The 56,797-nt window shown below is 67.9% G+C and carries 49 protein-coding genes, 1 tRNA gene, 1 pseudogene and 1 riboswitch (1 of these 52 cut by a window edge); of the genes and pseudogenes, 24 read left to right on the forward strand and 27 right to left on the reverse strand.

Annotated elements, in window-relative coordinates; genetic code table 11:
- Positions 1 to 398 precede the first annotated feature (398 nt).
- Genes OKA11_RS16665 through OKA11_RS16675 form a run of 3 tightly spaced genes read right to left on the reverse strand, consistent with a single transcriptional unit; the run spans position 399 to position 7,220 of the window.
- The gene (locus tag OKA11_RS16665) at positions 399 to 1,280 is read right to left on the reverse strand and encodes a transglutaminase family protein (RefSeq protein ID WP_267222487.1); all 882 of its coding nucleotides are present in this window, start codon (positions 1,278 to 1,280) and stop codon (positions 399 to 401) included.
- Positions 1,280 to 3,823, reverse strand: a complete 2,544-nt coding sequence (locus OKA11_RS16670) for a circularly permuted type 2 ATP-grasp protein (RefSeq protein WP_267222342.1) — start codon at positions 3,821 to 3,823, stop codon at positions 1,280 to 1,282. The genes OKA11_RS16665 and OKA11_RS16670 overlap by 1 nt, the downstream gene beginning before the upstream one ends.
- A gap of 7 nt (positions 3,824 to 3,830) precedes the next feature.
- Positions 3,831 to 7,220, reverse strand: a complete 3,390-nt coding sequence (locus OKA11_RS16675) for a transglutaminase family protein (RefSeq protein ID WP_267222344.1) — start codon at positions 7,218 to 7,220, stop codon at positions 3,831 to 3,833.
- A 179-nt stretch (positions 7,221 to 7,399) separates the two neighbouring features.
- Between OKA11_RS16675 and OKA11_RS16680 the strand changes: the two genes are divergently transcribed.
- Together OKA11_RS16680 and OKA11_RS16685 are read left to right on the forward strand one after the other, a co-directional pair.
- The gene (locus tag OKA11_RS16680; RefSeq protein WP_267222346.1) at positions 7,400 to 9,568 is read left to right on the forward strand and encodes an RNA degradosome polyphosphate kinase; all 2,169 of its coding nucleotides are present in this window, start codon (positions 7,400 to 7,402) and stop codon (positions 9,566 to 9,568) included.
- Positions 9,569 to 9,654: 86 nt separating this feature from the next.
- Positions 9,655 to 11,136 carry a Ppx/GppA family phosphatase gene (locus OKA11_RS16685; RefSeq protein ID WP_267222348.1) on the forward strand — a complete coding sequence of 494 codons (1,482 nt, stop codon included), beginning with the start codon at positions 9,655 to 9,657 and terminating at the stop codon, positions 11,134 to 11,136.
- 225 nt (positions 11,137 to 11,361) lie between these two features.
- Here OKA11_RS16685 and virB11 read toward each other — a convergent pair whose 3' ends face one another.
- From virB11 to OKA11_RS16725, 8 genes are all read right to left on the reverse strand, one after another.
- A complete protein-coding gene (gene virB11 / locus OKA11_RS16690; protein WP_379489326.1) occupies positions 11,362 to 12,402 on the reverse strand; it encodes a P-type DNA transfer ATPase VirB11 in 1,041 nt (346 codons plus the stop codon).
- An 18-nt stretch (positions 12,403 to 12,420) separates the two neighbouring features.
- Positions 12,421 to 13,512: a TrbI/VirB10 family protein gene (locus tag OKA11_RS16695; protein ID WP_267222352.1), complete on the reverse strand. Its 1,092-nt coding sequence runs from the start codon at positions 13,510 to 13,512 to the stop codon at positions 12,421 to 12,423.
- Between the two features lie 2 nt (positions 13,513 to 13,514).
- Positions 13,515 to 14,384, reverse strand: coding sequence for a TrbG/VirB9 family P-type conjugative transfer protein (locus OKA11_RS16700; RefSeq protein ID WP_267222353.1), 870 nt, complete (start codon positions 14,382 to 14,384; stop codon positions 13,515 to 13,517).
- Complete coding sequence (locus tag OKA11_RS16705) at positions 14,384 to 15,697, reverse strand: type IV secretion system protein (RefSeq protein ID WP_267222355.1); 1,314 nt, start codon at positions 15,695 to 15,697, stop codon at positions 14,384 to 14,386. The genes OKA11_RS16700 and OKA11_RS16705 overlap by 1 nt, the downstream gene beginning before the upstream one ends.
- Positions 15,698 to 15,702: 5 nt before the next feature.
- The gene (locus OKA11_RS16710) at positions 15,703 to 18,135 is read right to left on the reverse strand and encodes a VirB4 family type IV secretion/conjugal transfer ATPase (RefSeq protein ID WP_267222357.1); all 2,433 of its coding nucleotides are present in this window, start codon (positions 18,133 to 18,135) and stop codon (positions 15,703 to 15,705) included.
- Positions 18,136 to 18,251: 116 nt separating this feature from the next.
- Positions 18,252 to 18,533 (reverse strand): type IV secretion system protein VirB3, encoded by a 282-nt coding sequence (locus tag OKA11_RS16715; protein WP_142632556.1) that lies wholly within the window; start codon positions 18,531 to 18,533, stop codon positions 18,252 to 18,254.
- Positions 18,534 to 18,536: 3 nt separating this feature from the next.
- On the reverse strand, positions 18,537 to 18,878 hold the full coding sequence (locus tag OKA11_RS16720) for a TrbC/VirB2 family protein (protein ID WP_267222360.1): 342 nt from the start codon (positions 18,876 to 18,878) through the stop codon (positions 18,537 to 18,539).
- Between the two features lie 300 nt (positions 18,879 to 19,178).
- Positions 19,179 to 19,553: a tetratricopeptide repeat protein gene (locus OKA11_RS16725; RefSeq protein WP_267222363.1), complete on the reverse strand. Its 375-nt coding sequence runs from the start codon at positions 19,551 to 19,553 to the stop codon at positions 19,179 to 19,181.
- 316 nt (positions 19,554 to 19,869) lie between these two features.
- On the opposite strand from OKA11_RS16725, the gene OKA11_RS16730 reads away from it, so the two are divergent.
- The 6 genes from OKA11_RS16730 to OKA11_RS16755 all read left to right on the forward strand — a co-directional run bounded on the left by OKA11_RS16730 (position 19,870) and on the right by OKA11_RS16755 (position 27,587).
- Positions 19,870 to 21,468 (forward strand): hypothetical protein, encoded by a 1,599-nt coding sequence (locus OKA11_RS16730; RefSeq protein ID WP_267222365.1) that lies wholly within the window; start codon positions 19,870 to 19,872, stop codon positions 21,466 to 21,468.
- 116 nt (positions 21,469 to 21,584) lie between these two features.
- Positions 21,585 to 24,275: a TonB-dependent receptor domain-containing protein gene (locus OKA11_RS16735; RefSeq protein ID WP_267222367.1), complete on the forward strand. Its 2,691-nt coding sequence runs from the start codon at positions 21,585 to 21,587 to the stop codon at positions 24,273 to 24,275.
- A 124-nt stretch (positions 24,276 to 24,399) separates the two neighbouring features.
- Positions 24,400 to 24,531, forward strand: a riboswitch (yybP-ykoY riboswitch).
- Between the two features lie 58 nt (positions 24,532 to 24,589).
- Positions 24,590 to 25,180 (forward strand): TMEM165/GDT1 family protein, encoded by a 591-nt coding sequence (locus OKA11_RS16740; protein ID WP_267222369.1) that lies wholly within the window; start codon positions 24,590 to 24,592, stop codon positions 25,178 to 25,180.
- 113 nt (positions 25,181 to 25,293) lie between these two features.
- A complete protein-coding gene (locus tag OKA11_RS16745) occupies positions 25,294 to 25,701 on the forward strand; it encodes a Rap1a/Tai family immunity protein (RefSeq protein WP_267222371.1) in 408 nt (135 codons plus the stop codon).
- 77 nt (positions 25,702 to 25,778) lie between these two features.
- Entirely contained in the window at positions 25,779 to 26,786 is a 1,008-nt protein-coding gene (locus OKA11_RS16750) for an LLM class flavin-dependent oxidoreductase (protein ID WP_267222373.1), read from the forward strand.
- 18 nt (positions 26,787 to 26,804) lie between these two features.
- On the forward strand, positions 26,805 to 27,587 hold the full coding sequence (locus OKA11_RS16755) for an IclR family transcriptional regulator (protein WP_267222375.1): 783 nt from the start codon (positions 26,805 to 26,807) through the stop codon (positions 27,585 to 27,587).
- A gap of 3 nt (positions 27,588 to 27,590) precedes the next feature.
- On the opposite strand, the gene OKA11_RS16760 is transcribed toward OKA11_RS16755, so the two are convergent.
- Positions 27,591 to 28,658 (reverse strand): glycosyltransferase family 4 protein, encoded by a 1,068-nt coding sequence (locus tag OKA11_RS16760; protein ID WP_267222377.1) that lies wholly within the window; start codon positions 28,656 to 28,658, stop codon positions 27,591 to 27,593.
- A complete protein-coding gene (locus OKA11_RS16765) occupies positions 28,655 to 29,554 on the reverse strand; it encodes a UDP-2,3-diacylglucosamine diphosphatase (RefSeq protein ID WP_267222379.1) in 900 nt (299 codons plus the stop codon). The genes OKA11_RS16760 and OKA11_RS16765 overlap by 4 nt, the downstream gene beginning before the upstream one ends.
- Before the next feature lie 330 nt (positions 29,555 to 29,884).
- Between OKA11_RS16765 and OKA11_RS16770 the strand changes: the two genes are divergently transcribed.
- Positions 29,885 to 30,559, forward strand: coding sequence for a response regulator transcription factor (locus OKA11_RS16770; RefSeq protein WP_267222382.1), 675 nt, complete (start codon positions 29,885 to 29,887; stop codon positions 30,557 to 30,559).
- A 99-nt stretch (positions 30,560 to 30,658) separates the two neighbouring features.
- On the opposite strand, the gene OKA11_RS16775 is transcribed toward OKA11_RS16770, so the two are convergent.
- From OKA11_RS16775 to OKA11_RS16805, 7 genes and pseudogenes are all read right to left on the reverse strand, one after another.
- Complete coding sequence (locus OKA11_RS16775) at positions 30,659 to 31,135, reverse strand: outer membrane beta-barrel protein (RefSeq protein WP_267222384.1); 477 nt, start codon at positions 31,133 to 31,135, stop codon at positions 30,659 to 30,661.
- A gap of 170 nt (positions 31,136 to 31,305) precedes the next feature.
- On the reverse strand, positions 31,306 to 32,739 hold the full coding sequence (locus tag OKA11_RS16780; RefSeq protein ID WP_267222387.1) for a methyl-accepting chemotaxis protein: 1,434 nt from the start codon (positions 32,737 to 32,739) through the stop codon (positions 31,306 to 31,308).
- A gap of 281 nt (positions 32,740 to 33,020) precedes the next feature.
- A complete protein-coding gene (gene ssb / locus OKA11_RS16785; protein ID WP_288805359.1) occupies positions 33,021 to 33,608 on the reverse strand; it encodes a single-stranded DNA-binding protein in 588 nt (195 codons plus the stop codon).
- A gap of 113 nt (positions 33,609 to 33,721) precedes the next feature.
- Positions 33,722 to 35,566, reverse strand: coding sequence for a ferrous iron transporter B (feoB, locus tag OKA11_RS16790; protein ID WP_267222390.1), 1,845 nt, complete (start codon positions 35,564 to 35,566; stop codon positions 33,722 to 33,724).
- A 104-nt stretch (positions 35,567 to 35,670) separates the two neighbouring features.
- A pseudogene (locus OKA11_RS16795) lies at positions 35,671 to 35,898 on the reverse strand (FeoA family protein); the annotation flags it as partial.
- Positions 35,899 to 36,038: 140 nt separating this feature from the next.
- Positions 36,039 to 36,704: a COQ9 family protein gene (locus OKA11_RS16800; protein ID WP_267222395.1), complete on the reverse strand. Its 666-nt coding sequence runs from the start codon at positions 36,702 to 36,704 to the stop codon at positions 36,039 to 36,041.
- A 67-nt stretch (positions 36,705 to 36,771) separates the two neighbouring features.
- A complete protein-coding gene (locus OKA11_RS16805) occupies positions 36,772 to 37,413 on the reverse strand; it encodes an ankyrin repeat domain-containing protein (RefSeq protein ID WP_267222397.1) in 642 nt (213 codons plus the stop codon).
- A 131-nt stretch (positions 37,414 to 37,544) separates the two neighbouring features.
- Between OKA11_RS16805 and OKA11_RS16810 the strand changes: the two genes are divergently transcribed.
- From OKA11_RS16810 to OKA11_RS16835, 6 genes are read left to right on the forward strand one after another with little or no spacing between them, the layout of a single operon-like run.
- On the forward strand, positions 37,545 to 38,177 hold the full coding sequence (locus tag OKA11_RS16810; RefSeq protein ID WP_379489353.1) for an SCO family protein: 633 nt from the start codon (positions 37,545 to 37,547) through the stop codon (positions 38,175 to 38,177).
- Positions 38,178 to 38,196: 19 nt separating this feature from the next.
- Positions 38,197 to 38,712, forward strand: coding sequence for a YcgN family cysteine cluster protein (locus OKA11_RS16815; RefSeq protein WP_267222400.1), 516 nt, complete (start codon positions 38,197 to 38,199; stop codon positions 38,710 to 38,712).
- A 2-nt stretch (positions 38,713 to 38,714) separates the two neighbouring features.
- On the forward strand, positions 38,715 to 39,440 hold the full coding sequence (locus tag OKA11_RS16820) for a M48 family metallopeptidase (RefSeq protein ID WP_267222402.1): 726 nt from the start codon (positions 38,715 to 38,717) through the stop codon (positions 39,438 to 39,440).
- 33 nt (positions 39,441 to 39,473) lie between these two features.
- On the forward strand, positions 39,474 to 40,001 hold the full coding sequence (locus tag OKA11_RS16825) for a hypothetical protein (RefSeq protein ID WP_267222404.1): 528 nt from the start codon (positions 39,474 to 39,476) through the stop codon (positions 39,999 to 40,001).
- On the forward strand, positions 39,998 to 40,969 hold the full coding sequence (ribD, locus tag OKA11_RS16830) for a bifunctional diaminohydroxyphosphoribosylaminopyrimidine deaminase/5-amino-6-(5-phosphoribosylamino)uracil reductase RibD (RefSeq protein WP_267222405.1): 972 nt from the start codon (positions 39,998 to 40,000) through the stop codon (positions 40,967 to 40,969). The genes OKA11_RS16825 and ribD overlap by 4 nt, the downstream gene beginning before the upstream one ends.
- Positions 40,954 to 41,571 carry a riboflavin synthase gene (locus tag OKA11_RS16835; protein WP_267222407.1) on the forward strand — a complete coding sequence of 206 codons (618 nt, stop codon included), beginning with the start codon at positions 40,954 to 40,956 and terminating at the stop codon, positions 41,569 to 41,571. Before ribD ends, OKA11_RS16835 begins: the two co-directional genes overlap by 16 nt.
- Before the next feature lie 192 nt (positions 41,572 to 41,763).
- On the opposite strand, the gene OKA11_RS16840 is transcribed toward OKA11_RS16835, so the two are convergent.
- The 3 genes from OKA11_RS16840 to OKA11_RS16850 form a co-directional block, all read right to left on the reverse strand.
- Positions 41,764 to 42,303, reverse strand: a complete 540-nt coding sequence (locus tag OKA11_RS16840; protein ID WP_267222409.1) for a GNAT family N-acetyltransferase — start codon at positions 42,301 to 42,303, stop codon at positions 41,764 to 41,766.
- Between the two features lies 1 nt (position 42,304).
- The gene (locus tag OKA11_RS16845) at positions 42,305 to 43,483 is read right to left on the reverse strand and encodes an amino acid aminotransferase (protein ID WP_267222411.1); all 1,179 of its coding nucleotides are present in this window, start codon (positions 43,481 to 43,483) and stop codon (positions 42,305 to 42,307) included.
- Positions 43,484 to 43,695: 212 nt separating this feature from the next.
- Positions 43,696 to 44,505 (reverse strand): DUF1134 domain-containing protein, encoded by an 810-nt coding sequence (locus OKA11_RS16850; RefSeq protein WP_379489352.1) that lies wholly within the window; start codon positions 44,503 to 44,505, stop codon positions 43,696 to 43,698.
- A gap of 312 nt (positions 44,506 to 44,817) precedes the next feature.
- Between OKA11_RS16850 and OKA11_RS16855 the strand changes: the two genes are divergently transcribed.
- From OKA11_RS16855 to OKA11_RS16875, 5 genes are all read left to right on the forward strand, one after another.
- Positions 44,818 to 44,909 (forward strand) — tRNA-Ser (locus OKA11_RS16855).
- Positions 44,910 to 45,117: 208 nt separating this feature from the next.
- Entirely contained in the window at positions 45,118 to 45,384 is a 267-nt protein-coding gene (locus OKA11_RS16860) for a hypothetical protein (protein ID WP_267222413.1), read from the forward strand.
- Positions 45,384 to 45,983 (forward strand): hypothetical protein, encoded by a 600-nt coding sequence (locus OKA11_RS16865; RefSeq protein WP_267222416.1) that lies wholly within the window; start codon positions 45,384 to 45,386, stop codon positions 45,981 to 45,983. Before OKA11_RS16860 ends, OKA11_RS16865 begins: the two co-directional genes overlap by 1 nt.
- Before the next feature lie 137 nt (positions 45,984 to 46,120).
- The gene (locus tag OKA11_RS16870; protein WP_267222418.1) at positions 46,121 to 46,858 is read left to right on the forward strand and encodes a response regulator transcription factor; all 738 of its coding nucleotides are present in this window, start codon (positions 46,121 to 46,123) and stop codon (positions 46,856 to 46,858) included.
- Positions 46,858 to 48,183, forward strand: a complete 1,326-nt coding sequence (locus tag OKA11_RS16875) for an ATP-binding protein (RefSeq protein WP_267222420.1) — start codon at positions 46,858 to 46,860, stop codon at positions 48,181 to 48,183. Before OKA11_RS16870 ends, OKA11_RS16875 begins: the two co-directional genes overlap by 1 nt.
- A 31-nt stretch (positions 48,184 to 48,214) precedes the next feature.
- Here OKA11_RS16875 and OKA11_RS16880 read toward each other — a convergent pair whose 3' ends face one another.
- Positions 48,215 to 48,691 carry a nuclear transport factor 2-like protein gene (locus tag OKA11_RS16880; protein ID WP_267222422.1) on the reverse strand — a complete coding sequence of 159 codons (477 nt, stop codon included), beginning with the start codon at positions 48,689 to 48,691 and terminating at the stop codon, positions 48,215 to 48,217.
- 333 nt (positions 48,692 to 49,024) lie between these two features.
- On the opposite strand from OKA11_RS16880, the gene OKA11_RS16885 reads away from it, so the two are divergent.
- The 4 genes from OKA11_RS16885 (at position 49,025) to OKA11_RS16900 (ending at position 53,382) form a co-directional block, all read left to right on the forward strand.
- Positions 49,025 to 49,714 carry a carbonic anhydrase gene (locus OKA11_RS16885; RefSeq protein ID WP_267222425.1) on the forward strand — a complete coding sequence of 230 codons (690 nt, stop codon included), beginning with the start codon at positions 49,025 to 49,027 and terminating at the stop codon, positions 49,712 to 49,714.
- Positions 49,711 to 51,240: a SulP family inorganic anion transporter gene (locus OKA11_RS16890; protein ID WP_267222427.1), complete on the forward strand. Its 1,530-nt coding sequence runs from the start codon at positions 49,711 to 49,713 to the stop codon at positions 51,238 to 51,240. The genes OKA11_RS16885 and OKA11_RS16890 overlap by 4 nt, the downstream gene beginning before the upstream one ends.
- A 296-nt stretch (positions 51,241 to 51,536) precedes the next feature.
- Positions 51,537 to 52,379, forward strand: a complete 843-nt coding sequence (locus OKA11_RS16895) for a TorF family putative porin (protein ID WP_267222429.1) — start codon at positions 51,537 to 51,539, stop codon at positions 52,377 to 52,379.
- 175 nt (positions 52,380 to 52,554) lie between these two features.
- Complete coding sequence (locus tag OKA11_RS16900; RefSeq protein WP_267222431.1) at positions 52,555 to 53,382, forward strand: metallophosphoesterase family protein; 828 nt, start codon at positions 52,555 to 52,557, stop codon at positions 53,380 to 53,382.
- A gap of 3 nt (positions 53,383 to 53,385) precedes the next feature.
- On the opposite strand, the gene OKA11_RS16905 is transcribed toward OKA11_RS16900, so the two are convergent.
- The 3 genes from OKA11_RS16905 to OKA11_RS16915 all read right to left on the reverse strand — a co-directional run.
- Entirely contained in the window at positions 53,386 to 53,697 is a 312-nt protein-coding gene (locus OKA11_RS16905; protein WP_267222434.1) for a hypothetical protein, read from the reverse strand.
- 77 nt (positions 53,698 to 53,774) lie between these two features.
- Entirely contained in the window at positions 53,775 to 55,736 is a 1,962-nt protein-coding gene (locus tag OKA11_RS16910) for a glycosyltransferase (protein WP_267222436.1), read from the reverse strand.
- Positions 55,729 to 56,797, reverse strand: partial view of a glycosyltransferase gene (locus OKA11_RS16915; RefSeq protein ID WP_267222438.1) — the 3' portion only. It continues 185 nt past the right edge of the window; the window shows 1,069 of its 1,254 coding nt (coding positions 186-1,254); its start codon lies off the right edge, out of view; the stop codon is at positions 55,729 to 55,731. Before OKA11_RS16915 ends, OKA11_RS16910 begins: the two co-directional genes overlap by 8 nt.

Consider the following 56,797-nt stretch of genomic DNA (forward strand, 5'->3'; position numbering starts at 1 on the left):
GGCGCATATGAGGCAATTTCAAGCGATGTCGTCCTCTGCTTGAACGCTTCCGAGAAGTGACCGATTTTGGTTGGCGGCCGATGCGATGGGAGGGCCAGCTATCCTTCTAGGGCACTCAGGACCGGACAGTCTAAAATCGGCCCAACTAGGTCATTCTGCCCCCGCCCGTTCAGGCTGAGCCTGTCGAAGCCTCCTAGCCGGAGCGCGAGGCTACCCATCCTTCGACAAGCTCAGGATGAGCGGGGTGGACGGAGCGGTGTCCACTTCCAACCTCTAAATGCGTGCGCAACATTCAGGCGGGGCGCAAGGTGGACATTCCGAGGGACCGGGGGATCTCCTGAGTTTATCGAAGGACCCCGGGAATCTTCCCTTTTTCTTCTGAACCGTTCCGCGCCTGTTCAACCCAGCGGCGCGACGTCTACCGAGAAGAACATCGTCTGCTCCGACGATCCCCGGAAGGTGCCGTCCAGCGGGGCGACGTCCGAATAGTCGCGGCCCATGCCGATGAAGATGTGGTCGGTATCGGCCAGCATGTCGTTGGTGGGATCGAAGCCGATCCAGCCAAGCTCGTCGCCGCACCACAGGTTCACCCAGGCGTGCATGGCGTCGGCGCCGACGAGGCGTTCCTGTCCCGGTGGCGGTAGGGTGCGCAAGTAGCCGCTGACGTAGGCCGCCGGAATGCCGTGGGCGCGGGCGGCGATGATCATGATATGGCTGAAGTCCTGGCAGACGCCGTGGCGCGCGCGGAAGGCTTCGATGGGCGGCGTATCGGCGACGGTGGCGCCGGCCTCGTAGGCGAACTGGTCGTGGATCGCCGCCATCAGCGCCCTCCCCGCCTCCACCACCGGCATCGTTTCGCTGAGGAACGCGCTCGACCACATGGCGATGTCGCGTTCCGGCACGGCGATGGGCGAGGCGAAGCTGTAGGAGGCGGGGCCGAGCGGCGAGAGGTCGGGCTTGAGCATCGCCCGTTCGCGCAAGTCGGCAAGGCCGGGGCCGGTGGCATCGGTGATGCGCGCGGGCAGCGGCTCCTTCTCCACCGTGAAGCGGCTCTCGATCTGGAGCTGCGAGATCGGCTCGCGCAGGGAGAAGCGCGCCTCGTTGACGTAGTAGCCGCCCTCGCGTTCGGCCACCGTGGCGGGCTGGGGATCGACGCTCAGCGCGTAGTCGCTCAGCCGCTGTCCCCGCCATGGGCTGGGCCGCAGGCGCGCGTTGAACTGGGCGAGGCGCACGGGCGCGGCATATTCCAGCGTGGTGATATGGCTGACCGAATAGCGCATCACAGCAAGGCGGTCCGGCGCTCGGCCTGTTCGGGGTCGAACTGGAGGAAGTAGCGCGCCGAAATCGCGTCGGACAGGCCGTAGAGTTCCTGTTCGATCTCGGCGAGGGCAAGGCTGCTCATGTCCTGCGCGGCGGCGGCCTGGAGGCGGCCGAGCAGCGCGCGGGCGGCGCGCATCGGCGCTTCGGGCAGGTTGTCGTCGCGCACGCTCGGCAGGGCGGCGAGATGCTCGACCACACCGGCGATCTGGAACACCAGCGCGCGCGGGTTGTCGGGATCGAGCAGCAGCAGATCGCGCACCGGTCCGGCCATCGGCCCGGTGAGGTAGCGCGTGCGGTAGATGATCTGGCTGTCGCACACGTCCAGCAGCACGCCCAGCGCGCCGGTGCCGTCGGGGCCGTCCGGCCCGGCGGGCGAGGCGGCATCGCCGAGGCGGCGCACCATCCGGCAGATGCCCTGCGCACGCTCGATCCGCTGGCCGATCTCGAGGAAGCGCCATGCCGCGGAGCGCACCATGTTCTCGGACACGAGGCCTGCCAGCGCGCTGAAATGCTCGGTCAGCGACCGCACCGCGCCCAGCAAGGTGGCGGGGCGATGGAGGTCCACTTGCGGCACGGCCTGGCTGACCAGCCGCCAGAAGTCGCGCGCGAAGCGTTCGCGCAGGGCCAGCCCCACCGCCTGGCGCCGCCGCAGCAGCGCGGTGACGCCGCCGGGCAGGCTTGCCTCGGCCAGCACCGCGGCGCAGATCGCCTGCACGTCCGCCGCCGCGCCGGGGGTCTCGTCCGGCGAAGCGATGCTGCCGGTTTCGCCCAGCAGGCCGACCAGCGCGCCGACCACGCCGCCCTGCTCCGCCGGGCCGCCGTCGACCTCCACCGAGCCGTCGAGCAAGGCCCGCAGCACGCGGGTGACCAGCTGCGCGCGTTCGTTGTAGCGGCCGAACCAGTAGAGATTGTCCGCCGCCTGGCTGGCGAGGATGCCGCCCCCACGCGAGATCGGCGGCTCGGTCAGCGTGCGCAGGGTGAACTGCGCGGGGCTCGGCGCCTCGTCGACCACCCAGACGTCGGCGGAAATCTCGCCCTCGCCCATCAGCGAGGTCGGCAGCGCCTGACTGGCGGCGAGGCGGGCGAAGCCGCCGGGCATGACGGTCCAGTTGCCGTCGGCATCGCGGGCCACGAAGGCGCGCACGGTGAAGGGACGCGGCACCACCTCGCCGCCGACGATGGCGGGCGCGGTGGAGAGGTGGACGATCTCCTGCCCGCAATAGTCCATCGGGCGGCGAGCCAGCGCCTCGAGCAGCGCGCCGCGCTGCGCACTGTCGAGATCGGCACCGGCCACCGGCTCGCGCCGCTCCAGCGCCTCGACCGGCTGGCCGAAGGCGGGCAGCACGGCCAATTCGGCAAGCCGCCCGGCAACGGTCGCGCTTTCGGCAGCCTGCCCGCACCACCAGGTGGCGATGTTCGGCAGGATCGGTTCCTCCCCCAGCAGAACCTTGCAGAGACGCGGCATGAAGGCGGCAAAGGCGGGGCTTTCCAGCACTTCGGTGCCCGGCCAGTTGATCATGCCGACACCGCCGCGCGCCCAGGCCTCGAACAGGTTGGCGACGCCGAGCTGCGAGCGGGCATCGAAGGCGAGCGGGTCCAGCGAGGTCGTGTTGATCCAGCGCCAGATCGAATCGACGCGCTTGGGGCCCGCGATCGTGCCCACCCAGAGCCGGTCCTCCACCACCGAAAGGTCGCGCCCTTCCACCAGGGGGAAGCCGAGATAGCGCGCGAGATGCGCCTGTTCGGCATAAGTCTGGTTGAAGCGCCCCGGCGTCAGCAGGGCGATGCGCGGCGCCTCGCGCCCGCAGGCGGCGATCATGCCTTCGCGCATGACCGCGAAAAAATCGACGATGCGGCGCACTTGCTGGTCGGCCAGCAGGTGTCCGGCGAGCCGGGTCATCGCCAGCCGGTTTTCCAGCGCGTAACCGATGCCCGAGGCGATCCGCACACGGTCCTGCAGCACCCGCCACTGGCCGCGCGGGCCGCGCGCGAGGTCGGCCGAATAGACCTGGATGAAATGGGGATGCGCCTGCTCCGCCCCCAGCCGCCGGGCCGGGTCGAGCATCTTGCGCGCGAAGAACGGGCTTCCGGCGATGGCGGCCGCCGGCAGATGGCCTTCGCGCACCATGCGCTGGTCGCTGTAGATGTCGGCGGCCAGGTGCTCGAACAGTTCGGCGCGCTGGATCAGCCCCCGCTCGATCACCTCCCACTCGCCCGCGCCGATCACCACCGGCATGGCGTTGAGCGGCCAGGCGCGTTCCTCTTCCTCGCCAGTGACCCGGAAGGTCAGGCCAAGGTCCGCGGCATTGCGCGTGGCGGTTTCCTGCAAGGCGGCGGGATCGCCCTCGGACAGCGCGGCAAGCCCGCAGGCGACCGCCCGCCAGCGCGCGGCGACCGGATCGGCGGCATCGCCGAACAGGTCACCGCCCGAGACCGGCACCGGGTAGGCATCGAGCCAGCCGGGCGGGCTATCGGTCAGTCCGGGTGGCGGTGCGGCGGCCATGGGGTCATCATGCCCCGAGCGGGCGGCGCAAGTCGAGCGAATAGGGGAACTCGCCCGGCACTTCCTCGGGCGGGGCCGGCATCGGGCCGGGCGAATGGCCGTGCGGCTGGAACCGCGCCTTGCGCCGCGCCTCGGCCTCATAGCCGTTGATCGGCACGTCGTCGTAATGGCGGCCACCCGGATGGGCGACATGGTAGACGCAGCCGCCCAGCGAGCGCCCGTTCCACAAGTCCATGATGTCGAACGTCAGCGGCGCATGGGCCGCCAGCATCGGATGAAGACACTCGGCCGGCGCCCAGGCCTTGTAGCGCACACCGCCGACGCCTTCGGAAGGGCCCGTCATCGTCAGCGGCACGCGCCGTCCATTGCACGAGATGACATGGCGCCCGGCGACCAGTCCGCTCGCCCTCACCTGCAGGCGCTCGGTCGAACTGTCGACATAGCGCACGGTGCCGCCGATCGCCCCGGTTTCGCCCAGCACGTTCCACGGCTCCAGCGCATGGCTGATTTCCAGCGTCACGCCGCCGCCCTCGACCTCGCCGTGGACCGGGAAGCGGAACATGCGCTGCGCCTCGAACCATGCCGGGTCGAAGCGGTATCCGGCGCGGGCGAGATCGCCCAGCACGTCCATGAAGTCCGCCCAGACGAAATGACCGAGCATGAACCTGTCATGCAATTGCGTGCCCCAGCGCACCAGCGCCCCGGACTGCGGCTCCTTCCAGAACCACGCCGTGAGCGCGCGCAGCAGCAATTGCTGGGCAAGGCTCATCCTGGCATCCGGCGGCATCTCGAAGCCGCGGAACTCGACCAGGCCGAGGCGGCCGGTCGGCCCATCGGGGCTGAACAGCTTGTCGATGCAGATTTCGGTGCGGTGGGTATTGCCGGTGACGTCGACCAGCAGGTTGCGGAACAGGCGGTCCACCACCCACGGCGCCGGTTGCGAATGCCCGGGGCCTTCTGAAAACGGATTGGGCACTTGCGACAGCGCGATTTCCAGCTCGTAGAGCGCATCGTGCCGCGCCTCGTCGATGCGCGGGGCCTGGCTGGTCGGGCCGATGAACAGGCCGGAAAACAGGTAGCTGAGCGAGGGATGGCGCTGCCAGTAGGTGACGAAGCTCTTGAGCAGGTCCGGGCGGCGAATGAACGGACTGTCGAGCAGGCTGGGCCCGCCCAGCACGATATGATTGCCCCCGCCGGTGCCGATCGAGCGGCCGTCGACCATGAATTTGTCCGCCGTCAGCCCCACTTCGCGCGCGGCGTCGTACAGCGTCTCGGTGATCTCCACCGTCTCGCGCCACGAGGCGGAAGGGTGGATGTTGACTTCGATCACGCCGGGATCGGGCGTGACTTTCAGCACCTGCAGGCGCGGATCGGGCGGCGGCGGATAGCCCTCGATCCGCACCGGAATGCGCTGCCCGGCGGCGACTGCCTCGACGGCGGCGACCAGTTCGAGATAGTCCTCCAGCCGCTCGGTCGGCGGGATGAACACGGCGAGGTAATCGCCGCGAGGCTCCACCGTCAGCGCGGTGCGCACCGCGCCTTCGATCAGCTGCTGCTCCACGCGCTCCCCCGCCGCGCCGCTGCCCGCCGCGCGGACATGTTCGGTCCGCTGCGCCTCGACGCTGCCCGAAAGCCGGGTCTCGGACCCGCGCGCGGTCACCTGCTCGCGGTAATCGGCGAGCGGCTCGCGCGGCTCGGCGGTGTCGCGCGGGTGGATATAGGGATAGGCCGAAGGCGGCACATAAGGCAGCGCGCCCAGCGGCAGGCGGTAACCGAGCGCGGAATCGCCCGAAACCGCCGTCAGCACCCCGCGCCGCACCCGCCAGACCTCGCTCTTCCAGCGCGGCGCCTGGCGCACCGAGGCGTTCCAGCGCTGCACCGGCAGGACGAAGCCGGTCGGCTTTTCCAGGCCGCGCCGGTAGACGCGGCGGAAGCGGCGGGCCAGTTCCTCGTCGTCGATATGCGAGTCTTCGGGCACGGTGTTGACCGGCAGCTGCTCCTCGCGGAACTTCCACCAGTCGGCATCCTCGAACACCGGCTGCACGAATTCCTCTGCCAGCCCGAGATTGAGCGCGGCGCCCTTGAGCAGCGCATCGGCGGCGCCGGCATCGATCGAAGGCACCGGATCGGGATCGCCGCCCTTTTCCAGCGGCTTCTCGCTGGCGATCAGGCTCTCGTCGCGCCAGATCGGCACGCCGTCCCTGCGCCAGTAGATCGAATAGCCCCAGCGCGGCAGCGTCTCGCCCGGATACCACTTGCCCTGCCCGTGGTGGAGCAGCGATCCCGGCGCGAATTTCGCGCGCAGCAGGCGGATCAGCTTGTCGGCATAAGCCGCCTTGGTTGGGCCGACCGCCGCGCCGTTCCACTCGGGCGCCTCGAAATCGCCATCGGCAATGAAGGTCGGCTCGCCGCCCATCGTGAGGTTGGCGCCCGCCGCCACAAGATCGGCGTCCACCGCATCGCCAAGGTCCAGCAGAGCCTGCCAGCGTTCCTCGGTGAAAGGCTTGGTGATCCGCACCGCCTCGGCAATGCGCGAGACGTTCATCTCGAAATGGAAATCGACTTCGGCAGGCTCGGCCATGCCCTCGATCGGGGTGGCGGAGCGATAGTGCGGCGCAGCGCAAAGCGGAATGTGCCCCTCGCCCGCGAACATGCCCGAAGTGGCGTCGAGCGCGATCCAGCCCGCGCCGGGCACATAGGCCTCGGCCCAGGCGTGGAGGTCGGTCACGTCCTGAAGCACGCCCTTGGGGCCGTCCTTGGGGATCACGTCGGCGACCAGCTGGATCGAATAGCCCGAGACGAACCGCGCCGCGAAGCCGAGCCGGCGCAGCAGCTGCACCAGGAGCCAGGCCGAATCGCGGCACGACCCGGTGCCCACCGCCAGCGTCTCTTCCGGGGTCATCACCCCGGTCTCCATGCGGATCACATAGCCGATGCGCTGTTGCAGGCGGCTGTTGATGTCGACCAGGAAATCGACCGTGCGGCCTTCGTATCCGGCGTGTTCATCCACCAGTCCCTCGAACAGCGGGCCCTGCTCTTCCAGTTCGAAATAGGCGGCAAGGTCCGCCTTCATGCTGTCCGAATAGGCGAAGGGATACGTCTCCGCCTCGGGCTCGACGAAGAAGTCGAAGGGGTTGATGACCGCGAGTTCGGCCAGGAGGTCCACCTCGATCGAGAAGTGGTCGATCGGGTCGGGAAACACCACCCGCGCCTGCCAGTTGCCGTGCGGATCCTGCTGCCAGTTGAGGAAATGCTCGGGCGGGCTGATCTTCAGCGAATAGTTGGGGACCGCCGTGCGGCTATGCGGCGCGGGGCGCAGCCGTATGACCTGGGGACCGAGGCGCACCCGCCGGGAGTAACGGTAGCGCGTGAGATGGTGGAGAGCCGCCTTGATCATCGGCAGTGACTGTGCGCCAATCTATGCTGCACTGCAATGATCTTCCATTGGTCTTACAGCAGGAACTTGTTAGATTGCGCAAGAACCCCTCCCGATTGCAGCAAAAGTGTCATCGTGGCATGCAAGGGGGTCCAACGGGTGCGCGGCGCCCATCTCTCGCTCGAACGAAGACGTAGGACATGCTGGACATTCACGAAGACGCAGCCATCGGTGAAAGCAATCCGGTGACCGACGTCGCCACCCTGCCCAATCGCTACTTCAACCGCGAACAGAGCTGGCTGGCCTTCAACGAACGCGTCCTCGCCGAGGCGAGCAATCCCCATTACCCGCTTCTGGAGCGGCTGCGCTTCCTCTCGATCTCGGGCAGCAACATCGACGAATTCCTGATGGTGCGCGTCGCCGGCATCGCCGGGCAGGTGCGCCGCCAGATCGAGGAAATCTCGATGGACGGCCTCACCCCTTCGCAGGCGATCGCCATCACCCATGAAAAGGTGCTGGAACTCGAGGCGATCCAGCAGGACACCTGGGCCAACCTCAAGGTCCAGCTGGCCGGCGAAGGCATTCGCGTGATCGGCGAGGAACCGCTCGACGCCGAGCAGCAGGCCTGGCTGCGCAACTACTTCCTCGAACACGTCATGGCAGTGATCACCCCGCAGGCGATCGACCCGGCGCACCCCTTCCCCTTCGTCGCCAACCAGGGCATCGGCATCCTGTTCTCGCTGACCCGCGTGGCGGATGACGCCCCGGTCATGGAAATGGTGCTGATCCCCGCCCCGCTGCCGCGCTTCGTGCGCATTCCCGGCGAGGAGGCGGCGTGGATCTCGATCGAGGACGTGATCTGCCGCAATGCCGACGAGCTGTTCCCCGGCTTCACGCTGCACGGCCACGGCGTGTTCCGCATCCTGCGCGACAGCGACATCGAGATCGAGGAAGATGCCGAGGATCTGGTGCGCTACTACCGCACCGCAATCCAGCGCCGCCGCCGCGGCCTCGTCATCGTGCTCCAGCTGCAGGGCAAGTTCGATCCCGCTGCGGAAGAACTGCTGCGCAACCAGCTCGGCCTCGACAAGTCGCTGATCATGAAGACCGAGGGGCTGATCGGCTTCTCCGGCCTGTCGACGATCTGCGACGAGGATCGGCCGGAACTGAAGTTCGAACCCTATACCCCCCGCTATCCCGAACGCATCCTCGAGCATGACGGCGACATCTTCGCCGCCATCCGCGAGAAGGACATCGTCGTCCAGCACCCCTACGAGAGCTTCGAGGTGGTGATCGACTTCCTGCGTCAGGCCGCGCGCGACCCCGACGTGATCGCGATCAAGCAGACGCTCTACCGCGCCGGCAAGCAGTCGGCGATCATCTCCGCGCTCATCGGCGCGGCCGAACAGGGCAAGTCGGTGACCGCGGTGGTCGAACTGAAAGCCCGCTTCGACGAGGAGCAGAACCTGCTCTGGGCCAGCCAGCTGGAACGCGCGGGCGTTCAGGTGATCTACGGTTTCGTGGACTGGAAGACCCACGCCAAGACCTCGATGGTGGTACGGCGCGAGGGCGACGGCTACCGCACCTACTGCCACTTCGGCACCGGCAACTACCACCCGATCACCGCGCGCGTGTATACCGACCTCTCCTACTTCACCGCCGATCCGGCGATGGGGCGCGATGTCGGCCGCCTGTTCAACTTCATCACCGGCTATGTCGAGCCCAAGGGCACCGAGTGCCTGTCGATCTCGCCGATCTCGCTGCGCTCCACGCTCTACAGCAACATCGACGGCGAGATCGCCAATGCCCGCGAGGGCAAGCCCGCGCAGATCTGGGCCAAGATGAACTCGCTCACCGACCCCGGCCTCATCGACAAGCTCTATGCCGCGAGCGAAGCGGGCGTCGACATCGAGCTCGTCGTGCGCGGCATCTGCTGCCTGCGCCCCGGCATCACCGGATTGTCGGAAAACATCACCGTGAAATCGGTGATCGGCCGCTTCCTCGAGCATTGCCGCATCTGGGCCTTCGCCAACGGCTCCGAGCTGCCCAACCGCAAGGCCAGGGTCTACATCACCTCGGCCGACGCGATGAGCCGCAATCTCGACCGCCGGGTCGAGGTCATGGTGCCGATCACCAACAAGACCGTGCACGACCAGGTGCTCGACCAGGTCATGCTGGCCAATCTGCTCGACACCGAACAGTCCTGGGTGCTCCACCCCGATGGCCGCTACGACCGGGTGGGAGAAGTGGACAACCCCTTCAATCTCCACCGCTATTTCATGACCAACCCGTCGCTTTCAGGGCGCGGTGCATCGCTTGCCAGTGGACGAAAGGTGCCAAAGCTCTCGCTAAGACGAGGCAACATCTGACATAAGGGGGTCTTGAGGCCCGAGTCCCGGGCCGAGAGGCAATCGACCAAAGACCCCCCTATGATCGGCATCAGCCTGGTTTTCTTATGATCGGCATCAGCCTCAAGAGCGAAAAGCGCGCGATCATCGACATCGGTTCGAACACCGTGCGTCTGGTGATCTACAACGGGCCGCCCCGCGCGCCCGTCGTCATCCTCAACGAAAAGGTCAGCGCCCGCCTCGGCCGCGACCTCGGCAAGACCGGCGCGATCGCCGAAAAGGGCATGCGCAGTGCGCTCATCGCGCTCGGCCGCTTCGCCGGCCTGCTGCGCCTGTTCGAGGTGAAGAACGTCGAATGCGTGGCGACGGCCGCCGCGCGCGATGCCTCCAACGGTCCCGAGTTTCTCGACGCGGTCCGCGCGCTCGGCCTCCAGCCGCGCCTGCTCACCGGCGAGGAAGAAGCCCGCGCCAGCGCCACCGGCGTGATCGCCGCCTTCCCCGGCGCGCGCGGCGTGGCCGCCGACCTCGGCGGCGGCAGCCTCGAACTCGTCGAGATCGCCGATGGCGAAAGCTGGCACGGGGTCACCTTGCCGCTCGGCACCCTGCGCCTGCCGGACCTGCGCGCCAAGGGCCCGGCCGCCTTCGCCGACACCGTGCGCGACGGCCTCAAGCGGGCCGGATGGGAACAGGGCAAGGGCCTGCCGCTCTACATCGTCGGCGGCTCCTGGCGCGCCCTCGCGCTCCAGGCCATGCGCGTGCTCGACTGGCCGGTGGACGACCCTCACGGCTTCGAACTGCCCGCCTCCGAGGCGCTCGAACTCGCCCGCGAGTTCGCCAAGGGCAAGCTCGGCGACATCGATTCGCGCACGTCCGCCTCGCGCCTTGCCTCGCTGCCGGATGCCGCCGCGCTGATGGCCGAAGTCATCACCCGCCTCAAACCGTCCAAGCTGGTGTTCTCCTCCTGGGGCCTGCGCGAAGGCCTGCTCCACGCCCAGCTCGATGCCGCAGTGCAGGCCGAAGACCCGATGCTCGCCAGCGTCGCCGCCTTCTCGGCCAGCGCCCGGGTGACGGCGGACGATGCCGTCGCCGTCGCCAGGTGGACCGCTGCGGTCTGCCGCGAGGAACCGCAGGACCGCCAGCTGCGCCAGGCCTCCGGCCTGCTTGCGCTGGCCGCCATGCGCACCGAACCGAACCTGCGCACCGAAGAGGCAATGACCTGGGCCCTGCGCAAGCGCTGGATCGGCCTCGACATGCACGGCCGCGCGATGATGGCGATGACCGTCTTCGCCAACTCCGGCCAGACCGCCGTGCCGGACGCCTTCGCCCGCCTCGCCTCGAAGGAAGACCTCGACCGCGCGATCGGCTGGGGCCTCGCGGTGCGCCTCTGCCGCCGCCTGACCGGCTGCTCGCCGTCCGGCCTGTCGCAGACCTCGCTGCGGATCGAGGACGGCGCGCTGGTGCTCAGGCTGTCGGAAACCATGCGCCCGCTCTACAGTCCCGGCGTCGCCAAGGATCACAAGACCCTGGCGGACTGGCTGGGACTGGAGTGCGAAGTGCGCGATGCGACCGGGCTGGCGATCGCCGACTGAGGGGAAGATTGAAGCAGGGGGTCAACACCCCCTGCCCCCCAATAGCGTCTTCGTGGTGCCCCGCGCCATCGGTTGCGCCCCCATGGCTGCGCCGGAAGGCGCGCGCTAGAGCAGTTTCCGATCCGATTGCGTCGGGCCAACTGCTCTAAGACTTTGGTTTTACGCGTTTTCAGAGTCATAAGGTGATTCCACCTGATTCGAAAACGCTCTGGAACTTCCTCTGTTCTAGCCAACCAAAGTCGCACTCTCGGCGATCTGGCTGATCCCGCGCTTGCCGTCCCGGCGGTCGAGCTGCACGACGATGTCGATCACCGAGGCCGCATATTCCAGCGTCTCCGCGCGCGTCAGCCCCAATCCCGTCTGCATCGACATCAGCGCGATCTGCTCCAGTGCACCGCGCGGGGTATTCGCGTGGACGGTCGAGAACGAGCCCGGATGGCCGGTGTTGATCGCGCGCAGGAACGAAACCGTCTCGCCGCCGCGCAGTTCGCCCAGCACGATGCGGTCGGGCCGCAGGCGCAGCGCCGCTTGCAGCAGGTCGTTGGCCGAGACTTTGGCCTCGCCCAGTTCGCCTTTCACCGCGATCAGGCCCACGCCGTTGGCGCCCGGCAGGTGCAGTTCGGCGGTATCCTCCACCAGCACGACACGCTCGTGCCCGGGGATTTCGCCGAGCATGGCGTTGAGGAACGTGGTCTTGCCGGTCGAGGTGCCCCCCGAGATCAGGATCGTGCGGCGGCGGCGGATGGCATCGCGCAGGAAGGCGATGGGCTCGGCCATCGGATCGGGCGCGGGCTGTTCGACCGGAGGCGTGATCGGCCCCCGGTCATAGGCGTCGAGCGGCAGTTCGAGCAGGCGGTGGCGGCGGATCGCCATGGCCCAGTCGGAGCGCGTCGCCGGCGGGCCGACCAGCTGGATACGCGCGCCGCTCCCCTGCCCGCCGCCGTAGCCGGACAGCGTGGCGGAAAGCAGCGGATGCTCGCGGTTGATGCCCTGGTGGCTGATCCGCGCGACCTGTTCGGCAAGGCGCTGGAGCAGGCGGTTGTCGAGCGCGGGCAAGGCCACGCGCTGCATGCCGGAGAGCGCCGCATCCTCGATCCACACCTCGCCCGGCCGGTTGACGAGGATCTCGGTCACCGTCTCCTTGTCGAGCCAAGGCCGCAGCGGCGCGAGGTAGGCGTCGAGATAGACGCTGCGCTGGGCGCCCTGCGCCTCACCTTCAGACATGGGTGCGCCAGGCAGGGCCTGCAGAGAAAGAACGTCCGCCATCGATCCAACCTTCACCGATCATTGCGCCTGGCTGAAATCGAGGTCCTTGGCGGTGAACACGCGGATCGGCTCGCCCTGGCGCACGCGGATGGTCGGGCCGACGCTGCCGTTCTGCTGGATCGCCGCCGCCGCCGCCGACTGGCCGCCGCCGACCACCACGCTCGACCCGCTCGACACGATGGTCGAGAGGCCGCCGACGACGGAAAGCAGCATGGCCGAGCCGAAACGCTCGAAGAAGTGGCTGTTGACCTTGCCCGCAAGGCCGGTCTCGCCGCCGAAGGCGACAGCCGGCGAGCCGAGGTTCACCGAGACGCCGTCCGGGCGGATCAACCGGCTCCAGATCACGTAGGCGCGCTTCTGCCCGGCGGTCAGGCCGCTCTTGTACTGGCCGATCAGGCGCGAGGAGCGCGGGATCAGCACGCGCTTGCCGTCGAAGCTGCGCACGTCGGTGGAGACGATGGCGCGCACGTAGCCGGGCACGTCGGTATCGATGGCGGTTTCCAGTACCGCCGGGATCAGCGTGCCCTGCGTGACCGTGGTGGCCGGATCGAAGTTGCGGGTCGCCGAGGCGGTGGAGCCGGTGCCGCCCACGCGGGCGGCGAAATCGTCGTTGGCGTTGCCGCCGCCCTTGGCCTCACCGGCAGGTCCGGCAAGCCCGGCCGGCGCCGGTCCGGCGCCGACGTCGAAAACCACGGTCGGGCTGGCGTAAGGATTGGCGGCAGGCGCCGCGCCCGGCGCGGCGGCCAGCACCGGCGCGGGCGCCGGGGCGGGCAGCGGGGCGGCGGCGGGCGCGGCGACCGGCGCGGGCGCTGGCACGGCAGGAGCGGGCGCGATGGCGGCGGCCTGCGGAGCCGCGGCGGGCGGCGTGGGTTCAACCCCTGCAACCGGCGACTTGCGCACCGAATCCATCGACCACAGCGTCAGCCCGCCCAGTGCCATCACGAAGACGATCCCGGCGGCAAGCCCCAGCCCGTCGGCCTTCTTGCGCTGGGTGACGCGCGGCAGGACGTTGCGGGTGGTGAGATCGATGACCTCGGCGCCCTGCCCGTCACGCGGGTCGGTGGCGGCATCGGCAGCGATCTTTTCGCGCATCGTGGAATTGGGCGCCATGGTCAGTTCCCCTTGGCCGGAGCAGGCGTGGCAGTGGCAGTGGTATTGGCAGCGACCGCTGCGGCAGGAACAGCCGGTGCGGCGGGAGCGGCAGCAGCGGCAGGCGCCGCATCGCTGCGGTTGTTCTCCAGCGTGGCGCTGGCCTTGCCCGAGCGCAGGATGATCAGCCGGGGCACTTCGGCCACCACGATCGTCTGGCCGCGCACGGCGTAGTTCACCGGGCCTTCCTCACCCTTCTCGTTCTGCACGAGAATGGCGGGCACGGCGGTGTTTTCCGGCCAGAGCAGATACGTGGAAAGCCCGTCGTCATAGACGCGCGCGGGCAGCAGCCGGGGCGCGCCGGTGCGTTTCCACGCGAAGTTGAGCGCTGCCGGATCGGCGGGCATCGCCATCGCATCCCCCTCGGCGATCGCGCGCTCGGACGGTTCGAGCCCCGCCAGCGCCGCCCCCGCAATGGCGGGCGCGGTCTCTGCCGGTTCGTCCTTGTAGGTGAAGCGCAGCATGTAGAGCGGCCGCGCCTTGGCCGAGGCGACGAGGTCGAAGAAATAGGTGTGCCGGTTGGTCACCACCGTCATGTTGGTGCGCGCGCTGGCTTCCAGCGGCTTCACGAACAGCAGGTCGGCGCGCTTGTTGGGGGTGATCTGCCAGGTCTGCGAATCGCCCACCGCCACGTTCTCGATCGATTCGCCCTTGCCGAAGGCGATCGTCGCCTGAACGCCGGCCTTGCCGTCGATCCGCACGACCTGGTTGTCGGCGAAGGGACGCTCGACCAGGCGCTCGTCCGCCCTTGCGGGCGCGGCAAGCATCAGCAGCGCGGGAATGGCGGTCACAGCGAGGGAGACACCACGCATTTGGGCCTTGCTGCGGAACATCACGAATTCTCCTTCACCGGCTTCGATGCGGTGTTCTGGGTCGCGGTAGGGTGGGACGCCGGGCGCCCGCTGTCGTTCGATGCACTGCGGAACCGGCTGCCGATGCCGCGCGCGCGCGAGGCATGGCTGTGTCCCAGCGGCTCGATTCCGCCGCCCGAGACCTGGGTTACCACGGTTCGCCGCTCGCTTGAATGCGTCGCCGCACCGGCGGCTGCGCCCGAGGCCGCCATGGCCGCCGCGCTGGCGGCCGAGACGGCAGGCGCGCGGCCTTGCGCAGCGGACGGTGCAAATGGCGGCACCTGCACCGAAGGCGGCGGCGGCGCGGCCTGCGAGGCACTGTCGCGCTCCCCGCGCGAACGCGCGCCATCGGCAAGGCCGAACACCCGCCAGCCGGACACCAGCGTGGCGGAAACCTTGAGCATCATGCCCATCAGCGCCAGATGCACGGCGGCAACGACGAACAGCGCCATCGCCGCCCGCCCGTCGATCTCGCCCAGCTGCGCGCCCTGCACCAGCGAGGAGACGATCGGCACCAGCAGTTCCAGCGTGATCCCGCCGCCCAGCACCACGAACAGCGGCGTCAGCGCGGTCAGCACGACGCCGCGCAGCCAGCCTGCGGTAAGGCCTCGCGTGCCGCCGAACAGGCCCATGACCACGAAGATCGGCCCGAGCGCGACCAGCACGCCCAGCGCAATGCGCGCGGTGAGCAGCACGCCCACGGTGCCGAGCAGCAGCATCAGCGCGCCCATCCACATCACGCTATCGGGCGAGAACAGCCCCGCGCCGCCTGCCGCAGCCGCCTTGGCAGCCCCGGCTCCGGCCGTGGCCCCTGCCGCTCCTGCCTGCGCAGCGCCCTGAGCGGCCTCGCCGCCGCCCTGCCCGGCAGCCTGCGAGGCTTCGGCAATGGCGTTGAAGACGATGTCGATGCGGTCGCCGAAGATCTGCGTGGCCGATCCCTTGGCGCCCATCACCACGCCCGCGATCCAGTCCGGCCCGCCGATGGCGAGGTTCCAGACCACGCTCTGGTACGCCATCCAGCTGGTCGCGAAGGTCAGCACGAAGCCGATCGTCAGCATGCGCGGCGTCAGCGCCGAGACGCTGAGGCTGGAGCGCCCGGACAGCAGCGAGAAGCCGAGAAACGCGATGTACAGCGTCAGCACGGGGATGAGGACCAGCCCCATCGCCCCGCCGGCGCCGAACAGGCGCCCGAAGGCGGCCGCCGCCATCTCGTTGGAGACGCAGTCCACCGCGCGCAGCGCCGGGGCGACGCCCTGGGAGGCCAGTTCGGTGAGTTGTTCGCAAGCGGCGCTCATTCGCCCTACTCCGCCGCCTGGCCCCAGGCGGCATCGTCATCATGTTCACCTGGCCACTGGAAGCCGGTGAGCAGCGGATACCAGGCCGAAGGCGCGTCGCCGTACCGCTCGCGAAGCTGGTCGAGCTTGCGCACGGTGCTCTCGCGGCCGGACAGCACGGTGAGCACTTCGGGCATGCCCGAAAGATCGAGGCGCACCACCACCGAAGCGTCCGACTGGCGGATCAGGAAGCAGCGCGAGTGCGCGGGCAGCGTCTTGATGACGTCGAGTTCGTGCTGCGACAGGCCGAAGCCCTCGCAATAGTCCTCGTAGCGGGCGCGGGCATTGGGCATGAACACCATCGTCGCGGTCTGCTCGACCAGTGCCGTGGCGATCTTGCTGTCGAGCGCGTCGCGCGCGGACTGGGTGGCGAAACCGACCAGCGCGTTGCGCTTGCGCAGCGTCTTGAGCCAGTCGCGGATGCGCGCGGCGAAGACTTCGTCGTCGAGCGCCTTCCAGCCCTCGTCGATGAGGATCATCGTCGGCTCGCCGTCGAGGCGCTCGTCGATGCGGTGGAACAGGTACATCATGACCGGCGTGCGCAGGCGCGGGCTTTCCAGCAGCGCGGTCATGTCGAAGCCCAGCACGCGGGCCGACAAGTCGAGCCGGTCGTGCTGGTTGTCGAACAGCCAGCCATGTTCGCCGCCCCCATGTGGACCATTGCTTATCCAGGCGTCGAGGCGGCTGGCAAGATCGCCCGGTTCCGGGCGGCGCGCACCGGCCAGCAGTTCGCGGAAGTGCGAGAGGCGGCGCAGCGCGGGATCATTGTGGTAGGCCGCGTCGACAGCACCGGCGATCGTCGCCAGTTCTTCCGGCCCCTTGGCCTCCAGCAGCACGCCCAGCCAGTCGCGCAGGAACGCGCGGTTGGCGGCGGTGTCGGGCAGCGAAAGCGGGTTGAAGCCGGTGGGATGCCCGGCGGCGACGCGGCTGTAGGTGCCGCCGATGCCGCGCAGGAACACTTCGGCGCCGCGATCCTTGTCGAACAGCACGGTGCGGGGGCGGAACTTCTGCGCCTGGGCGGCGAGGAAGTTCATGACCACCGTCTTGCCCGAACCCGACGGACCGATGACGGTGAAGTTACCGAGATCGCCCTGATGAAAGTTGAAGAAGAACGGCGTCGCGCTGGTGGTGGCCAGCAGCGTGACCGCATCGCCCCAGTGGTTGCCGCCCGCCTGCCCCATCGCGAAGCCGTGGAGCGAGCCGAAGCAGGCCATGTTGGCGCTGGAAATCAGCGCGCGGCGCACGATCATCGCCTCGTTGCCGGGGAACTGGCCCCAGAAGCCGGGCTCCATGTTGACGTCCTCGCGCACCGCGACGGCACCGGCATCGGCCAGCGCGGCGGCGCAGGAGGCAGTCACCTCGTCCAGCCCTTCGAGCGTGGGCGAGCGCACCAGCACCGACAGATGATGGTCGCCGAAACCGACCGCGCCGGTGCCCAGCGCATCGCGCGCGGCGCTCATTTCACGGCGCTCGGCCATCGCCTCCTCGTCCGCCGAGCGCAGGCGGCGGATCGCAAGATCAATGCGTTCACGCGCGATCTGGCGGTCGCAGGGGGCATACGTCTCGGTCAGGACCAGTTCGGTGGGCAGGCGCAGCAAGGCGTCGGTGAGCCCCGGCGAGGTCGAATCGGGGTAGTCCTTGAGACTGACCAGCGAGGCGAAGCCCGAACCTTCAGCGCCGCGCAGTTCCAGCGCGTCCATCCCGAAGCTGATCCGGCGATAGGGCAGCATGTGGCCAAGGTCGGTGCCCTCCACCGGGCGGCGCACCGGGCGCATCTCGCCGTTGTAGAGCGCCGAGACCAGTTCCAGCACTTCCGAGCAGTTGCCCGCCGCGCCCTCGTAATCGCCGAGGATCCGCGCGCCGTAGGAGCCGAGCGAGGCAACCATCGCCGTCGCTACCGCGCGCAAGGCGCGCACATCGGAGACATCGGCTTCGGCGGGGGCCTTGCCGCTATTCTTCATGAAGCGGGACAGCTTGTCCGCCCAGCCCGCCTTGCCGCGCGCGGGGCGGCGGACCAGGGTGATGAACTGGTCGTTGACGAACAGCGCGCCCGAACCCGTGCGCGCCTTCCAGCGGGCATCGATATGGGCGGCAAGCGGATCGTCGAACTGGGCGTCCATCGCGATCTCGACGCGGCGGCGGATCACGTGGTGGTACAGCACGAAGCGCGCGTCGAGCGAGGAGCGCAGCAGCACTTCGCGGGTGGCGACGTGGGCGTTCAGTTCCTCGCTGTCGGCCGTCTCGAACGCGAGACCCGGCACCACCAGCGAGAGCATGACCGACCCGTCACGCAGCAGCACGACGTTCTCATCGACGAACGACTGGTAGGGCAGCCGGTCGCCCACCATGGCTTCCTTGGCACCCCAGCCCTTCAGCGCGGACTTTCTGTTTCCGGACATCGTACCCATTCCCCCGGATTGCCCGCTCCAGGGCGGATCGACATTGAGTTCAGGTGGGCCTGCGATGCTCGATAATCGCGCTTCGCAGGCCCGCATGGGCTGAATGTCGATCCGCCCTAGGGCGAATAGCTGTTGCAGCCCCAACGCTGCCAGTTCGGCACGCGCGGGCACTTGCTGACCTTGGCGAGCCAGAGGTCGAAGATGCGCGGCTCGCGCAGGCAGGCGACGTAGCCGATGCCGTGCACCAGCAGCGCCACCGGCAGCGCCCAGAAGCTCTTGGTGATGAGGAAGGCTTCCGTCGTCACCAGGCCGTTGATGATGAAGAAGGTGAAAGTCACCCCCGCGAACATCTGCGGGCGGGTGAGCGCGCGGTGCACCGGGAAGCGCGCGAGGCTCATGCCTCAGCCCGCCGCCGACTGGATGCCGGAGACGATCGCGCCGGCCCCGAACAGCACGAAGCAGCCGATGATCACGGTCGCCCCGAAGCGCCAGTTCATGCGCCCGGTCAGCATCATGAAGCCGACCGCCGCCACCGCCATCACGGCAACGGCCGTGGCGACATGGCCGAGCAGCGTGCCCTGGAGCCAGCCCAGCGCCGCCACGATCGGGCCGGAGCCGGCCGGATCGGCGCTACCTGCCGCCTGCGCATTCGCAGCGACCGGCGCCATGGCAGCAAGCGCTGCAAAAATGTTGAAAACGCCGCGAAACTTGCGGGTGCCAAGCTGAACGTGTCGAATCACCATGCCCTCCGTATGGAGGCCAAGTGCGTTATCCGGATGACAGGTGTGTGACGGTGAGACGGCAAAATCGACCGCCGTGTTGCAATCCTGATGCAAGAATCACGAAACCGCCATCGCGACTCGCGGCAAACCGCAGGCAGATCGCGCAGCCCGCCCACCTTCCCCGCATGGCGCGACCCGAAGGGGAAGGCGATCAGGGAGGTGAGCAGGACGGAGACGGAGACGGTGACGGAGCAGGGGACGGAGAGCGGATTACCGCCCTCCGCGCCGCTCCGAGACCATCACCGGACCGCCGACTCGCGATCAGCGCGAGGCCTGCGCATTGGCGCGCAGCAACTGGCCCAGCGCGCGGCGTGCGGCAAAGCGCGAATCGGCCCAGGTCCCGTCCGCCAGCTGAAGATCGTAGCGCTCCGGGCTGTTGACGGCGGCACGGTAGCTGGCGAGCGCCTTCTCGGTCTGGCCATTGGCCACATAGGCCGCGCCGAGGTTGATGAGGGTGGCCGGATCGTCCGACTTCGGCGCCCCGGCCGCTTCCAGCTTGCGCAGCGCATCCTGCGCCCTGCCGGCGGACAGTTCATCATAGGCGACATCGACACGGTCATGCGTCGGCTCGGCGGCAGCCAGCGAGGCGGGCGACTGGGCGAGCAGGACGGCGAGGGCAAGGGCGGTAAGGGACACGGCAGTTCTCCCGGTTCGATCTGTTGATTGCATGCAACATCCGCCGGAAAACGCGCGTCCGCAAGAAAATGACGCAAGTGTCATAAAAATGCAATCAAGCCGTGAATCGCGAGGCCGGACGCGAGTCGGAGCCGCTTTCCGTCGCATCCGGGGGCAAATGCGTAAGACCGCAGGCCGGACGGTCATATTGCCGTCATCCAACCGAATATTTCTGTCACGGTAACGCCAACAAACTGTCACCCCCTCCCCCTAGACGCCCCTCACAGCGAAGGCGGACTCGCCGTCTCGTAGCGACCTGTCCAACGGGGGAACTCACGTGAAGACTATCCATGGCATGCTGCTGCTCGGCTGCAGCGCACTTGCACTTGCCGGTTGCGGCGCCGACGACGTTGCCTCGCCGGGCGCGGGAAGCATCGTGATCAACAATCCGACGCCGACCCCCACCCCGACCCCGACGCCCACTTCGGGCACCGTCACCGCCGCCGCTTCGTGCCCCAGCTTCAACGCCACCGGCGGCCTGACCGACAGCGGCATCATTTCCGGCCCCGAAGGCACCTGGCGCGTCTGCACCCTGCCCGCGCTGGTCGACGTCAGCTCCAGCCTGCCCAAGGTCGCCGGCGTGCTCTATCGCCTGAACGGCCGTGTCGACGTCGGCTGCGACGGCGGCTTTGCCGCGCCGACTTCGGCCAAGCCCTTCGCCACCACCACCGCCAGCTGCGCCAGCCGCTCGCTGACCGCCGACACCAACGTCACCCTGACCATCGATCCGGGCGTCATCGTCTACGGTGAAAACGGCGCAGAACCGGCCTGGCTTGCCGTCAACCGCGGCAACAAGATCAACGCCGTCGGCACCGCCGCGGCCCCGATCATCTTCACCAGCCGCTCGAACGTGGTCGGCCTCAACGACGACAGCTCGCAAGGCCAGTGGGGCGGCGTCGTGCTGCTCGGCCGCGGCGTGGTGACCGACTGCAACTACGGCTCGACCGCTGCCGCCACCTGCGAACGCGACACCGAAGGGTCGGTCAACAAGGCCGTCTTCGGCGGCGCCGACAACACCTACAACGCCGGTTCGATGAAGTACGTGCAGATCCGCTATTCGGGCTTCGTGCTGTCGAACGGCAAGGAACTGCAGTCGCTGACCGCCGAGGGCGTCGGCACCGGCACCACGCTGGAATACTTCCAGTCGGTCAACAGCTCGGACGACGGCGCCGAGTTCTTCGGCGGCGCCGTGAACTTCAAGCACTACATCTCGGTCAACGCCGACGATGACAGCCTTGACGTCGACACCGGCCTCCAGGGCAACTTCCAGTACGTCCTGCTGCTCCAGCGCAGCGGCGGCGGCGACGCCATGGTCGAGGCCGACTCGAACGGCCTCGAAACCGACACCCCGCGCCAGAAGACCGTGATCGCCAACTTCACGATGGTCCAGCCGGCGGTCAGCTCGAACAACGAAGCGAACGACCTCGCCTCGCTGCTGATCCGCGGCAACGCCGACGTGACGCTGGCCAACGGCGTGATCAACACCCCGAACAACGAGTGCCTTCGCCTCAACGGCACCGGCACCGTGCCGGCCACGCTCAAGGCCTACTCGGTGGTGATGAGCTGCAACTCGGCCAAGTACCTCGGCTCGGGCAGCTATACCGCCACCAACACCCAGAGCCAGTTCGGCTCGGGCAGCAACAACAACAACGACGCCTTCACCTCGACGCTGACGAGCACCTTCATCAACGGCACGAACGAAAGCGGCGTCACCGCCTACACCGGCCTCACCACGCTCTCGAGCTACTTCGACGCCGCCACCTACATCGGCGCCGTCAAGAACGCTGCGGACACCTGGTACAAGGGCTGGACCTGCAACAACGCCACCGGCGCGTTCGGTTCGACCTACAGCTGCACGGCGCTGCCGACCACCTGATCGGACCGCCTGCGATTTCAGGGGGGCGGTCCTTCGCGGCCGCTCCCCTTTATCGCATCGGATCCATAGCCGACGCTCTGCCAACGAAATTTCCAAGTGTTCCAGGGGGACCAGACATGACCACGCCGCGGCTCGCATCGCTGCTGCTGCTTTCCACGACGATCCTCACGCCGAGCCTGGCGTGGGCGCAGGACAGCACCGCCACCACCACCACCGCCGATGCCGCCAGCCCGCAGGACGGGACTGATGAGGGTCAGGCCCCCGACATCTCGGTCCCCGGCGGCGCGATCATCGTCACCGGCCAGCGCAGCCGCAACGTCATGCGCACCGCCCCGCAGGTCATCTCGGTGCTCTCCACCGAGGAAATCGCCCGTACCGGCGAAGGCGACATCGCCGGCGCCCTCGGCCGCGTGACCGGCCTCTCGGTGGTCGGCAACGGTTACGTCTACGTGCGCGGCCTGGGCGACCGCTACTCGCTGGCGCTGCTCAACGGTTCGCCGCTGCCCAGCCCCGAGCCGCTCAAGCGCGTGGTCCCGCTCGACCTCTTCCCCACCAGCATCGTCGCCTCCTCGCTCGTCCAGAAGAGCTATTCGGCGAACTTCCCCGGCGAATTCGGCGGCGGCGTCATCAACCTCACCACCAAGGCGATCCCCGAGGAAAGCTTCCTCGAGTTCGGCGGCGGCCTGGGCTGGGACACCGAGACCACCAACAAGCTGGGCTACACCTACTACGGCTCGAAGACCGACTGGACGGGCTGGGACAACGGCAACCGCTCCATCCCCTCGGCGCTGCAGGACTACTTCGGCAGCAACCAGGTGATCAATCCGACCGGCGACCTGGCCAAGGAACTGGGCGGCATGCTGGTGAACGGCCGCAACGCGGTGGTCCAGAAGGATGACCACGTCCAGCCGAACTGGTCCGCCGACATCTCGGCCGGCACCCGGTTCGATCTCGGCGGCGCCACGCTCGGCGTGATCGCGGCGGCGGGCTATTCGAACAAGACCCAGACCAAGCAGATCACCCAGCAGCGCGCCCAGGGCGTGACCGCCGATCCCGACCAGCTGTTCGAGAACTTCACCGCGGTCAACACCGACAACCGCGTCGTCGCCAATGCCCTCGTCGGCATGGGCCTGGAGTGGGGCGAGAACTCGATCCGCTGGACCAACGTCTATATCCACGACACCGACAAGCACACCGGCCTGCGCCTCGGCAAGCGGGAGAACAATCCCAATGCCGACTACATGGAGCAGACCACCGCGTGGTACGAGCGCCAGCTGATCGACACCCAGCTGGTCGGCGAGTTCAAGCCCGCCGATGACACCACGATCGACCTGCGCGCCGGCTACGCCAACTCGAAGCGCCTCGCGCCCTACGAGATCAATGCCGAATACCTGCGCACCAACACCGAGGCCGATCCTTACGGCGAATACTTCGTCAACCGTCTCGGCAACGGCAACCAGGACCCGACGACGATCACCTTCTCGCGGCTCAACGAGAATGTGTGGTCGGCAGGGGCCGACGTCTCGCACCAGTTCGCGCCGGGCTGGACCGGCACGGTGGGCTATGCCTACCAGATCAACTCGCGCACCAACACGCGCCGTTCCTTCGCGATCTACGCCAATGGCGACCAGACGCAGATCTCGAACTTCGGCCTGCTGCGGCTCGACGTGCTGCTCCAGCCGGGCACCTGGTATCTGTCGGACAACGGCGTCAACTACGGCCTCGAACTGCGTGAACCCGATGCCTCGACCGCGCAGTTCGATTCGCGCCTGCTCAACCACGCCTTCTACGGCAAGCTCGACGGCCAGCTGACCGACGCGCTGTCGTTCGACCTCGGCGTGCGCTGGGAATATGCCAAGGAATCGACGATCCTGCGCCCGATCGGCGCCGCCCCCAGCAAGGCGACCGACCTCAAGAACGAGTACTTCCTGCCCGCGCTGACGCTGACCTACGAAGTCCAGCCCGGCATGCAGGTGCGCGCCAGCGCGTCCAAGACGCTCGCCCGCCCGCAGTTCCGCGAACTGCTCTACCAACCCTACTTCGACCCCGACAGCAACCGCACCTACCAGGGCAACCCGTTCCTCGAGGACAGCCAGCTCTACAACGCCGAAGCGCGCTGGGAATGGTACTTCGCGCCCGACCAGCGGGTCGCGGTGGGCGGTTTCTTCAAGCGGATCGACAATCCGATCGAATCGTTCCTGACCGGTTCGGAAACCTTCATCACCTCCTACGCCAACGCGCCCAAGGCCAACCTCTTCGGCGCCGAGGTCGAGTTCCAGAAGTACGTGCCGCTGGACAGCTGGGGCGGCCTGTTCGAGACCCGCCGCCTGCTGCTGCTGGGCAACTACACCTTCACCAAGTCCGAGCTGAAGGTGAAGGACAGCGACACGGTGCGCATCTACGGCGCCGGCACCGGCACCTCGCTCGCCACCGACTACTTCACCGATGGCGCGCCGCTGACCGGCCAGTCCAAGCACATCGCCAATGCCCAGATCGGCTTCGAGGACACCGAGAGCCTGTCGCAGCAGACGATCCTGTTCAACTACGCCAGCAAGCGCGCGGTCAGCCGCGGCCTTGCCAACTCGGGCCAGCCGGACATCTTCGAATACCCCGGCCTCACCATCGACCTGGTGATCCGCCAGGGCATCAAGCTGTCGGAAAACAAGCAGATCGAGCTGAAGTTCGAAGGCCGCAACCTCACCGGGCGCAGCCATCAGGAATACCAGCAAATGGAAGACGGCAAGGTCAACTACAACACGTACGACCAGGGCCGCGTGTTCACGCTGTCCGCCTCGGCCAAGTTCTGATTGCCTTTCTCACCGGGAGGCCCTTGCCCTCCCGACGGCACCTCAAGGCCCGGTCGCTTCATGCGGCCGGGTCTTTTTTCGCCGGTTTTTTTCTTTGCACCCTTCGCGCAGGCAGGCTATGCGCCGCCCCGTCATCTGGGGAGTAGCCGCCTGCGTCCCCGCAGGACCCGTCGTCAACATACTTGGTCGAGAGACCATGGCGCACGGGAGGACGGATCACCGTCCGGGCGAGACCAATGGCGTTGCAGCTCCGTCCGGCCGGGCGGGTTCTGCCGCGCTATTGTCTTGTCTGTCGCCCGGCCCGGAGATTGCATTTGCCCGTCCTCTTCTCGTCAGCGCTGCTGACCTCGACCGCGGTGGTCGCCCTTGCCGAAATCGGCGACAAGACCCAGCTTCTGGCCATTGTCCTCGCCACCCGCTTCAAGAAGCCCTGGCCGATCGTCGCGGGCATCTTCGTGGCGACCATCGCCAACCACTTCCTCGCCGCCCTCGTCGGTGAACAGGCCTCGGCCTTCCTCGACGGCCAGTGGTTCCGCTACCTGATCGCCCTCAGCTTCATCGCGATGGCCGGCTGGACCCTGATCCCCGACAAGTTCGACGAGGACGACGAGCCCAAGCCCAGCCGCTTCGGCCCCTTCATCGCCACCGCCATCGCCTTCTTCCTGGTCGAGATGGGCGACAAGACCCAGATCGCCACGATCGCGCTCGGCGCCCGTTTCCAGAGCGTGATCCCGGTCATGGCCGGCACCACCATCGGCATGATGATCGCCAACGTGCCTGCCGTGTTCCTCGGCAACGCCCTCATCAAGCGGGTGCCGCTCAACGTGGTGCGCACGGTCGCGGCCCTGCTGTTCCTGGTGATCGGCCTCTGGCTGCTGGCCCAGACCGCCGGCCTGCTCGGCTAAATCAGCTCGGTTAAATCAGCTCGGCCAAAGCGGCTGGGCCTTTTCCGAAGTCGGCGGGAACATGCGCGGTTCCCGCCGATTTACCGGAACGTGAACAAGGAAGACCGCCGCCGATGAACTCCGCAAGACTGGCCTGCATCGCCGCCTGTGCCGCGCTCGGTCTGGTGCCGATCACCGCCAGCGCGGGCTTCTACAGCGGCGATGACCTCTACAAGACCTGCTCCGTCCCCAAGAAGGACAAGACTTACGTCGAGCACTCCTACGAGTGCATCGCCTACATCACCGGCGCCGTCGATGCGTTCAACACCACCCGCGAGGCCAACAAGCTCAAGAGCTGCATTCCCGCGGACGTGACGATCAGCCGCCTGCGCGAGGTGACCCTGGCCTATCTCGAGGACAATCCCCGCAGCCTGAGCGCGCCTGCCTCCTCGCTGGTCTTCACCGCCACCCGCAAGGCCTGGCCCTGCCCCGCCGCGACACCCGCGAAAAAGCCGGTGCCGGTGAAAAGAAGAAAGCGATGATCGCCCCGGCGCCCTGCCCCCCGATGTTCCGCGCCGCCGCCCCGCGCTAGGCTCGCCTCCGTAAAGGGAGAGCGCGCGTGCGGGAACTGGGCTTCGGATACCTCTACGACATGCGCAATCCGGCGCCCTGGCACCGCCCGCCCGAGGCGCTTCATGCCGAAGTGCTGGACGTGATCGCCGAGACCGAGGCGCTCGGCTTCGACGGCGCATGGGTGCCCGAGCATCATCTCGCCGAGGATGGCTACATGACCTCGCCCATGGTCCTGCTGGCCGCCATTGCCGCGCGCACGAAACGGATGGCATTGGGATCGGGCATTGCGCTGGCCCCGCTCTACGAGCCGCTGCGCTTTGCCGAGGATTGCGCGGTGCTCGATGCGCTGTCGGGCGGGCGGCTGAGGATGGGCCTCGCCATCGGCTACCGGGCGCGCGAATATGCCGCGCACGGCCTCGATTTCCGCCAGCGCGGCGCCCGTTTCGACGAGTTCCTGCAGGTTGTCCGCCGGCTCTGGGCGGGCGAGACGGTGGACTTTGCCGGCGCGCATTTCCGGCTGGACGGCGCCCGCATCGCCGCCCTTTCCAGCCGGGGACAGGTTCCGCTCTACATCGGCGGCTTCGCCCCCAGGGCGATGGAGCGCGTGGCCAGATATGGCGACGGCTACTTCGGCAATGCCGAGGTCTGGCCGCTCTACCGGCAAAAACTGGAGGAACAGGGCAAGGACCCGGCCGAAGCGCATGTCTGGGTGCAGGAACTCACGCTGGTCGTCGCCCACGACAAGACGGCAGCGATGGAGGAACTGGCGCCGCATTTCCTCCACGTCACCAATTCCTACGCCGCGTGGATGGCCGAGGACAGCGCGGTGGGCATCGACGATCCGGCGATGAAGGCGATGGACCTCGAGAGCTTCAAGGCCAGCGGCGCGCTGCGCATCCTGACGCCCACCGAGGCGATCGACCATTTCCGCCGCCTGCGGGAACAAGCGCCGGTGGAGCATGTGACGATGATGATGCCGCCCGGGCTTCCGGCGGAGCGTTTCCTTGCCTATGCCAAAGTCTTCGCGGACGAAGTCATTCCCGCGTTTCGGTGAGGCAGGATGGCAGACGGTATGCAAGTGACGGAGCGGCGGGCGGCCTCGCCGCAGTCGGTAACGCGGGTGATCCGCCTGCTGGAAGCGCTCTGCGCCAGCAGCGAGCCGGTGTCGCTGGCCGATCTCAGCCGCCGCCTCGCCACCCCCAAGAGCAGCCTTGCCGCCCTGCTGCGGGGTCTTGCCGAGGAGGGTTTCGTGATCGGCAGCGACGCCATGTGGCGGCTCGGCCCCGGCGCTTTCGGGCTGGGCAGCGCGCTCACCGAGGCGCGGCGGCGGCTCCAGAGTTCGGACCTCATCCGCGACGGCATGCGCCGCCTCAGCGCCGCCAGCGGCGAGACGGTGCTGCTCGCGGTCGGCGAACCGCAGGGCGAGAGCATGACCTATGTCGACCTTGTCGAAAGCGCGCATGTGGTGCGTTATCTCGTCGCCATCGGTGATCGGCGCCCGTTCTATGCAACGGCAGGCGGCCGCGCGCTGCTGGCGACCTGCTCGGCCGAGGCGGTGGAGAGCTATCTCAAACGGCTCAATGCCCAGCGCCTCGCGCCGACGACTCTGGTGGACCGCGCCGGGCTGCGCGCGGCGATAGAGGCGGCACGGGAGCAAGGCTACGCGCAGACGGTCGATCAGGCGGCGCAAGGCGTTACCGGCACCGCGGCGGTGATCCGCGATGCGGCGGGGCAGGTCGTCGGCGCACTGGTGATCGCCGCGCCGACCGCGCGCGCGCAAGACCGGCTGGCGGAGCTCGCACAGCTGGTCGTGGCGGAAGCGGCGCAGATCTCGCGCAGCCTCGGGTTCCGCTAGAGCTTACGCCGCGCTGAGCAGTCCGCGATCGCCTTCGAGCGCCGCCGTCAGCGCCGCGAGGAACTGATCGGTGGCGCGCTCCCACGAGAATTGCGCGCCAAGCGCGGCCGCATCCATGCGTTCGACCTTCAGGGCCGCGCGGATGGCCTCGGCAAGGTCTTCGTCCACGCCGCCCGCCGGACGGGCCAGCGGTTCGTCCCCCCCGCAGCCATCATGGCCAAGGATGTCGACCGGCCCGGTCACCGGGAAACTCGCAACCGGGGTACCGCAGGCCAGCGCCTCGATCACCACGAGGCCGAAAGTGTCGGTGAGGCTGGGGAACACGAAACAATCGGCGGTGCGGTAGGCGCTCGCCAGTTCCTTGCCCGCCAGCGCGCCGAGGAAATGGACCTGCGGATAGCGGCGCTTCAGGCTTTCCAGGGCGGGGCCGTCGCCCACCACCACCTTGCTGCCCGGCACATCGGCGTCGAGGAAGGCTTCGAGGTTCTTTTCCGGCGCCACGCGCCCGACATTGAGCATGACCGGCCCCGGCAGCGCGGCCATCAGTGGGTGGCGCGGACCCTCGGCGCGGAACAGGGTGTGGTCGATGCCCCGGCTCCAGCGGCGGGTATGGCCGATGCCGCGCGCTGCCAGTTCGCTGGCCATGCTCTGCGTCGAGACCAGCACCGCCTGGCTCGGGGCATGGAAGCGCTGCATGATCGGCCAGAACCGCTCGGCGCTGATGCCCGTGCGCACCGCCGCATATTCGGGAAAGCGCGTGTGGAAAGCCGAAGTGAACGGAACCCCGCGCGCCAGACACCAGCCGCGCGCCGCCCAGCCGATCGGGCCTTCGGTGGCGATATGGACGATGTCGGGCCGCGTCCGGTCGAGCATGCGCCGCACCCCGAAACGCGGCGCCATGGCGAGGCGGATCGAGGCATAGCCCGGCATCGGCACCGTCAGGAACAGGTCCGGCGTCAGCGTATCGACTTCGTGACCGCGCCGGGTAAGCTCATCCAGAGTGGTGGTGAGCGAGCGGACGACGCCGTTGACCTGGGGAAGCCACGCGTCGGTCGCCAGCGTCAGCTTCACTCGGCGGCCTCCAGGAGGGCGTCCGCCGGGGCGGTGTGCCCTCCGGTTTCCGCGATCCAGTCGAGGATCGAAAGATGGCCCGCCGCGTCTTCCACCAGCGCGGTGCAGCTTTCCACCCAGTCGCCGTCGTTGTAATAGGTGATGCCGCCGAATTCGCGGATTTCCGCACAGTGGATATGGCCGCAGACCACGCCGTCGAAGCCGCGGTTGATCGCTTCGGTCGCCACCGCTTCCTCGAAGCTGCAGACGTACTGGACGGCGTTCTTGACCTTCTTCTTCATGTAGGCCGAGAGCGACCAGTAAGGCATCTTCAGCTTGCGGCGCACCGCGTTGAACACGATGTTCGCCCGCAGCAGCGCGCCGTAGGCCTTGTCGCCCAGGAACGCGAGCCACTTGTGGTAGAGCACCACACCGTCGAAGGCGTCGCCATGCGTCACCAGCAGGCGGCGGCCGTCCTTCGTTTCGTGCACCGCTTCCAGCACCAGCTCGACGCCGCCGAAGGTGAGGCCGGCATAGTCGCGCAGCATCTCGTCATGGTTGCCCGCCACGAAGACCACGCGGGTGCCGCGGTGCGCCATCTTGAGGATGCGGCGGATCACTTCGTTGTGCGCATCGGGCCAGTACCAGCCCTTGGACAGCCGCCAGCCGTCGACGATGTCGCCCACGAGATAGAGCGTCCTGCACTCGACCGAGCGCAGGAAATCCACCAGCATCTCGGCATTGCAGCCGCGCGTGCCGAGGTGGATGTCGGAAATCCACACGGTTTCGTACTTGCGCTTGGGACGGAACCCCTTGGGATCGGGCAAGTCCAGCCAGGCCGGAATATTGCCGCCGCCATCACCGCCACCAAGGCCGTAGGCACCGCGTTCGAGAAGAGCCTGCATGTCGTTGCGCATCGATCCGGACCCCGTTTCTGCCCCGTTCCAGCTCTGTCATATTTCGCATGGACGCGTTGCGCGGGCGTGACGGTTGCGGGTCACTTCGATGACAGCGGCAGCCACGGGCAGATCGCCCTTCAAACTACGGCCAATTTCTTGGGCATGTCATTGATATGTCACTTGCCCGTCACACTGACGCGGCAATTACCCGCTCGCAACATCGCGCAACAAGGGGCTGGAGCAGCTTGCGGACCGATCGCATCGGTTCGAACACTCCCGTTTCCCGTTGTCGCATTTTCCACGTCATCGGGTGTTCCGCCCGATGCGAAAAAACGCTCCAGGGGGGTCATGAAGCGGATCGATATCTTCCTGGCATGCGAGCTTTCCGGCGGACTCGCGGCCTTTCGTCATGACGATTTCGACGTCGTGCTGCACCGCTGGCACGACAGCGCAGACCTGCCGCTGATCGAAGGCGCGCTCTGGGTGTTCATCGACTGGGTGCTGCCCGAAATGTCCGGCCTCGAACTGTGCCGCCGCCTGCGCGCCGATGGGCTGACGCAGAATGCCCATGTGACGATGGTGCTGGAAGAGGACAACCAGGAAGACCGCAAGCGCGCGCTGCGCATGGGCGCAGACGACTATATCGTCGGCCCGCTGACCCGCGGCGCCCTGCTCGACCGGGTGCTGGGCGCCAATATCGGCGAACAGGAAAGCATCGGACTGCGGGTGCTGGCCCAGGGCGAACTCTCGGTCGACGTCGCCGCCTTCCAGGCGCGCTGGCAGGGCAAGCCGATCGCGCTGATGCCCAACGAGCTACGCCTGCTGCGCTATTTCATCGAGCACCCCGGCCGCGTGTTCACCCGCACCCAGCTGATCGCCGCGCTCGGCAAGCAGGAACCGGCGGTGGACGAACGCACCGTGGACGTGTGGATCGGCCGCCTGCGCCGCGCCCTCAAGGGCGTGGGCGCGGGCAACCCGCTGCGCACCGTGCGCTCGCTGGGGTATGTCTTCGATACGGCGTGAAGCCGTTTGCGATCCGGCTGTATCGGATCACCGGCTCCACGCTTCCGGTTTTACGCGTTTTCCGAGCCGTCAGGTGATTCCACCTGAAGGGAACACTCTCTAGAACTTGTAGCCCAACCCCACAGCGACCATGTCGGCATCGGGTTCGCCGTCACCGATCAGCACATGCTTGTATTCGAGCTTGGCGTAGACCTGCTCGTTGAGGTCCTGCTCCCAGCCGGTGCTGAGGCCGACGGCGCTGCCGCATTCGCGGCAGTCCTTGGTCTGCCAGTTCGCCGCCGCATAGAGCTTGGCGCCCGGCAGCACGCGGGCGCCGACACGGCCGCCCACGCCCCAGACCACGCGGGTATCATCGGCAAGCGTCTTTTCCGCAAGGCCTTCGGCGCCGACGAAGAAGCGCTCGCCCAGATCGACGTCATAGCCCACCGCCGCACCGGCAACGGCATTGGTATCCCCGCGGTTCCAGATCACGCCGCCGGTGCCTTCGACATAGGCCTCGTCGGCAAGCGCGGGAGTGGCGAAGGTAGCGGCGGTCGAAACGAATGCCGCGCAAAGCAGCAGGGGCAGATGGCGCATGATGAAACCTCGGATAGCCGGTGCGCCGCCCGGAGGAGGTATAGGGCCGGGCAGCGCTGGCGCCGCCTTAGACCTTGCGAGTGTAAGATAACATTGCTGATCCCTGCCCGACACTTGCAGTTTTCGGAAGCCGGACGCGGGGAGGTGATTCCACCTGATTAGAAAATGCTCTAGAACTCCGCCCAGTCATCCCCGGAAGGGGCCGGGCTCAGGGCGAGATTGCCGCTGACCGGCGGCAGCGCTGCAAGGCGCGGCGCCGGGCTGGCCGGGGGGGCGGAGGCACTCACCATAGCCGGTTGCGACGACACCGCACGGCGAGCCGAGGCCTTCGCGCCCCCTTTCAGCCGGAAGCGCCCGGTCAGGCCCGAGAGTTCCTCGGCCTCGGAGGCCAGGCTGCGGGCGGCAGCCGCGGTCTGCTCGACCATGGCGGCGTTCTGCTGGACCATCTGGTCCATGCTGATCACGGCCTTGCCGATGTCGCCCAGGGTATCGGCCTGCAGTTCCGCGCCCTTGGCGATGGCATCGACCAGTGCGTTCACCTCGGCGATCTTCGTGCCGATCCGCTCCAGCATGCGGCCGGTCTGCCCGACCAGGTCGACCCCCTGGCTCACCTGGGTGGAGGAATTGGTGATGAGCGCGCGGATGTCGCGCGCGGCGTCGGAGGAACGCTGGGCCAGTGCCCGCACTTCGTTGGCGACAACGGCAAAGCCCTTGCCGGCATCGCCCGCGCGCGCCGCCTCGACCCCGGCATTGAGCGCCAGGAGATTGGTCTGGAAGGCAATGCCGTCGATCAGGTCGATGATCTGGTTGATCTCCAGCGAACTCTTCTCGATCGCCGCCATCGCCGAAATGGCACTGCGCACGACCGAGGCGCCCTCGTCGGCATCGCCGTGCGCGGCGCTCACCGCGTTGCGCACGTCGGCCGCGCTGCGGGCCGTATCGTCGACCATGCCGGTCACATGCTTCATCGAGGCCGTGGTCTGCTCCAGCGTCGCGGCCTGCAGTTCGGTCCGTTCGGCCAGGTCGTCCGAGGCGGCGCGGATCTCCGCCGAGCCCGAGCGCACGCATTCGGCCGAGGCGACCACTTGCCCCATGCTCCCCTCGAGACCGCCGACGGTGCGGTTGAAACTCGCCCGCAGGCCTTCATAGGCCGCGGCGAAAGGCTGGCCGAGCTGGGTCGTCATATCGCCCTGCTCGAGCCCCGAAAGGCCGCGTTCGAGGCCCTCGACCACGGCCTGCTGTTCGCCCGCGCTGCGCTGGACTTGCGCGGCATTGTCGCGAAACACCGCCATGGCCTTGGTCATGCGGCCCACGCAGTCGTTGTGGTCGGTGAAGTGGATGGGGCTGGAAAGATCGCCGCCCGCCAGCGCCTCCATGCGCACCACGGTCTCGACATAAGGGTCGCAGATCAGCCTGCCGCTGATCCGGACCGTCACCAGCCCGCCCACCAGCGCCAGCAACGCGCAGCCGATTCCGGGGGCCATCCAGCCGAATGCGGCAAGGGCAGCCCCAAGCAGGCCCACCAGCCCCCAGAGCCCGTGAAGATAAAGCAGCGCCCGGAACTTGGCGCGGATCGGAGCCTCTTTCTCAAACCAATCGAACATGCCTGCCCTTCCCGAACCACCAGATCCTGACTTGCGCCAGATCTCGCGCGCAGCTTGCCGAAGGCGATCTGCAAGACAGCGATTTATCGGGTATTTGCAAAGGATTGGCGCGCGCCATGCTAGGGGCAATCATGTAGTGGACAGCGCCCTGGAGCGCGTAAACGCCCAACCGGCATCGCCTCCCCGGTCTGTCCGCCGGACGCCCGAACGAACTGCGCCGGGCACAAAAAAGGCAGCGTTTCCGCTGCCTTCTTGTTTCGATCCGGTCCGGCAAAAGCCGATCAGAATGGGATGTCGTCGTCGAGGTCGTCGCCGAAGCCGCCGCCCGAGGACGAAGGCGTGCGGCCCCATTCGTCGCCGCCGCCCGAAGAGCCACCCGACGAACCGCCCGAACGGCCCCAGTCGTTGCCGCCCGACGAACCGCCGCCCGAACGGCCACCGCCGCCATAGCCGCCGCCCGAGGAACCGCCTTCATTCCAGCCGCCGCCGGAACCGCCGCGAGCGCCGCCGCCGCCCTGCGCGCCGTCGAGCATCGTCAGCACGCCGCCGACGCCGCCGACCGAGACTTCGGTGGTGTAGCGGTCATTACCGTTCTGGTCCTGCCACTTGCGCGTGCGCAGCTGGCCTTCGATGTAGATCTTCGACCCCTTGCGCAGGAACCGCTCGACCACGCCGACCAGACCTTCGCTCTGGATCACGACCGAGTGCCACTCGGTGCGTTCCTTGCGCTCGCCGGTGGCGCGGTCCTTCCAGCTTTCCGAGGTCGCGATGCGCAGATTGGCGATGCGGCCGCCGTTCTGGAACGACTTCACCTCGGGATCGGCACCCAGGTTGCCGATCAGAATGACCTTGTTGACACTGCCTGCCATGATGGAATCGCTTTCTTCTGAATTTTGCCGAACGGCGTAGCGAATGGGGACCGGCGATGCGAGTCTGCCTCCCCCGGTTTTCTACAGGCCCGGTTTTCTACAGCCCCGGTTTGCTAAAGCCCGGCGCTCACTGCGATCCAGTAGGTCGCCCCCGCCGCGATGTAGGCCAGGCCGAACAGGTAGGCGAGCATGAAGGCCGGCCACTTCCAGCCGTTGGTCTCGCGCCGGGTGACGGCGATCGTCGACATGCACTGCGGCGCGAAGACGAACCATGCCAGGAACGCGAGGGCCATCGGCAGGGTCCAGCGCCCCTTCAGACGGTCGCCCAGTTCGACGGCCTGCTTGTCCTCGTCGTCCCCCGCATCGACCGCGTACGTCGTCGCCAGCGACGAGACCGCCACCTCGCGCGCGGCCATGGCCGGGATCAGCGCCAGCGCCATGTCGCGGTTGAAGCCGATCGGCTCCACCACCACGGCAAGGCCATTGGCGATGTGGCCAGCGATCGAGGCATCGACCTGGCTCTCGCCGGGCTTGGCCTGCGGGAAGTTCAGCAGCACCCAGAGCACCACGGTGACGGTGAAGATGATCCCGCCCGCCCGGCGCAGGAAGATCCAGGCGCGCTGCCAGAGGCCCAGCGCCATGTCCTTGAGGCGCGGCAACTGGTACTTGGGCAGCTCCATGATGAAGCCCGAAGCCGCGCCCTTGGTGACCGTGCTGCGCAGCACCAGCGCCACCACCATGGCCCCGACGATGCCCGCCACGTAAAGCGCGAAAAGCACCAGCCCCTGGAGATGCACGCCGCCGCCCACGGCGGTGTTGGGGATGAAGGCGCCGATGATCACCGCATAGACCGGCAAGCGCGCCGAACAGGTCATCATCGGGGCGATCAGGATCGTCGTCAGGCGGTCCTTGGGATCGGTGATCGAACGGGTCGCCATGATGCCGGGAATGGCGCAGGCGAAGCTCGACAGCAGCGGGATGAAGCTGCGCCCCGACAGGCCGACAAATGACATCATCCGGTCCATCAGGAAGGCGGCCCGGGCCATGTAGCCCGAGGCCTCCAGCGCCAGGATGAAGGCGAAGAGGATGACGATCTGCGGCAGGAACACGATCACCGCGCCAACGCCGGAGATCACGCCGTCGGTCAGCAGGCCGCGCAGCAGGCCGGGCGGCAGCGCCGCCTTGACGCTGTCGTGCAGCCAGCTCGCGCCGGCATCGAGGGCATCGGCGAAGGGCGTCGCCCAGGCGAACACCGCCTGGAACATCACGAAGAACACCGCCATCATGATCAGGAAGCCGAACCAGGGGTGCAGCAGCACCTTGTCGAGCCGCGCGTGCAGGCGGTGGCGCTTCGATTCGGAGAGGATCGCCGCATCGGCCATGGCATGGGCGGCCACGCGGCGCTCGGTCGCGCCGAGCGCGGTGAGGCCGGGGCCGGGATGGCGGGTTTCGGCCGACGCGATCGCCTCGGCCAGTTCGACAAGGCCGCGGCGGCGCACGGCGACGGTCGAGACGACCCGCACGCCCAGCTCTTCCTGCAGCACGGCCGGGTCGATCACCAGCCCGTCGCGCTCGGCAAGATCGACCATGTTGAGCGCGACCACGGTCGGCTTGCCCAGCGCCAGCACTTCCTGCGCAAAGACGAGGTGCTGTTCGAGGTTGGAGGCGTCGAGCACCACCACCAGCACGTCGGGCGCGGCCTCGCCGGTGAACTGGCCGGCGATGACCTTGGCGGTCACTTCCTCGTCGGGGCTGGTGGCATCGAGGCTGTAGGCGCCCGGCAGGTCGGTCATCTCCACCGGTTCGCCGGTCGGCAGCACGAGGCGGCCGGACTTGCGCTCCACGGTGACGCCGGGATAGTTCGCGATCTTCTGGCGCGCCCCGGTCAGGGCGTTGAACAGCGCGCTCTTGCCCGCATTGGGATTGCCGACGAGGGCGACCTTGCGCTGGCGGCTCATGCGGCCACTCCTGAACTGGCGGGGCTGGCGGGGCTGGCGGGGCTGGCGGCAGCGGCGGCGGCCCCATCGATTTCGGTTTCGGCCTGGACCTTGTCGAGCGGCAGCACCGTCATCGCGCGGGCATGGGCGCGGCGCACCGCCACGATCATGCGGCCGACGGCAATGGCGACCGGGTCACGGCCGACAAAGATCCCGCGATGCGCGATCGAGACCCGCGCGCCTTCCTCGAGCCCGAGCGCGCGCAGGCGGCGCGCCTCCTCTTCAACGAGGGCATTCCAGTCCACCGAAACGATGCGGGCGTACTGGCCGATAGGAAGCTGGTCGAGAGTCATGCGGGCTGCGCTGCCAGATTACCGATTCAATTGCAACTTGTTCGCAATAGCCTGCTTAGCCGGACATGTCTGTCGCTATTGCTGCAATCGAAACGGCAGGAAATAGCGAAACCCGGCACCGCAAGGCTACCGCAAGCGGGTCAGCGCGCCGGATAGCGCAGGCGCCCCATCAGCCGCACCAGGCTGATCCGCTCCTCGCTCGGGCGCAGCCATTGCGCCTTGGCCTTCTCGAAGCGCATGATGCCCTCGATCCGGCGGTCGAGGAACGCGCGGGTCTCGGCCTTGGGGCCGACCGCATCCTCGCTGGTGTCGCTGGCGAAGACCTTGAGCGTGGCGGCATAGATCGCGCCGAGGATCGCCCGCTTGGTATAGTGGTTGTAATCGGTGGCGGTATCCCCGGCGAGACGCCACATGGCGTCCGCGCTGTGCCAGCCCAGGCGCGTGGCGGCGAGCACGTTGCGCGGCATCGCCATGATCGCCAGCGCCCGGCTGAGCGCTTCCTCGCGTCCGGCCACGGCATCGAGCCGGGCCATGACAAGACGGCGGATCCGCTCGCGAATCGGCAGTCCGGCCAGCGATGCCGCCGGGACGCGGCGCGCCATCTCGGCATCGACATGGGCGATCCACGCCGCAATCATCGCCATCTGGCCTTCCGCGAAGGCATAACGGGCCAGTTCGGGATCGACCCCGGCGAGGCACGCAGCCTCGTCCACCGCCTTCACGCTCCAGCCGTCGAATGCCGCGGCATCGGCGATGGCCGGGGCAAGCTGGCGCCGCAGCGCCTCCAGCGTCTGAGGTTCTTCCATCACTCTGTTCCTTCGCGCCGGCACCATCCGGCCGGCCAGTATTCCGCTACGGCGTGGTGCCCCACGGTTACATCACGGGTCCGTAAACCGCCTTGGGCTTGCTGCCCTTGGCGCCGAACTGCTCGATCACTTGCGCCAGCTGGCTGGTCTTGCCCGCCTCGACATTGGCATACTCGCGCGCGCTGCGGCCCGAGTTGTCGGCGCGATCGGCGCTGGCACCGGCCTGGAGCAGGGTCTTGACCATGTCGACGTCCTTGCGGTGCACCGCGAAGATCAGCGGCGTCTCGCCCGCGTCGTTGGTGGGATCGGGCTGGGCCTTGGCATCGAGCAGCTGCGCCACGCCTTCGCGCCAGCCGAGGCTGACGGCCAGCTGCAGCGGGGTGCGGCCATGGTCGTCCGACGCATTCACGTTGGCGCCCTTGCCGATCAGGTAGGCCAGCCAGGTGAGGTCACGGCGCTGGGTGACGATGTGCAGGCCGGTCTCCCCGGTCGTCACGTCCTTGGCGTTGACGATCTGGCTGTTGTCCATCAACGCCTTCTCGACCTTTTCGCCTTCCTTCTTCTTGACCGATTCGAGGAACTTGTAGCCTTCCGAATAATCGGCATGGGCAGGCGAGGCGAGCGTCATGCCGGCTGCGAGCGCGGCCAGCCCCGCAGCGAGGATCCGGCGCGAAAACCCTGTGGCGTTCCCGGAGATCGTCTTCGACACGTTTGATTATCCTTCCAGACTGGGTCCACGGCGCCGTCCGGGCGGCCCGTCCGTCTCCGACGCCGGCCCCGATGCGCCGTCAAATCGCACCCTTGCACGCGCGGCTCTAGCAGAGCATGAAGCGCGGCGCCATGACCTACCTTTCCCCGTTTCGCCGGCTGCTTGCCGTTTCCGCATCCGCGCCCATGCTGGCCCTGACCCTGGCTCTGGCCTGCGCCGTGCCGCTGGCATCCTGCGGACAGGGCCGCGAGGAGCATCCGCCGCTCGAAGGCGCGGAAATCGGCGGGCCGTTCACGCTCTTCGACAAGGCCGGCAAGCCGCATACCTGGGATTCGTTCAAGGGCCAGTGGCGCATCGTCTACTTCGGCTACACCTTCTGCCCGGATGCCTGCCCGATGGACGTCCAGGCGATGATGAAGGGCTTTGCGCTGTTCACCAGGGACCACGCGGCCGATGCCGCCAAGGTGCAGCCGATCTTCATCACCATCGACCCGGCGCGCGATACGCGCGAGATCGTCGGCCAGTGGACCGGCGCCTTCGGCCCGCGCCTGCTCGGCCTCACCGGCAGCGCCGCACAGGTCAAGCAGGCCGCCGATGCCTTTGCGGTCTACTACAAGAAGGGCGAGAACACGCCCGGCGGCTACCTGATGGACCACAGCCGCATCGCCTACCTGATGGACCCCGACGGCAAGCCGATCGCCATGCTTCCGGTGGACAAGGGCCCCGAGGCGGTGGCCAGCGAACTCGCCAAATGGGTGAACTGAGCGTAGAATTCGCGCCATCATGACGACGAACGGGGAACGACCCTTCTGGGAGCGTCCGCTCCACACCCTTGACCGCGGCGAGTGGGAAGCCCTCTGCGACGGCTGCGGCCAGTGCTGCCTGCACAAGGTGGAAGATGCCGACACCGGCGAGATCTACCACACCAATGTCGCCTGCAAGCTGCTGAACCTCAAGACCGCGCAGTGCAGCGACTATCCGGGGCGCCGCAAGATCGTGCCCGATTGCCTCAAGCTCACCCCGGAATCGGCGGGCAAGCTCTCGTGGCTGCCGCCAAGCTGCGCCTACCGCCTGCGCGCGGACGGCGATCCCCTGCCCGAATGGCACTATCTCGTCAGCGGCGACCGCAATACCGTGCACGCGGCGGGCATGTCGGTGGCAGGCAAGGCGATCAGCGAGACCGTGGCGGGCCCGCTCGAGAACCACATCGTCTGGCCCTATGGCGAGGACGAGATGGAGGACTGGGAAATCGAGGCCGAGGGCCCCGCCCCCTGGGCCAGCGAGCAGGAGAGCCGATAGGCGTGCTCGACTGGCTGCGCCGCGCTCCCGACGAAGACCCGGTGGTCGAGATCGCCGGACGGCAAGTGCCCATCCTGATCCGCCGCCTCGCCAATGCCCGGCGCATGACCATGCGGCTGGCACCGGACGGCAGCGAGATCCGCATCTCGGTCCCGCGCTGGACCCGCACCGAGGATGCCGTCGCCTTCGCCCAGTCCAAGCGGTCCTGGCTGGCGATCCAGATCGAGGCGCTGCCCGAAGCGAAACCGCTGGCCGACGGCACGCCCCTCTCCTTCCGGGGCGAGATGCTCGTCGTGCGCCATGATGCCGCCTACCCCCGCCGCCCGGTGCCGGACGACGGCGAACTGCTGGTAGGCGGCCCGGAATCCTCGCTGCCCGCACGGCTCAAGCGCTGGCTGGAAACCGAGGCGCGCACGCTGCTGGCGGATGATCTTGAACATTACTGCGCCGCGGCCGGGCAAGCCGTGCCCGCGCTGGCGCTGTCGAGCGCCAATCGCCGCTGGGGCTCCTGCGCGGCGGACGGATCGATCCGCATCAACTGGCGGCTGATCATGGCGCCCGATTCGGTGCGCCGCTCGGTCGTAGCCCATGAAGTGGCCCATCTGGTCCACTTCGATCACTCGCCCGCGTTCCATGCCTTTCTGGCAAAAATCTTCGAAGGCAGCGTGCCTTCGGCCAATCGCTGGCTGAAGGAAAAGGGTCGCAGCCTCTATGTACCGTTCGGGTAGCGTTCAAGCGCATTAACGCCTACATAGCGGCCCATGGGTCTACTGAAGCGCACCGGATACTGGAAAGACGTCAATCCCGTCGGCATGATCGCGGATTTCCGCGCGGTCTGGAAGCAGGCCGGGCACAACCGCTGGCGCATCGCCGCGGTCTCGGCCGCCTGCACTTTCGGCGTGTTCTACCTGATGGTGAACCAGGAGGCCAAGGGCCCGCACCTGCCGCCCAAGGTGACCTGGATCACCGTGCTGCCCGAACATCGCAGCGATGCCGAGATCATGGCCTCCAACCTCGACAACCAGAAGCGCAAGGAAGCCTGGGCCGCCGAACTCGCCCGCCGCGACAAGGACGTGCGCGAGATGTACAAGGTGATCGGCCGCTATTCGGGAATGGACGTGGACAAGATCGCGCGCGAGGCCGAAGCCGACGAAGCCGCCCGCAAGGCCGCCGAGGCCAAGCGCATCGGCGCGCCGAAGCTGCCCGAAGGCGTGACGATGCCCAAGTACGACGAACAACCGGCCGCGTCCGACACATCCGCGCAATCGCAGACCCAGCAACAGCAGTGAGCGACGCTCGCTGGCTCGCGGCGGCCGCGGCGCTGGCCGCGCGGGCACGCCCGGAGAGCCGCCCCAACCCCGGCGTCGGCGCGATTCTGGTGAAGCATGGCAAGGTCATCGCGCGGGGCTGGACCCAGCCGGGCGGCCGCCCCCATGCCGAAGCCGTGGCCCTCGCCGCTGCCGGGGAGGCCGCACGCGGCGCCGTGCTCTACGTCACGCTCGAACCTTGCGCCCACCAGTCCGCGCGCGGCCCTGCCTGCGCCGACCTTGTCTGCGCCTCGGGCGTGGCGCGCGTGGTGATCGGCTGCATGGACCCCGATCCGCGCACCTGCGGCGAAGGCCTCGCTCGCATCCGCGCGGCCGGGATCGAGGCCGCGTACCTGCCTTCTCTCGCCTGCGCGCGCAGCCTGTCCGGCTACCTCGTTTCCAGGCGCCTCGGCCGCCCCGAAGTGACGCTGAAGCTGGCGCTCTCGCTCGACGGCTGCATGGCCATGGCAAACGGCGAAAGCCAATGGATCACCGGACCCGAGGCCCGCGCCCACACCCATGCCATGCGCGCCAGGGCGGATGCCATCCTTGTCGGCGGCGGCACGCTGCGCACCGACAACCCGCGCCTCGACGTGCGCCTGCCCGGCCTCGCCGCGCGCAGCCCCGAACGCTGGGTGCTGACCCGCGGCGCAGCGCCCGACGGCTGGCGCGCCCTGCCCTCGCCCGAGGCGATCGGCGCCATGGAAGGCGTGCAATACCTCTTCATCGAGGGCGGCGCGGTCACCGCCACCGCCTTCCTTGCCGCAGGCCTGGTCGACCGCCTGCTGCTCTACCGCGCGCCGATCCTGGTCGGCGGCCGCCCGGCGCTCGGCGACTACGGCCTCGCCCGACTTGCCGATGCCCACGGCCGCTGGTCGCTGACCGAGCGGCGCCGGCTTGGCAGCGACACCCTCGAAGTCTACGAAAGCAGCCTATGTTCACCGGAATAGTCACCGCCGTCGGCCAGATCCGCGAAGCCCGCCAGTCGGGCGACTTGCGCGCCGTCATCACCTGCCCCTGGGACCCCGCCGGGATCGCCATGGGCGCATCGATCGCCTGCTCGGGCGTGTGCCTCACCGTCATCGACAAGGGCGGCGTGGAAGGCGACGCCTGGTTCGCAGTGCAGATTTCCGCCGAATCGGTCTCCCGCACCGTGTCCGGCCGCTGGGCGGAAGGCACCGCGCTGAACCTCGAACAGGCGCTCAAGCTGGGCGACGAACTGGGCGGACACATCGTCACTGGCCATGTCGACGGTGTCGGCACCGTCGTCAGTATCACCCCCGAGGGCGATTCGCTGCGCTTCGTGATCGCCGCTCCGGCAGAGCTCGCCCCCTACCTCGCGCCCAAGGGCTCGATCACGGTGGACGGCGTCTCGCTGACCGTGAACGACGTGGCCGACCAGAGCGACGGCAGCTGCCACTTCATGCTCAACATCATCCCCCACACCGCCGAAGTGACGACCATCGGCGCGCTCAAGGCCGGTGACGGGGTGAACCTCGAAATCGACGTGCTGGCGCGGTATCTGCAGCGGATGCAGTCGCTTCGCGGGTGAAGGATTGAAGAATTAAAGCAGGGGGTTAATACCCCCTGCACCCCCAATACCGTCCAGGTCACGCGGACCAACCGCGTTGCGCGCCCACGGCAGCGTCGGGAGACTAATTGGCTGCGCCGCAGGGAGCGCCCCCCGAATCCGCGCGCGCAACGCAGACGGTATGGGGGGTGCAGGGGGTATTAACCCCCTGCTCTATCCCTTGTTTTTCAAAGGCCCCGCCGCGAAACTCTCGCGCGTGATCTCATAGATCACGTGCACGCCCATCACACCGCAAGTCTCGCGCTCGAAAGAGCGGTCGGTCAGCCGCCCGCCGATATGCTCCATGGCCTTGCGCGAGATCACGTTCTGCGCGCCGACCTTGAAGATCACCCGCTCGAAATGCGCCAGCGCGTGGGCCAGCATCAGCCGTTTCATCTCGGCATTGAAGCCGCTGCCCCAATGGGCGCGGGCAAGGAACGACCAGCCGATCTCGATCTCGCCAGCTTCGGGCGAGCCGTAGCGGCTGGAGCCGATCACGGCTCCGCTCTGCTTGTCGATCACGGCGAAAGCGCCGCCGCCTTCCAGCGCGTCGGCGAAGAACTGGCGGAACACCGGTTCCTGCCACCGGTCGTGGGCGGGGTGGACCGCCCAGACCTCGCGGTCGGATGCGACCGCGTAGAGAGCATCCCAATCGTCTGCGCGAAGGGGACGCAGGACCAGCCGGTCCCCTTCGAGGACCGGCTGGCGATCCATTTTACGCAGTCACGTCCGCAACGGCGGCGATGAACTTGTCGATGTTGCCCATCGTCAGGCCCGCCACGTTGATGCGGCCCGAACCGGCCATGTAGACGCCGTGCTTGGTGCGCATGGCAAGGACCTGGTCCTTGTTCAGCGGCACGATCGAGAACAGGCCGTTCTGGCCGCCCATCGGCGTCAGGTCGGCCGAACCGGCAGTGCCGGCCTCGGCAAGCTTGGCACGCACTTCGCGCATGCGCTCGCGCATCTCGTCGAGCTCGGCGAGCCAGTCGGCGGTCAGCGTCTCGTCTTCGAGGACGAGGCGGACAGCGGCGCCGCCATGGTCTGGCGGCTGCGACCAGTTGGCGCGGGCAAGGTTGTGGCCGTTCGACATCACGCGGGCGAGGTCGGCGGGATCACCGACCATCGCGTAGAGCGCGCCGACGCGGTCGCGGTAGAGGCCGAAGTTCTTGTCGCACGAATAGCAGATCAGCGCTTCCGGCACGGCGGCGAGCACGCGGCGCAGGCCATAGGCGTCTTCTTCCATGCCCTTGCCCAGGCCCTGATAGGCGAGGTCGAGGATGGGCAGGATCTTCGCAGCGGCGATCAGGCCGGCGATCTCGTCCCACTGCGCGTTGCTGTAGTCGATGCCGGTGGGGTTGTGGCAGCAGCCATGCAGCAGGATGGCATCGCCTTCGCGGGCATCGGCGATGGCGGCGCGCAGCGCATCCATGTCGGTCGTGCCCGAAGCGAGCGCGTGGTTGAATTCAACGACTTCAAGGCCGAGGTCGGCGCAGATCTGGGCGTGGTTGGGCCAGCTGGGGACGCCGACGATGATGCGGCTGTAGCCGGCGCGCTTCACCATGGCGAGCGCGAGGCGCAGCGAGCCGGTGCCGCCGGGGGTCTGCATGCCTTCGATGCGGCCGCCCATCGAGGGATCCGCCTTGCCGAAGACATAAGGCATCAGCGCCTCGACGAAGCCCATGTCGCCCTCGGGGCCGAGGTAGGCTTTCGAGTCCTGCTCGGCGACGAGTTTGGCCTCGGCGGCCTTGATCGAGCGGAACACCGGAGTGTCGCCCTCACCGGTGCGGTAGACGCCGACACCAAGGTCGATCTTGTCCGCGCGCGGATCGTCGTTGTGGAGCTTGATCAGCGCAAGAAGCGCGTCGGCGGGCTGTTGCTGAAGGTTCGTAAGCATGGCGGGCGGGCCTTACTCCGCAGCGCCCGCCCGCGCAACCGGGATTGACAGGGAATTACCGCAAGCAGCCCGCGCAGTGGTGCAACGGCCACAAAACCGATGGCGCGAAGCAACTTTCTTGGCACAGACAGGGCAGCGCCGCCGAAACGGGCGGGTGCCCGTTTCGAACGAACGTCAGCCCGGATTAGTCAGTCCGGATTAGTCAGCCCGGATTAGAACGGCAGCCAGTTCTGCTTGTGCGAGAACTTCATGTAGCCGATGTTCGCGCCCAGACGCAGGCCCGCGCCTGCACGGACCGGGATCAGCACCACGTTGCCGCGGCGCAGATAGCTGACGGTGAAGCCGCCGATCAGATAGGCCTGCCCCTCGCCCGCGCCGAATCGGTGGTAGAGATCCTCGCTGTCGTAGAGGTTGTAGACCAGCACGAACGCATTGCCCGCATTGGCGCCCGCGTCGAAACCGATCGAGGGGCCGGTCCAGTAGACCGGCTGCTCGCCCTCGATCTTGTGATAGAGCGTGCCCGAGCCGTAACGCAGCCCCACGGCCAGCGCGCCGCCGGCCTCACGGCCAACGATGTAGCCGTTGGGCTCGCCCTGCTTGGCCAGCAGGTCCTTGATCAGATCGGCCAGCCCCTTGGCGCCCTTGCCGAACACGCCTTCGGCCGCGCCGATCAGGTCATCCTCGTGATACGTGCTGGAACTGTCCGCCGCCGCCGGGCCGCCATTAGGGCCGACCGGCGCCGGGGTGGTCGGGATGGGCTGGGCAGGAGCGGGCTGGATGGGGCCCTGGTCGACCGGCATGCCGTTGCCCTGGCTATCCACCGGGGCCTGCTCGGGCACCTGCGGCGTATGGGAATAGGTGGTCGGCGGCGTGCCGATGTCGGAATCGATCGCCGCGTCGGGATCGACCGTCGTCACTTGCGCCATGGCCGAGCCAAGCGGCGCGGCGAGCCCTGCCATCATCATGGCGATCCCCATGCCGATACGCAGGCGGCGTCCTTTGGCTGGCGTTTCGACTGTCATTTCCCTCGCTCCCCTGAGTAATCCGATTGATGCGATCCCGCGCCCGAATTCGGACTCCGCACACGCCGGGGGGCGGCGCATTGCGGCAAGACGCTAGCAGAGTGCACCCCGCCTGACCCTGCAATGAACGGTCGGCAGGGCGAGTCCGTTTCGCGACGGACCGAATCGGGCCTGAGCGCCGCCGAAACAATCCGTAGACCAAAACAGTCCACAGGCATTTTCCGAAGCGGATCGGCAAATGCGCAAATCCAGCGACATGCCCCTTGCCCGACCCTGAAGCCCTCGTTATAGGGCGCCTCCTAGCCGTAGCACGGAGACGTGGGTGAGTGGCTGAAACCAGCGGTTTGCTAAACCGTCGTACTCTTAAGGGGGTACCGAGGGTTCGAATCCCTCCGTCTCCGCCATGCGGCTTTCGGTTTCAGCCTTTTCCCTTCATACAGACAGCCAAGAGCAAACCCCTCCCGGGGAACGCAAAAGCCGCGCCTGCGCACGTGTGTTGCTGAACCGTTTCCAATAGTTTCGTTCCGGCAATACTTCGTTACAGAACCGTACGAAGCAGGACACGGAGCGTCCTCACATTCAGGGCCATTGCCAGTCTATGGAGACCTGAAAGTGACCAAGTTCCCCGTTCTCGCCGCTATTGCCTCGCTCTCGCTCGCCCTTCCCGGCGCCGCGATCGCCAACGAGACCATCGCCCACCTCAAGGGCCATCCCGCCGTTTCCGCCCCCAAGGCCAAGCGTACCGCCGCCGCGCGCGTGGCCTGCCACCCCGAACCGTCGAAGGGCCGCGACTGCCGCCACCGCGCGCTGCAGGCCGACGCCAAGGCAGCCGCCCAGAGCGACGCTGCGCAGCTCGCCGCCAACGAGAGCGCGCGCTGATGGCCCTGCGCGCGGGCGTGATCGGCATTCTCGGCGTGCCCGCGCTCCTGCTCGCGGGTGAAGCGGGGGCACGCGATGTCGTGCCCGCCGCAAGCCCGGCCGCGGTCATCGACGATCCGGCCCTGCCCCACGTCATCGCCACCACCCACAAGGCGGGCAAGCGCGGCCATGGCCGGGCGGCGGCGGGCAGCGTCGAGATCGGGCCTTCGCATCTGCGTGCCCATGTCGACCGCGAGAGCGGCGCGGTGCGCTGGCAGCTCTGGCAGGAAGTGACCCATGCCGGCCTCGCCCGCGACATGACCGCTCTGGCCCTCGACATCGACGGTGCCCCGGCCACGCTCACGCTCGCCCATGTCGAGCGCCAGCCGGAACGGTGCCCGACACAGGACGCGCTGGTCACCGCCTGCACCACCCGTGTCCATTATGCCTTCGACGTGCCTGCCGGCACGCTCGCCCGCATGGCACAGAGCCCGTCGCCGACCGGTCTTGCCCTGCGTGACACCATCGGCCGTACGTTCGAGGCCTCCATGCACCCGGCCGAAGCGGCCGGGATCGCCGACGCGGTTGCCGCACTGCAACCGCCGCCGGAACCCGAATGAAGGGGTGGGAAACGGCAATCGCTCCGTTTCCCACTATCCTGGATTTGCCAATCGCCGCCCTCCCCCCTACATCAGCTGACGACGAGACCATGATCCAGAGTGTCGCCCCCGTTTATCGCCACCTCGACGAAGCACCCATGTCCACACCCACGATCCTGCTCGTCGAGGACGACGGCCCCCTCCGCACCCTGACCGCGCGCGCCTTGCGCCAGAGCGGGTTCAACGTGCTCACCGCCGCCACCGGCGCGGAAATGTGGGTGACGCTGCGCGAAGGACCGGTCAGCCTCGTCGTGCTCGACGTGATGCTGCCGGGTACGAGCGGCTTCGACCTGTTCCGCCGCCTGCGCCGCGAGAGCGATGTGCCGGTGATCTTCATCAGCGCCCGCGGCAGCGAGGAAGACCGCGTGCTCGGCCTTGAACTGGGCGCGGACGACTATCTCGCCAAGCCCTTCAGCACCCGCGAACTGGCCGCACGCGTCAGCGCCGTGCTGCGCCGCGGCGGCTCCAGCACCGGAACCGACACCCCCGCTCCCGACGGCGTGGCCGACGGCCGCATGCCCGACGCGATCCTGTTCGACGGCTGGACGCTGTCGATGGCGCGCCGCGAGCTGCGCTCGCCGACCGGCGCGATGGTGGACCTCACCGGCGCCGAGTTCGACCTGCTGGCCACGTTCCTCGCCTACCCCCAGCGGGTGCTGGGCCGCGAACGGCTGATCGAGCTTTCGCGCGCACGTCTGGGTGACAGTTCCGACCGCAGCGTCGACGTGCTGGTCAGCCGCCTGCGCCGCAAGCTGCAGGGCGAAGGTGCCGAGCCGCCGATCGTCACCGTGCGCGGCGTCGGCTACATGTTCAAGGCCGAGGTCACGCGCGCATAATGGAACTACGCCGGTTCCGCCTGTTCCGGCGTTTTGGCCTCATCGAGCGGCTGATCGCGGTGCTGCTGCTGGTCATCCTCATCGATTTCATTGCCAATACGGTGCTGTTCGAGCGGGCCAGCTCGTTCGAACTGCGCCGCGACGATGCCGAGCGCATTGCCGAAAACCTGGTGCTGGCCAGCCGCGCGATCGAGCGTGCGTCGCTGGCCGACCGCCCCGGCGTGACCGGGGCCCTTTCCACCAAACGTTTCGTGCTCGAATGGTCGCCCCCCTCGCAGCGCCATCGCGGCTCGATCGGGCTGTCCAACTTGCGCGCGCAAGTGGTCGAGATCCAGCCGGAACTCGCCCATGCCGACCTCGAACTCCATCTCGAAACCATTCCCGGACGCGGCAACATCGGCGGCTCCTTGCGCCTGCCGGACAATTCGCTGCTGTCGTTCCGCACCCATGCCCGCGCCGCCTGGAGCCTGACCGCCGGGCGCGTGGCCAGCCTGCTGGTGCCGGCGCTGCTGCTGGTCTCGCTGGCCTGGCTGCTGCTGCGCGCCGCGCTCGACCCGCTGCGCTCGCTGGTGCGCGCCACCCGCAATCTCGGCGCCGGGCCGCCCAAGCCGCTGCCCGAGCACGGGCCTGAGGAGATGCGCGAACTGATCCGCGCGATGAACGAGATGCAGGAGCGCATCCACCAGTCGCTGCAGGACCGCACCCACACGATGCTGGCGATCGGCCACGACCTCAAGACCCCGCTCGCCCGCATGCGGCTGCGCCTCGACGACGGCGAGGTCGATCCAGAAGTGCGCGAGGGGCTCGACCACGACATCGAGGAGATGCGGATGCTGCTCGATTCGATCCAGGCCTATGTCGATACCGGCGGCGCCAATATCCCGGCCGAACGCATCGACCTTGCGGTCATGGCCGAAACGCTGGTCGACACGGCGGCGGATCGCGGCGCGAATGCGACCTATTCAGGCCTTTCCAGCCTCGAGATCATGGCCCGCCCGGTCTCGATCCGGCGGGCGCTGTCGAACCTCATCGAGAATGCCCTGCACTATGGCGGCAACGTGCGCGTCTCGCTGCGGCGCGACGGCGGCGCCGCGGAAATCACCGTGGACGACGACGGCCCCGGCATTCCCGAGGACCGCATCACCGACGCGCTCCAGCCCTTCGTCCGCCTCGACAGTTCGCGCGCGCGGGATACGGCGGGCATGGGCCTCGGCCTGCCGATCGTGCGCAAGGCGGTGCGCCTCGAAGGCGGCACCCTCGACTTGCGCAACCGCGCCGAAGGCGGATTGCGGGCAACGATCCGGCTGCCGCTGGAGCGGGCCTGAAGTTCGGGGCAGATTTCGGGTAAGGTGAGGCTCAATCTCGCACGGGTGCAATTGGTCCTGACGTAAAGGACCGGCGCCAGCCTGCTCCAGCAACAATGCGCCCGTTCTCGAACGTGAACTTCACCGGGAAGACATAGTCCTGCCCGCTGTCGACAAATTCGATTGTCAGCTCCTGCTTCGCACAGCGGTCTCCGACAGGCGTTGGAATGTAATCCCAATTGAGGAAACGAAACGTATCGGCTCGCATTTCCCGCGCCATCTTGCGAATCGCTGCCACGCCCTCGCCAAGCGGGCGGCCCACATCGCCGCCGCCCAGAGAAAACTCCGCATGGTCACCGAGCAGGCGCCGTAACTTCGCATCGGACGCCTTGCTTTCTGACCCTCCGGCAAGATTGATGGCCTCGACGGCCTTTTCGCCGAAGGCGTGCAGGAGATCGCCAAGGTATCTGGCCGGTGGCGCCTCACAATCCGGCGTGGAGGCATCGCGGGCCAGCGAGGGCGCAGGCATTGTGCAAGCCAGCAACATTACGGAAAACGAGAGCCTGTTCATTCGCTTACAATGATCGGTGCCCCCTTCAGGCGCAATAGCAGTGCCTTTCCGAAAGCCCGGCCAACGGGGGATGTCATGGCCGGCATGCCCCCAGCTATCTCCGCATCGCATGCGTCGTCCTGCCGCCCCGCACTTGCGGCAGACACACTCCCGCTGCGGCGCAGCAACATTTCCTGACAAACGCGCACGATGGCCGAAAACGAGCGCCCATACCTTTCCATCAAGCCCCGCGCCGCTCTCCCATCCCCCTTCAGGCGAGCGCGGGGCACCCTGTTTGGAAAGGTGACGAGAGTGAACGAACTGATTGGACGCGTCTTCCACTTCGAGAAGACCATCTTCCCCGCCAGCAGCGAACTGTTCGGCAAGCTGTCGACCGAAGGCCAGGAGCCCAAGGCGCTGATGATCTCCTGCGCCGATTCGCGAATCGTGCCCGAGCAGATCATGCAGGCCCAGCCCGGCGACCTCTTCGTCTGCCGCAACGCCGGCAACATCGTGCCCCCCTATTCGACGCAGAACGGCGGCGTGACTTCGACCGTGGAATATGCCGTCGCCGCCCTCGGCGTGCGCGACATCATCGTCTGCGGCCACTCGGACTGCGGCGCGATGAAGGCGCTCAGCAACCCGGTCGGCCTCGAGGCGATGCCGAACGTCGCCGCCTGGCTGAAGCACGGTGCCGCTGCCGAGCACATCGTCTCCTCGTGCCACAGCGATCTCGACGGCAAGGAGCGCGTGCGCGCCATCAGCCTCGAGAACATCATCGCCCAGATCGCCCACTTGCGCACCCACCCCTCGGTCGCCGCCGCCATCGCCCGCGGCGAAATGACCCTGCACGGCTGGTTCGTGGACATCCACGCAGGCCAGGTGCTCGGCCTCGACGGCGACACCGGCCAGTTCGTGCCGCTGCGTGAAGACAGCGCCCTGCCGGTCGCTCTCGCCGCCAAGACCCGCTTCGCGACCGAATACGCCGAGGCCGCAGAGTGAACTCGGCAACTACCGAAAGAAGTGGGCTTTTTGCCCACTTCGGCCGGGACTTCACCGCGTCGATCGTGGTGTTCCTGGTCGCGATGCCGCTCTGCATGGGCATCGCCATCGCCTCTGGCGTGCCGCCTGAAAAGGGCCTCGTCACCGGCATCATCGGCGGTCTGGTCGTCGGCCTGCTGGCCGGCTCCCCGCTTCAGGTCAGCGGCCCTGCCGCTGGCCTTGCCGTCATTGTCTTCGAGTTCGTGCGCGAGCATGGCCTCGAAGCGCTCGGCCCCGTGCTGCTGCTGGCCGGCGTGCTGCAGATCGTTGCCGGCGCCCTGCGCCTCGGCGGCCTGTTCCGCGCGATCAGCCCGGCGGTGGTCCACGGCATGCTCGCCGGTATCGGCGCGCTGATCGTGATCGGCCAGTTCCACATCCTCTTCGACCAGAAGCCGATGTCGAGCGGGCTGGAGAACATGGCGATGATGCCCGCGCGCATCCTCGGCCTCGATCCCACCAACATCGCCTCCACCGAACTCGCCCTGATGCTCGGCCTGCTGACCATCGGCGTGATGATCGGCTGGGAAAAGCTGCGCCCGAAGAACCTCGGCCTCGTGCCCGGCGCGCTGCTGGGCGTGATGGCGGCAACGCTGGTCGCCTGGGGCTTCGGCCTCGACGTCGCCCGCATCGCCGTGCCCGAATCGATCGGCGCCGCCTTCGCGCTGCCGACCTCCACCGCCTGGTTCGCCCCGCTCGCGCAGCCTGCGCTGCTTGTCGCCGCGCTTGCCATAGCCTTCATCGCCAGCGCCGAAACGCTGCTCTCGGCCGCCGCGGTCGACCGCATGCATGACGGCGTGCGCACGCACTACGACAAGGAACTGCGCGCGCAGGGCATCGGCAACCTGCTCTGCGGCATCTTCGGCGCCCTTCCGATGACCGGCGTGATCGTGCGCAGCTCGGCCAACGTCCAGGCCGGTGCCAAGACCCGTCTCTCGACGATCCTGCACGGCGTCTGGATCCTCGGCTTCATCGCCCTGCTGCCCTGGCTGCTGCGCGAAGTGCCGATGGCGGCGCTGGGCGGCGTGCTGGTGGTGACCGGCTGGAAGCTCGTGAACCTCAGCCACGTGCGTCACCTGTTCCATGCCTACGGCGCCTTCCCCGCCGTGATCTGGGCGGCGACTTTCGTGCTGGTGGTGACGACCGACCTCCTGACCGGCGTGCTGGCAGGCCTCGCGCTGACGCTGGTGGAACTGCTGCCCCATGCCAGGAACCTGCGCCTCAAGGTGCAGGAGCATGACAATGACGAGCACACCCGCCTCGAACTGGGCGGCGGCGCGACGTTCCTGGGCCTTACCCGCCTCAACGCGGTGCTGGAAAAGCAGCCCCACCACAAGCCGGTCCATCTCGACCTCGGCAAGGTGAAGGTGATGGATCACACCACTGCGGAAACCATCCGCGAATGGCTCGGTCGCCGCCGCCAGAGCGGCCAGACCGATACCGTGACCGGCCCGGAGGCGATCCTGCGGCCGCTGCCGCTGGCAGCCTGATGGCCTGACCATCTGACCAGTCAGACGGGCGGACACCCTCACGTTCGCCTTCCCCCTGCCGGGCGGCCCTCCCCATTCAGGCCGCCCGGCTTTTCTTTGTCGAACGCCCCCGCATGCGACGCCTGATCGCCCCTGCGGAGGCCGGAAACACTTTGTCACACCCCGGCAAGCAAACGGACAAGCCTGACCCGTAAGCAGGAAGTTCCGGCAGAAACGGGCCCGCCACGCATGCAGGGCACGACTGCCGGACGCAGGAAGGAACGCGCAACAAATCGAAACATGAGGGCGTTCCGATTATGAATTTCCGTCTTGCCACCGGCCTCCTGGGCCTTGCTACCGCCATGCTTGCAACGCCTGCGATGGCGCAGGAAGAAGCACCGGGGCCGATCACCGTCTCGGGCAGCGTGGGGCTCACCACCGACTACCGTTTCCGCGGCGTCTCGCAGACCGACAAGGAAATGGCCGTGCAAGGCGGCGTGACCGTCACCCATGAAAGCGGCCTCTACGTCGCCACCTGGGCCTCCAACCTTTCCGGCTGGGGCACCTTTGGCGGCTCGAACATGGAACTCGACCTTGTCGGCGGCTACTCGACCGAGATCAGCAGCGGCCTCAAGCTCGACGTCGGCCTGACCTGGTACATGTATCCGGGCGGCGCCAGCGACACCGACTTCGCCGAACCCTACGTCAAGCTTTCGGGCGATCTCGGCCCGGCCAGCGTGCTGGTCGGCGTGGCCTATGCGCCCAAGCAGCAGGCGCTCGGCAAAGTCTACGCCAGCGGCGCGGACTATCTCGACGGCATCGGCAACCCCGGCGCCAAGACCGACAACTTCTACATGTGGAGCGACGCCAGCGCCGGCATCCCCAACACCCCGGTCACCGTGAAGGGCCACATCGGCTATTCGAACGGCAACTCGGGCCTCGGTCCCAACGGCACCAGCGTCGCGCCGACCGGCGAATATGTCGACTGGCTGCTCGGCGCCGACCTGGCGCTCGGCCCGGTGACGCTGGGCGTCGCTTATGTCGACACCGACATCTCGAAGTCGGAATCGGCCTACCTGCAGCCGAACTTCTCCTCGACCAAGAACGGCAAGACGATCGCCGGATCGACAGTGCTGTTCTCGCTCACCGCCGGCTTCTGATCGATCACGCGCACGGCAGCGACATTGGCCCTCCGGCCCTGTCGCTGCCGGCCACGTTGCTGCGGGCTCATCTGACAGCCGCCATCTTGCAGCCGAGCGGCGCGCTTCAGGAAACGTCGCTTTCCGACTGGTCCGCCGTTTCCCCCGGGGCGCAAAGCGGCTTAGTATCGCGGCCATGCGCCGCTTGTTCCGGCCCTCGCCTCCCGCCAGGGATCGCCGCCCGGATCCACCGGGCCCGAGCCATGCACCCCCTCGCCGGCCGCTCCCGGCCGATCCTTTCGAGGACCGCCGCGTCCCGTCCGGCAAGCGCATCTACGCCATCGGCGACATCCACGGCTGCGCCGATCCGTTCGAGCGCCTGATCGACATGATCGCCCGCGATGCGCGCGGCCTTTCCTGCCGCGAGACCGCAATCGTGCTGCTGGGAGACTTCGTCGACCGCGGCCCCGACAGCGCCCGCGTGCTCGACCTCGTGAAGCTCCTGCAGGACAGCGCGCTGGAAGTCCACGCGATCATGGGCAACCACGAGGAAGTCCTGCTCACACTGCTCGACCACCCGACCGAAGAGGTTGCCCGGTTCTTTGCCCGCATCGGCGGGCGCGAGACATTGGCCAGCTACGGCGTGGCGCTTCCCGGCTCCGGGGACGAAACCCACGCCATCATCGACGCGGTTGGCGCCATTCCCGCGGACCACCGTGCACTGCTGCGCGGGCTATGCGCCTGTGCCGAGTTCGGCGACGTGTTTTTCACCCATGCCGGCATCGACCCGGCGCTGGCGCTCGGCCAACAGGACGCCGCCACCATGCGCTGGATTCGCGAACCCTTCATCGGCTCGCAGCAACGCTTCGAGAAGCTGGTCGTGCACGGGCACACGATCACGCCGGGAATCGACCTGGCGCCGGGACGGGTCGGCATCGACACCGGCGCGTTCCGGACCGGCGTGCTCACCGCGCTGGTGCTGGAGGACGAGCGCCACTGGAGCCTCCAGACCGGCATTGCGTAACGCTCAGCGACCTCCCCCTGCCCGCCGCGCCCGCCGCAGGACACTGCGCAGCGCCAGCACCGGATAGGCCCCGAAGGCACAGCCAATGCAGCCGTAGAGGGTGAAGAAGCCGAAGTCGGCAAGCAGCTTCGCAGCGCCCAGTTCGCCGATGCCCCGCCAGTCGATCAGGAGCACAAGATCGGCCATGACCGCCAGAACCACGGCGACGCCGATCAGTTTGCGCGGCGAGGTCCCCCGCACCGCGACAAAGACCAGCGCGCTGCCAAATCCCACGCAGAGCGACAGGAAGGCGGCCAGGATATAGGTGAAGTCCATCAAGATCTCCTCCTCTTCGCCCTACTGCCGCTGACGTCGCAGATCCACCCGCCTGCCCGAAACAGGCCAAGGCGCGATCAGGCATATTCCTCCAGGATCGCCGGTTTCACCCGGAAATGGAGCGCGCCGGCATGGAGGAAGGCCCGCGCCGTCCAGCGCCGCGAGGCGTCGGTGCCGGGTATCGTCAGCAGTGCCATCGCCGCCGAGAGGACCAGCTTGGCCCCGGCGGTGGCGACCAGCTTGCGATAGCGGACGGGCTCGAACTCCCGGCACAGCAGACCATGGACCTGGCCCGAACGATATTTGCGCCGCCGCACCCAGGCCATCGTCGCCCGCTGGGCCGGGACCGTCTCGTAGACGACGGACGCGGGTCGGTAGACGATGAAGCCGCCAGCCGCCGCCATCTGCCGGAAAAACAGGGTATCCTCGCCGCCGGTGCGGCCCAGTCCCTCCCGGAACCGCAAGTTCGTCCTGCGCACGAAATCCACGTCGATCAAGGCGTTGGAGGTATAGGCATTTTCCGGAGGACCGGAGATTCGGTTGGAATGAAAATCGCAGCGCGCCGCCCAGCCCGGCAGTTCGGCGGGATAGACCGCCCGGCTCTGTCCAATCACCGCGTGATGCCCCTCATGCCCGGCCAGCAACATGGCCAGCCAGGCAGGATCGGCCACCTCGTCATCGTCGATGAAGGCCGCCCAGCGCGTTGTCACGGCATCGAGGGCGGCATTGCGGGCAATCGAGATGTTGCGCGCCGGGGCATGGACATAGGCAAGCGGCAAGCCGTACCCTGCAGCGAACCGCGCGATACCAGCGCGCAGATCGTCCCTATCGTCGTTGTCGACCACCACGACATTCACCGCGCGCCCTTCCAGAGCGGACAGGCCCAGGAACGACGTCAGCGTCTCGAACAGCGAGTCCCGGCGGAACGTGCAGACACAGATCGTTACCGCTTCAAGGCCGCTGCCCTTTGCCTGCCCATCGGGATCGACGACCAGCGGCGCCGGCGGGGCGGGCAAGCGATCCGGCCTTGCCCGCAGCCGCAGCCATTCCGCCACAAAGCCGAACCCCCAGCCTGCATGCATCACCAGCGCCGCGCCGCCTGCCCCCATCGCGCAAGGTACCCGCGACCGCAGCCCCAGTGCCGCGCCTGCAGCGAGGGTCGCCCCGATCCACACCATCGCTGGCAATACCAGCGCCAGTGCCAAAGGATGCAGCGCCGCCAGCACAAGTCCGAAGGGTGCCAGCAGGATCGCCGGCACGACCCCCAGCGGCAGGATCTGGCGCAGCTTCATCCGGTCAGGATGGCGTGCCAGATTGCGCGCCCGCCCCCGCCCGTAATTGCGATACTGGCGTAGCAGGGGCCGCAGCGAAGCGCGCGGATAATACGTGATCGCCGCCGAGGGCTCCAGCCAGATGCGCGCGCCCCGATCGCGCAGGCGGCGATCGAGTTCGGCATCCTCGTTGTGCGAAAAGGCCTCGTCGTAACCGCCCGCGGCGAGGAAGCGCATGAGATCGAACAGGGCATGGTGGCCGTGATCGACCCAGCGCCCTTTGCCAAGGTGGCGATGCGGCGATCCCCCGGTACCCAGCACCGAGTTCTGCGCCGCCGCCGCCGCGACCTGGAAACATCCGCTCCCGCGCGACACCATCGGTACGCTGACCGCATCCGCCCCTTTCGCCGCCGCCGCCGTCTTGAGACGGTCGACATAGCCCGAGGGATAGTCGCAATGCGCATCGACCCGCACCAGCCAGCGCCGCCCGGCGCCAAAGCGCCGCGCCGCCAGATTGACCCCGACGCTCTGTATCCGCTGCGGATTGTCGAGCAGATGCAGGTTGGCGTGGCGGCCCGCGCGTTCCGCCACGATGGCGCGGCTGGCATCGGTGCTGCCGCCATCGACCACCACGACCAGCGCCCCGCGCGCATCGCGCAGCAAGGCGTCGAGCAGGCCGGGCAGATGCTCCTGCTCGTTCAGGCATGGCACCACGACCAGCACATCGGCATGCGCATCGTCGAAGAGGAAGGAAGCCGGCTCAGTCATGGGCCGCCCCCATCACGTGCGCGACGATGGCCTTGCGCTCCCGCTCCGTCTGGAACAGGGCCTCCGTCGGCAGCGCCGCCACCGCACGGCGCCATGCCTCAAACCGCGTGCCGGTAGCCTCCAGCAGACACTGCGGCAATTCCGCCTCCGGCGCATCGACCAGCAGGCCGACGCCGTGACGCGCCAGCCAGCGCCCCGTCTCGACCCGGCGCAAGGCGATCGGCACGGCCCCGTGCGCCAGTCCCTCGTAGAGCCGGTTGGGCAGCAGCCATTCGGAATTGAGCCCCTCTTCGAAATAGTCGATGGCCCAGATGTAATCGACCTCGGCATAGAGTTCAGGAAGCTGCGCGGGCGTGTAGGGCCCGAGGTAGCGCAAGCCGGGACAGGCCCCCACCTGCTCGGCAAAGTCGGGAAATTCCGCCTGGCTGGGGATCCCGGCAATCAGCACCTCGACCCGGGCTCCACTGACCGCCGCCGGATCCGGGACGTCGGCCCTGGCGATGCGTGCCAGTTCGGCCAGAGTCCGGCGGCAGCGCAGCATGCCGAACCACCCGATGACGACACGGGGTGACGCCTGCGCGTCCGCCCCGGCACCTGTCTCGGCACGTGTGTCGGCACGTGTGTCGGCACGTGTATCGGTACTGGCGCGCGGCTCGGCCTCGGCGCGGGTCTCTTCGTCTCGCCGTGCCGCGCGCTGGGAGATCGGCACCTTGTTTTCGACCAGCAGGACCGCCTGGTCATGCCCCTGCCGGGCCGAGAAATACTCGCGCGCGAAAGCCGGGGAACTCACCAGGACCAGGTCGGCACGGCGCAGCAGCTTGCGCTCGATCCACCGCATCAGCCGGGATTTGCATCCGGAACCGAGCATTAATCGGTGAATGTCCAGACACTCGTAAACCAGCCGCTGCCCGCGACGGCGCACCCGCCATGCCAGCACCAGCATTTCCAGGTTGCGCGCCACGAGAACCCGCGCGCCGTCGCAGGTTCGCTGAACCAGCCGGGGCGCGAGCACATTGCCGAGAACCCGGAGCGCCCGCTGCACGAGCCGGGCGTCGGCGGTT

This window comes from Novosphingobium clariflavum (assembly GCF_026420865.1).
Classification (GTDB): domain Bacteria; phylum Pseudomonadota; class Alphaproteobacteria; order Sphingomonadales; family Sphingomonadaceae; genus Novosphingobium; species Novosphingobium clariflavum.

What these genes read in the sequence shown, in the direction of transcription:
- OKA11_RS16665 (WP_267222487.1), bottom strand. Translation starts at nt 1,280, where the DNA reads ATGCGCTATTCGGTCAGCCATATCACCACGCTGGAATATGCCGCGCCC.
- OKA11_RS16670 (WP_267222342.1), bottom strand. Translation starts at nt 3,823, where the DNA reads ATGGCCGCCGCACCGCCACCCGGACTGACCGATAGCCCGCCCGGCTGG.
- OKA11_RS16675 (WP_267222344.1), bottom strand. Translation starts at nt 7,220, where the DNA reads ATGATCAAGGCGGCTCTCCACCATCTCACGCGCTACCGTTACTCCCGG.
- OKA11_RS16680 (WP_267222346.1), top strand. Translation starts at nt 7,400, where the DNA reads ATGCTGGACATTCACGAAGACGCAGCCATCGGTGAAAGCAATCCGGTG.
- OKA11_RS16685 (WP_267222348.1), top strand. Translation starts at nt 9,655, where the DNA reads ATGATCGGCATCAGCCTCAAGAGCGAAAAGCGCGCGATCATCGACATC.
- virB11 (WP_379489326.1), bottom strand. Translation starts at nt 12,402, where the DNA reads ATGGCGGACGTTCTTTCTCTGCAGGCCCTGCCTGGCGCACCCATGTCT.
- OKA11_RS16695 (WP_267222352.1), bottom strand. Translation starts at nt 13,512, where the DNA reads ATGGCGCCCAATTCCACGATGCGCGAAAAGATCGCTGCCGATGCCGCC.
- OKA11_RS16700 (WP_267222353.1), bottom strand. Translation starts at nt 14,384, where the DNA reads ATGTTCCGCAGCAAGGCCCAAATGCGTGGTGTCTCCCTCGCTGTGACC.
- OKA11_RS16705 (WP_267222355.1), bottom strand. Translation starts at nt 15,697, where the DNA reads ATGAGCGCCGCTTGCGAACAACTCACCGAACTGGCCTCCCAGGGCGTC.
- OKA11_RS16710 (WP_267222357.1), bottom strand. Translation starts at nt 18,135, where the DNA reads ATGTCCGGAAACAGAAAGTCCGCGCTGAAGGGCTGGGGTGCCAAGGAA.
- OKA11_RS16715 (WP_142632556.1), bottom strand. Translation starts at nt 18,533, where the DNA reads ATGAGCCTCGCGCGCTTCCCGGTGCACCGCGCGCTCACCCGCCCGCAG.
- OKA11_RS16720 (WP_267222360.1), bottom strand. Translation starts at nt 18,878, where the DNA reads ATGGTGATTCGACACGTTCAGCTTGGCACCCGCAAGTTTCGCGGCGTT.
- OKA11_RS16735 (WP_267222367.1), top strand. Translation starts at nt 21,585, where the DNA reads ATGACCACGCCGCGGCTCGCATCGCTGCTGCTGCTTTCCACGACGATC.
- OKA11_RS16745 (WP_267222371.1), top strand. Translation starts at nt 25,294, where the DNA reads ATGAACTCCGCAAGACTGGCCTGCATCGCCGCCTGTGCCGCGCTCGGT.
- OKA11_RS16755 (WP_267222375.1), top strand. Translation starts at nt 26,805, where the DNA reads ATGCAAGTGACGGAGCGGCGGGCGGCCTCGCCGCAGTCGGTAACGCGG.
- OKA11_RS16765 (WP_267222379.1), bottom strand. Translation starts at nt 29,554, where the DNA reads ATGCGCAACGACATGCAGGCTCTTCTCGAACGCGGTGCCTACGGCCTT.
- OKA11_RS16770 (WP_267222382.1), top strand. Translation starts at nt 29,885, where the DNA reads ATGAAGCGGATCGATATCTTCCTGGCATGCGAGCTTTCCGGCGGACTC.
- OKA11_RS16775 (WP_267222384.1), bottom strand. Translation starts at nt 31,135, where the DNA reads ATGCGCCATCTGCCCCTGCTGCTTTGCGCGGCATTCGTTTCGACCGCC.
- OKA11_RS16780 (WP_267222387.1), bottom strand. Translation starts at nt 32,739, where the DNA reads ATGTTCGATTGGTTTGAGAAAGAGGCTCCGATCCGCGCCAAGTTCCGG.
- ssb (WP_288805359.1), bottom strand. Translation starts at nt 33,608, where the DNA reads ATGGCAGGCAGTGTCAACAAGGTCATTCTGATCGGCAACCTGGGTGCC.
- feoB (WP_267222390.1), bottom strand. Translation starts at nt 35,566, where the DNA reads ATGAGCCGCCAGCGCAAGGTCGCCCTCGTCGGCAATCCCAATGCGGGC.
- OKA11_RS16800 (WP_267222395.1), bottom strand. Translation starts at nt 36,704, where the DNA reads ATGGAAGAACCTCAGACGCTGGAGGCGCTGCGGCGCCAGCTTGCCCCG.
- OKA11_RS16810 (WP_379489353.1), top strand. Translation starts at nt 37,545, where the DNA reads ATGACCTACCTTTCCCCGTTTCGCCGGCTGCTTGCCGTTTCCGCATCC.
- OKA11_RS16815 (WP_267222400.1), top strand. Translation starts at nt 38,197, where the DNA reads ATGACGACGAACGGGGAACGACCCTTCTGGGAGCGTCCGCTCCACACC.
- OKA11_RS16825 (WP_267222404.1), top strand. Translation starts at nt 39,474, where the DNA reads ATGGGTCTACTGAAGCGCACCGGATACTGGAAAGACGTCAATCCCGTC.
- OKA11_RS16835 (WP_267222407.1), top strand. Translation starts at nt 40,954, where the DNA reads ATGTTCACCGGAATAGTCACCGCCGTCGGCCAGATCCGCGAAGCCCGC.
- OKA11_RS16840 (WP_267222409.1), bottom strand. Translation starts at nt 42,303, where the DNA reads ATGGATCGCCAGCCGGTCCTCGAAGGGGACCGGCTGGTCCTGCGTCCC.
- OKA11_RS16845 (WP_267222411.1), bottom strand. Translation starts at nt 43,483, where the DNA reads ATGCTTACGAACCTTCAGCAACAGCCCGCCGACGCGCTTCTTGCGCTG.
- OKA11_RS16850 (WP_379489352.1), bottom strand. Translation starts at nt 44,505, where the DNA reads ATGACAGTCGAAACGCCAGCCAAAGGACGCCGCCTGCGTATCGGCATG.
- OKA11_RS16865 (WP_267222416.1), top strand. Translation starts at nt 45,384, where the DNA reads ATGGCCCTGCGCGCGGGCGTGATCGGCATTCTCGGCGTGCCCGCGCTC.
- OKA11_RS16870 (WP_267222418.1), top strand. Translation starts at nt 46,121, where the DNA reads ATGTCCACACCCACGATCCTGCTCGTCGAGGACGACGGCCCCCTCCGC.
- OKA11_RS16875 (WP_267222420.1), top strand. Translation starts at nt 46,858, where the DNA reads ATGGAACTACGCCGGTTCCGCCTGTTCCGGCGTTTTGGCCTCATCGAG.
- OKA11_RS16880 (WP_267222422.1), bottom strand. Translation starts at nt 48,691, where the DNA reads ATGCCTGCGCCCTCGCTGGCCCGCGATGCCTCCACGCCGGATTGTGAG.
- OKA11_RS16895 (WP_267222429.1), top strand. Translation starts at nt 51,537, where the DNA reads ATGAATTTCCGTCTTGCCACCGGCCTCCTGGGCCTTGCTACCGCCATG.
- OKA11_RS16900 (WP_267222431.1), top strand. Translation starts at nt 52,555, where the DNA reads ATGCGCCGCTTGTTCCGGCCCTCGCCTCCCGCCAGGGATCGCCGCCCG.
- OKA11_RS16905 (WP_267222434.1), bottom strand. Translation starts at nt 53,697, where the DNA reads ATGGACTTCACCTATATCCTGGCCGCCTTCCTGTCGCTCTGCGTGGGA.
- OKA11_RS16910 (WP_267222436.1), bottom strand. Translation starts at nt 55,736, where the DNA reads ATGACTGAGCCGGCTTCCTTCCTCTTCGACGATGCGCATGCCGATGTG.